The following is a 57,671-nucleotide window of genomic DNA, read 5'->3' as shown; positions in this document are numbered from 1 at the left end:
AGTGAAGGTTTACTTGACGCCAATACAGGATTATCTGTATTCTTATTCGGATTTATCAAACGTTTATTAATACCATTTGGCTTACATCACATTTTCCACGCACCGTTTTGGTTTGAATTTGGTTCATGGACTAACGCAGCAGGAGAAATTATTCGTGGTGACCAACGTATCTTTGTTGAACAAATTCGTGAAGGAAGCCATTTAACAGCAGGTAAATTTATGCAGGGTGAATTCCCAGTAATGATGTTTGGCTTACCTGCAGCTGCTTTGGCTATTTATCATACAGCGAAACCTGGAAGTAAGAAAATTGTGGCTGGTTTGATGGGTTCTGCAGCTTTAACTTCGTTCTTAACGGGTATTACGGAACCATTAGAATTCTCATTCTTATTTGTAGCGCCATTATTATTCTTTATTCATGCAATATTGGATGGTTTAGCGTTTTTAACAATGTATCTATTAGATGTGCATTTAGGATATACATTCTCAGGTGGTTTTATAGACTTTGTATTATTAGGTGTGTTACCGAACCAAACAAGTTGGTGGCTAGTGATTCCAGTAGGACTGGTATACGCAGTAATTTATTACTTTGTATTCCGATTCTTAATCACAAAATTCAATTACAAAACGCCTGGTCGTGAAGACAAGCAAGTTGAAGCTTCTACTGCAACAGCAAGTGAATTACCATTTGAAGTGTTAGATGCAATGGGTGGTCAAGAGAATATTAAACATCTTGATGCTTGTATCACACGCCTACGTGTTGAAGTAAAAGAGAAGAGTAAGGTCGATGTTGGTGGATTGAAAGCATTGGGTGCTTCTGGCGTGCTTGAAGTGGGTAATAATATGCAGGCAATATTCGGTCCTAAATCCGATCAAATCAAGCATGATATGGCTATGATTATGAAAGGTGAAATTACAAAACCAAGTGAAACGACAGTGCCAGTAGAGGACGATAATAAAGTAACGCAGATGGACGATTTGGATGAAGTAGAAATTTATTCACCAGGTAAAGGTCAAATCATACCTTTATCAGAAGTGCCTGATCAAGTTTTCGCTCAAAAAATGATGGGCGATGGTGTAGGATTTGTTCCTGAAGATGGAGAAATTGTGGCACCATTTGACGGTACGGTGAAAACAATATTCCCTACCAAACATGCCATTGGTATTGAGTCAGATGAAGGTATAGAATTACTTATCCATATTGGTATTGATACTGTTAAATTAGATGGTGCTGGTTTTGAAAGTATGGTTAGTACAGGAGACGCAATTAAAAAAGGACAAACGCTAATGCACGTTGATTTAGACTATATTAAAGCAAACGCGCCTAGTATTGTGACGCCATTGATATTAACAAACTTAGAAAACCGAACACTTGAAGTAACTGAAGTAACAGACGTGAAATCAGAACAATTGATTATGACAGTTAAACAAGACTAAATAATCATAAAGATATAAACTTTAAGTGAAACTGCAATAATGTAGTTATATAGCAACTCAAACAGTTCGAATTAATAAAAATTCGAACTGTTTTTTATTTTTTAAGATAAAATGTTGAAATATTCTGAAATTATAAATATCATAGGAGTTATGATTATATTAAAAATGAGGGTGAAATTATGAACTATAGACCATCAATGCAAGTGATGCCTAAAGTAACACTTGTGCCACCAGAGTCAAATATGGCTGAAGCATTATATCAAACAATTAAAAAAAATTTTTCACACTTAGAACCATTTCTAGAATTTATTACGGAAGATGTTACAGTCCAAGACGAAAGTGCATATTTGAAAATGATGATTCAACAGCATGCAGACAATACAGGTCGCTTATTTCTTATTTACTATGAAGATGATCTTATAGGTACCATAGATTTACATAAAATAGATACGAAGAATCGCAAAGCAGAAATTGGTTATTGGATTGCTGAAGATTATACAGGTAAGCAAATAACAACGACGTGCGTGAAGTATATGTGTCATTATGCATTTGAAACATTAGGCTTAAATAAATTGACTATTTTAGCCGATGTTCGAAATATACCAAGCAATAAAGTGGCTGAAAAAGTTGGCTTTTCTTTTGTTGCTACTGATTATCAAGATCTATTCGATGGAGAAGTATTTAGAGATATGAACCGTTATATATTATTAAAAGAACACTTTCACTAAAATAAATTAAACACTTTCATCGCGTTTTAAAAATAATAATTTGAAAGGGGATGGATATGGATATCACAAGAGGCATAAACCATATTGGATTAACGGTACCAGATATTGAAGTTGCAACTATTTTTTTCAAAAAAGCTTTGGACGGAAAGATAGCCTATGATAGTCAAACAAAAGCCGATGATGCACGATCAGGTGAATTTGTAGAACATGTCTTAGATATAGAGCAAGGGGCAAAAATTATAAAGAAACGGATGATGGTATTTCATAATGGACCTAATATAGAAATGTTTGAATTTAAAGATGCGGCTCAGCAAAGTCCAGCATCGTTACAAGATATGGGTTTTACACATATTTCATTTTACGTAGATGATTTTGAAACTACTTTTAAGCGAGTGATACAAGCAGGGGGCAAACCGATTTCAGAACCACACAATAATACAAAATATGAAGATACAGCAAATAATAAAACCGTATATATACGCACGCCATGGGGAAGTTTAATTGAATTACAAACTATTCCTGAGGGTTATTATTATCCAGATGACAGTGAAACTGAAGTGTTTATACCTAAAAAATAAATATAAAACTTTAACTAAGGGGAATCGATGATGTTACAAAGAAAATTAAATATCGCGAATTTAAAGACACCTATTCATAAATTAGAGTCACTAAGTCAGTCACTAGGTAAAGACATCTATATTAAAAGAGATGACTATACAGGAACCGAAATTTCAGGTAATAAGGTAAGGAAGTTAGAATATACAATACAGTATGTATTAGATAACGGTTATGATACAGTCATTACAACTGGAGCAATCACATCTAATCATGCGCGTGCAACTGCTGCTGTCTGTGCACAATACAATATAGAATGTCATTTAATATTGAGAGGCACAAAGAAATACTATGAAGGAAATTTGTTTTTGGCAACGATGTTAGGCGCTCATATACATCTTATAGAACCCAATGCTTCAAGAGAAGAAGCAATGGATTCATTGTATATAGAATTAGAAGAAGGCGGTAAAACGCCATTTAAAATACCTGCAGGCGCATCTGATTGGATAGGCGCTCATGGTTACATCAATACTTATGAAGAAATATTAGAACAAGAAATCACGTTAGGCGTTCAGTTTGATTCTATTAATTTAGCTGTAGGTTCTGGTGGAACATACGCTGGACTTTGGTTTGGCAAAACGAGTAATAACTTAGAAACTCAAATCATTGGATATGCTGTAAACAAAAATGCTGAAACTTTTAAAAATAAAGTCATTGAGATTATTAAAGATTTAGACAAGGAGACGCCCTCGTTTGAATCCATTTTAATCAACGACGAATATATTGGTTTAGGATATGGTCAAGCAACGGATGAAGAACTCCAATTTTATATCGACATCGCGCAACAAGAAGGGATAATATTAGATCCCACATATACTGGAAAAGCTTTTCGAGGACTTGTTGAGGAAATAAAACAAGGTCATTATGATGATCAGCAATGCATTTTGTTTATTCATACAGGTGGTTTACAAGGCTATACACAAGAGATAAGAACGCGAATCGAACAATTAATTGATGTAAAATAAAACGTAGACACTATAATAGTCGAAAGCGATGTTTTAAAAATATAAAATGGACAATTGCTCAAAGGATATGAGCTGTTTTTAAATATTATATTATTGTATTTTGGAGCAAATTCGTTGATTATTCTTCTGAAAATGTTTCATAATGAGATACAATTTGTGTGACGAGGAAGGTGTTTAAAATGACGCAAACATTGACTACGATAGAATCATTTCACGCGTTTGTTAACAAACATAAATTAGCGGTTATACATGTGATGAGAGACAATTGTAGCGTTTGTCATGCAGTTTTACCACAGATAGAAGGACTTGTAGGTGAATACACTAATGTGTCACTAGGCGTTATAAATCAAAGCAATTTAGAAGCTATCGCTGGTGAACTATCGATATTTACTGTGCCGGTAGATTTAATATATTTAGATGGAAAAGAAATGCACAGACAAGGTCGTTTTATTGATATGCAACGATTTGAACATCAGTTGAATTTGATGTATCAAAGTATAGATTAATATATTTTAGCATGTAATTTTTTCTATTTTCAGACAAGAATGGTTAAAAAGTCAGTGCCATTCTTAAATTAATACAAAAAATAAGGCACCTCGTTTTAAAGTTACTCTAACATAACTTTAAAACGAGGTGTCTTATGTATAAAAATTATAATATGACTCAGCTAACACTACCAATGGAAACTGAAATTTTGATTTCATGTTCCCATCTTTGTGTTGTTGATATTTTTAATAACACAAAATAATTAAATTGTCTCAAATGAAAATGTGGGTAATTAGATTAAAAGTTTCATGTTTCTTAAAATTAATGTATGATAAAGAATATTAATAGCGCAATAGGGGGATGTATATGCGAATAGAAAGAATCTGTCCTGATGAAGCAGAGGCATTATATACTTGTATGAAGAAAATCGACCAAGAAACGCAGTATATGTTGTATTTGCCAGATGAACGTAGTTTTGATAAAGAAGCATTTATTGATGATATTAAGCGTAATTTTTATATTGGTGTTAAAACAGATGATAACGAAATCTTAGGCTATTTGTCTGCACATATTAGTACTTTATCTAAGGTGAAACATATTGGTTATATTGTGACAGGACTCGTTAACAACAAGCAGCAACAAGGTTTATCAACAAAAATGTTTGGTGAAACAATTAGGTGGGCGAAGCGCAAGGGGTTAAGACGCTTAGAATTAAATGTGATCACATCGAATACACCTGCTATAAACTTTTACGAGAAATTAGGGTTTAAAATCGAAGGTATTAAACGTGAATCGATTTATATGGATGAACATTACTATGATGAACTCTATATGGCAATGATATTGGATCAAGACCTTATTCCTAATGCTATGCGCATGTTGTAGTTGTCTGGCGAAAAGACAAGGTAAGATTGAGCAATCAATGATATATACATAAAATTAAAATATTAAGCTTGCGTAATTGCTTTTACTAAAAATGTGAACTACTTTATTATAAAATATATATATCAGACGAATTGAAGGAGGTTATATATTTTGTTGAAAAAAATTGTAGCATTAACGAGTGTTGGTGTAATAACTTCCTACCTTTATGCTAAAGTAAAAGAAAAACGTAGTTATAAAAGCTTTTTATATGAAGCAATGATAAGAGCTACTCAAATGAAAAAGCCATTTGAAAGTGTAGAAAATGCGCAAAAAATGTTGAAAATTGTGATGAAAGATACAGAAGGGCCACATAAAGGCACGGGCTATTGCTTTCGTAACGATGTTCGAACTACAAACATACAAAATACAACGACGTATGTAGTGAATGATAAAGAAGATAGCCAGCAGCGAGTTGTACTGTATTTACATGGAGGTGCGTGGTTCCAAGACCCCATTAAAATGCACTTTGAGTATATAGATATACTTGCAGATGAATTGGATGCGAAAGTCATTATGCCTGTATATCCCAAAGTCCCACATGCAACTTACAAAGAAACGTTTGAATTGCTTACTGAAATCTATAATAATATAATTGCTCAAGTAGAACATCCACAACAAGTGATTATCATGGGTGATTCGGCGGGCGGTCAAATTGCATTGTCATTTGCGCAATATATCAAAACATTAGGCTTAGAACAGCCAAGTAATATTGTCTTGATTTCTCCTGTTTTAGATCTAACATTATCTAATCCTGAAGCACCAGTGTATGAAAAAATAGATCCTATGTTAGGCATTAAAGGTACGCAATATTTCATAGAATTGTGGACAGGCGACACACCATTAACAGATTGGCGTGTTTCTCCAATAAATGGTGCATTAGATGGCTTAGGACACATTACAATTTCAATAGGCACAAAAGAAACGTTATATCCAGATGCAGTGAAATTATCGAACTTATTAAATGAAAAAAATATAGAACATGATTTCTTACCAGGTTATAATTTATTCCATATTCATCCAATCTTTCCAATTCCAGAAAGACAACAATTTTTAGAACAACTAAAGCAAATTATCAATAAACATTAAAAAAAGGCTCTGTTTTGGGCCGACTTCTGTGGAAAATCACGAGCCGAAGACTACAAGACTTTGGCTGTGACTACGGAAAGTGTGTACAAAAAAATTGCCAACAAAGTCCTAGACTTTGTCGACACACTGAAAGGACCTTTCAATTTTTGGAAGGTCCTTTATTATATAAAATACTACTTACGTGAGTCATTTTGGGAAACGACGCACGTAAGTAGTATTATTTATTTTTTAAATAAGCTGGGAAAAATTCTGTGAATAAGTCAATAAATGATAAATACACATCTTTTTCTACATATTCATCTACTTGATGCGCTTGACTGACTAAACCAGGACCATACATAATAAATGAAAAATCTTCGTCCTTATCTACAAGTAGGTCAGAAGCATCGGTTACACCTGGAGAAGCTTCTAAAGGTAAATCAGCATTTAAATATTTTGTGCCCATTTCGTGTGCTAATTCTGCTAGTTTATTTTGACCTGTTGTATAAACAGGTGGTCTAGACATATAAGTGTCGATTTCAATATCTGTATGATCAGTTTCAACTTGTTTTAAAATTTCATTGAAATAGGAAATGAATTGTTCGTTATCATGTTCTGGGATTGTACGTATATTAAATTCTGACTCAGCATGTTCGGGAATGGAGTTCACTTGGTTACCGCCATTAAAGATAGTAGCATTCATAATGGCATTACCTAAAAGGGTATTACTTTTATTAAATTTTTCAAAACCTTCATCTGCTTTATAAACAAATTTCACGAGTGGCGAAATCGCATTAAAACCAAGGTGTGGCATCGAACTATGTGAAGCTTTACCTTTTGAAGTAACACGAATGTCCATTGAACCTTTATGTGCATATACAATTCTATCTTGAGATGGTTCGGCAATAACAAGTGCTTCTACATCTTTCATATAACCTTGTTCTTGGAAAGCTTTTGCGCCCTCACCGACGATTTCTTCGCCTGCAGTTGCGAGTAAACGAATTCTTCCATGGTCTAATAACCCTTGTTCTTTGATATCAATCAAGCTGATAACCAATGCAGCAAGTCCTGATTTCATATCTGCAGAACCACGTCCATAAAATTTATTATCTACTTCAGTTAATTTGAATGGGTCATATGTCCATTTATTTTTATCGCCTTCTGAAACGACATCCATATGCCCTGAAATACCTAGAACTGGGCCATCTTCACCAATTTCTGCTATTAAATTTGCACGTGTATCGTTGATTTTAATTATTTTGGAGTCGATACCATGTTTAGATAATAAATCTTTAAGATATTCACATACTTCAATTTCGTGGTCATTTACAGATTTAATACTTACTAAATCTTCTAGTACTTGAACTTTTTCTGCTTCTGAAAATTTACTCATCTTAATAAAACCCCTTTTCTTTAAATAATAACCATCTATCAACTTAATTATATCTGAAGATTCCGACTAATTGAATTTTAACGTATTGAAATAGGGGATGAATAATGAAAGTGAAATTTATTTGAGTTTTTATTTATATTTTGAGCCCATATCGTATGTTTAACAAAAAAATCATACATGGCTCATAGATGAAGTACGATCTAGGGACCTTGTATGAGTATTAACATTGTGTGATAAAGTTTCTGTTTTTAATGAATTAGTAAAATTAGATTGTAATTCATCGGGTACGCGATTACTTTCAGTTGTTGTCTTTTCAGATGAAGCTTCATTATTGTATTCTACATTTTCAATGTTTGTAGGCTTATCAGTATCTATTACTGCACCCTTCATATCATTACCTTGCATACTTCCAACCAAAATCATAATGAGATAGCTACAAGTGATAAGAAATACAACACCAAGATATATAGAAACTACTAATTTAACAGATTTACTCATAAACTGCCTCCTATATAGATTTATTGTTCCCTACACACATAAGATAACATTTAATTTTTAATAACATGTTAAGAAGCAGTAAATATTATATATTTGTTTATGGCAAAATAAACCGCAACACTAAATTAAATTTAAATTTTTCAATAAAAAATATTTATTTTTTCTAAAAATATAAATGCCATTAAATAAGGGTTTATAAAGATAAAAGATGAATATTACATGTATTGTAAATTTGAATTTACGAAATATTAATCAATAATTCAAACAATTTATATTAAATCAATAACTGCATGGTAGCATAACGGTATTGATAGGTAGGAATTGTTTAAACGTTGTGAATGCTATTTTTAGTTGATACATCTTCACTATGTATTAAGAACATGATTAACCTGCTTTGATATATACATAAAATTAAATACGCTGCTGAAAAGAGGGATAAAATTTGCTACTCATCATCATATGTGTAGGTCTCATTCTTTGGCTAGGTATTGTTGAGAAAAAACAACATTCCTACAGATTAGAAAAAGTACCAATACGCATAAATATAAATGGTATAAGAGGTAAATCTACTATAACTAGATTGATTTACAGTACACTGCGTGAGGATAACTACCGAGTTATAGGTAAAACAACAGGGACAGATGCACGTATGCTGTATTGGTTTACACCAAGAGAGTATCCAGTTTATAGGAAGCCTCAAGGAGCAAATATCGGCGAACAACGTGACATTATTCGCAAAGTTGTAAAACAAAAAGCCAATGCGTTAGTAAATGAATGTATGGCAGTTAATCCAGATTATCAAATTACATTCCAAAAAGACTTAGTGAAAGCAAATATTGGTGTGATTGTGAATGTGATGGAAGATCATATGGATGTGTTAGGTCCAACGTTAGATGAGGTAGCCGAAGCATTTACCGCGACTATTCCATACAAAGGACATCTTGTAGTGATGAAAGATGATTATACTAAATTTTTTGCTAAAGTTGCTAAAAAACGTAAAACAAAATTAATTGTTGTTGATAAAGAAGAGGTGCCTGAATCCTATCTCAGAAAGTTCGGTTACATTGTATTCCCAGATAATGTTGCAATTGCTATGGGCGTTGCCGAAGCAATGGGCATAGATCGAGATACAGCTCTGAGTGGCATGTTAAATGCGCCACCTGATGTTGGAGCGGTTGAAGTTAAATACTTTAACGCTAACAATTCAACTAACGTTTATGTTAATGCATTTGCTGCAAATGAGCCAAAATCTTCAAAAGCAATATTAGACAAAGTTGAAACCTATAATTATCCATATAAAAAAATTGTACTTATATTAAATTGTCGTTCTGACAGGATCGACAGAACGAGACAATTTTGTGAAGATTTTTTAAAGGATGTCGAATTCGATACATTAATTTGTACTGGTAAAAGTACTCAAATGGTCAACGATGTAATGAAAGGCCAGCCGAATAAGAAGTATTTAAACTTCGAAGGTAAAGATATAAAAGAAGTTGAGCGCGCATTATATAAAGAATCTCAAAATGCCTTGATTTTCTGTGTTGGTAACATTCACGGACCAGGTAAAGAAATAGCGCAATATATAGAAGGGATCAAATAATATGATAGGTTCAGAGTTATATTTTTCATTATTTGTGGGCATTGTACTAAGTCTCATCTTTGCCGAAAAATTTGGTATTAGTCCAGCTGGATTAGTAGTACCAGGATATTTAGCACTGATTTTTGATCAGCCAATTATGTTACTATCTGTACTCATTATTAGTTGCATTACATATTTCATTGTTAATCATGGTGTAAGCAAAATCGTAATTTTATATGGTCGTAGAAAATTTGCGGCAATGATACTTACTGGTATGGTATTAAAGTTTGTATTTGACATCATTTATCCCTTAACTCCTTTTGAAATGGTGGAGATGTCAGGGATTGGCGTTGTTATTCCAGGTATCATAGCAAATACAATTCAAAAACAAGGTGTCATTATTACTTTATCTACATGTATGTTATTAACATGTATTACTTATGTCATCTTATTCTTTTATAGCTTTATCAATTAGTAAGGAGCATAAATATGAAACAATCTAAACGATTTACTATAGAGGAACGGGTATTAAAATGGACAAAACGTCACAAAAAACGCAACTCTATATACACCGGCATTATTTTAATAGGGGCAATTGCACTTTTAATATTCACTATGTCATCACAAAAAGTTGAACCAGTTCAAGCTATGAAGAAAGCCAAGGATGATATAAGGATGACTTATTTAGGCAATATAGAAATGAATAAGCATATAAGGAAAAATAATATTAATGACACCTTTAGTCCGATAGAAAGTGTTTTAAATGCGAGTGATTACTCAACAGCAAGTTTAAAACTCACCAATTTTTCAGATGATAGAAAGACAAATATTAATATGAATTTAGAGAACGTCATGTTTTTGAAGGGTTTAAATATTAAAAGTTTAAATATTATCAACAAAGTCACCGATAATATAACAGCGAGAGAGTTCAGTAGAGCGGTAGAAGGGCAGGCTGGTTATAATTATTTAACTGGAAATGGTTCGAATCCTATTAATAGTAAAACAGTACAGCAAACAGTTAAAGGTAAAAAAATTGCCAACGTTTCGTTTACAGACGTTGAATCTGATTACACGGACACCTTGAAAAACACAACATCGGTGAGTTTAGAACCGAATATCTATATTCCATTAATTAAAAAGTTAAAAGAGGAAAATGATTACGTTGTGGCTAATGTTGATTGGGGAATAACGGATGAACGCGCTGTTACAACAAGACAAAAGAAATATGCACATTCACTTGTTGATGCTGGTGCAGATGTCATTATCGGTCATAACTCAGTTATTCAACAGATAGAAAAATACAAAGATACGAGTATTTTTTATAGCCTTGGTAACGTAACTTCTGAAGATTTTTTATCTAAAAATAAACAAGGCTTAGCTGTTCAGCAAAATTGGAATGGTAAAGATTCAGAATTTATGGTAACACCAATTAAATCACAAGGTGGAAAAATTACAGAATCCAATCCTAACAAAGTGGAAGAAATTAAATTATTGAACAATATTGAAAGTAAGAGTGTAGACCTTAAAAAAGAGAATGGAGGTTACGTATATGAACATTAAAACACAATGGGTGGGCATTACGGTAGTTTCAATAGTATTAGTCATCTTTTTATTAATTGTATTTGCTCGTGCGAATGAAGGCTTAGAACAATATGAACAAAATGAACTTAAAACATCGCATCACCAATATTTGTCTAAAGGAGCTTAAGTATGAGTATTTATAATAAAAAAACACTCATCGTAATCTTACTCCTTACTATAATCATTTCTTTTATCTTTTTTATAGCAACCAAAGAAGATAATTATAATAAAGATGAATTATATGAAAATAAGATTGCTGATCATGATCAAAACCCATCTGATGAAAATTATGGTGTTGCGTCTAATAACCCAATAGCAAGCCGTGTTGGTGAGAAAATTATTAAAGATGGAGGAAATGCTGTAGATGCTTCCATGGGTGTTTCATATGCATTGGCAATAACCGAGCCTCACTCCTCTGGCTTAGGTGGCGGAGGTGCGATGTTATCCTATGATGGCAAACCGAATGTTGCGCCAAAGCAATGGCAATACAAAGATATTTCATCGTTTAAATATGATGAAAAAGACGAAATTGGCACACCAGGTTTTGTACGAGGGATACATGATGCCCATAAAGAAGCGGGTAAAATGGATGAAGAGAAAATCTTAAACTATGTGATTCCTTTAGCAGAAGAAGGTTTTGAAGTTGATTCAGAATTAGAACGCAGTTTGAAATTATACGGTTCTGATGTTGATAGGGACTCACCATTCTTTGAAGGTGATAAAACCAAAAGAGAAGGTGAAGTAGTTAAACAGCCAGAATTAGCTAAAACAATTAAAGGAATTAGAGATCATGGGCCAGACTATTTCTATGATAAAGTGGGCGAAAGTGTTTCTGATCAAGTAGATGAAGAAATAACTGAAAAAGATTTTAATAGTTATAAAACCACGAAAAAAGAACCGGTTAGCACAGATTATTTAAATACTAAAGTATATTCTGCATCTAATCCATTAGGTGGCACATTGATGCTTCAAGGTTTAGAAATAGATGAAGCAACAAACAATCAAGTGCCACAAAATACCCAATCTGCGCCAGCAAATGAACAAATAGATCCAAATAATCAAACTACCCCTAATAACCGTTTAGATTATATTACTGGTATTTTAAAATCGAGAGCACTTATGTATCGAAATAGAGACATAGTCAATGGCCAAGATGAAGATTATGATGAATACTTATCTCAAGATTATTTACTAGGCAAACTAAATGAAGTGAACTTTGAAAGTAATTTCAATACAAATAATGTAGATAATACAAGTACAACACACTTTGTTGTAGTTGATAAAGAGGGCAAAGTAACAAGTACGACTAATACATTATCAAGTTTCTTTGGTTCAGGTGAATTTATGAAGGAAGGTTTCTATATGAACAACTCTTTATCAAACTTTTCTTCTGATCCGTTAAGCCCTAACCATGGCGGAAAACATAAAACACCTAGATCATATACAGCTCCAAGTATAGTCGTGGGTCCTGATTATTATATGGGTATTGGGACGCCAGGAGGTAATAAGATTCCTACCACAACCAATGAAGTCCTGATAGATTACTTAAAAGGTAATGGCACGCTTCAAGAGTCAATAGATAAGCCACGCTTTTACAATGATGGCGGTACAGTGTTTTATGAAAATGCTATGAGTAAGGCAGATGTTGCTATTTTCAAAAGTTTAGGTTTTAAAGTAGAAGAAAAACGAAATGATCCTAACTTTGGTAGTGTGCAAGCAGCACTTTACAATAAAAATGATAAGACTGTAGAAATAGGACACGATGTTGGTAATAGATAACATAAGGCGCAAGCTAAATTGATGAGTCTAGGAAACAACACAAATTTGATGACAAAAAGTGAAAAGGTAGATTTCCAATTTAAGGAAGTCTGCTTTTTTGTCATATCAATATTAAATAAGTTTAAGATGTTAGTCGGAAATAAATTTTATAAAGTTCTGTAATATTTATTATAAAAGTAAAGATATGGTTTGAAATTAGAAAAAAACTGTATTAACTTGTACGGGGATGGATATAAGTAGAAAAAGACCATAATAGTTGGTAATATAATGTTTATATAATGCATTTTATGAGTGCAATATAAAAATGGGCTTATAAAATATGTTTATATAGCAAGATATTTAATAATAAAATAAAAATGAAAAAGTAACAACAACAATTATATAGGAGGGAAATATATGATATATGCTGGTATTTTGGCTGGAGGTATTGGATCAAGAATGGGAAATGTTCCATTACCAAAACAATTTTTAGATTTAGATGGGAAACCTATTCTTATTCATACAGTAGAGAAATTCTTATTAACAAGTGAATTCGATAAAATCTATATTGCTACACCTCAAAAATGGATTTCTCATACAAAAGATACTTTACGTAAACATAATATTAATGATGATAGAATTAAAGTTGTTCGAGGCGGCGAGGACCGTAATGAAACGATTATGAGTATTATAGAAGCAGCAGAAGTCGAAAATGGTATTACTGATGAAGATGTTATCGTTACACATGATGCAGTTAGACCATTTTTAACACATCGCATTATTAAAGAGAACATAGCAAGTGTTTTAAAATATGGTGCAGTAGATACTGTAATAACTGCGACTGACACAATCATCACATCAGAAGATGGTGAGTCTATAAAGTCTATACCAGTTAGAAGTGAAATGTATCAAGGTCAAACGCCTCAATCATTTAATATTAATTTGTTAAGAAATAGTTATAATGAGCTCTCAAGCGATGATAAGAAAATTATGACAGATGCCTGTAAGATACTAGTTGTAGCAAACAAATCTGTAAGACTAGTTATGGGAGAATTATACAATATAAAAATAACGACACCTTATGATCTTAAAGTTGCTAACTCAATCATAAAAGGTGGGATGTCGAGTGATTAATCAAGTATATCAGCTCGTTGCTCCGAGACAATTTGAAGTAACATATAATAATGAAGACATTAAAAGCGATAAAGTTATTATAAGACCATTGTATTTGTCAATTTGCGCTGCAGATCAAAGATATTACACAGGTAGCAGAAATGAAAAAGTGCTGAAAAATAAATTGCCAATGTCATTGATTCATGAAGGTGTTGGTGAAGTTGTTTATGACAATAAAGGTGTGTTTGAGATTGGTACGAGTGTCATTATGGTGCCTAATACACCTGTGGAAAAAGATGATGTTATAGCTGAAAATTATTTACCAAGCAGTAAATTTAGATCGAGTGGATTTGATGGGTTTATGCAAGATTATGTATTTATGGATCACGATAGAGTCGTTGAAATAGATGATAGTATCGAAGATTTAAGTACAATTGCTTATTCAGAATTAGTCAGCGTAGCCTGGCATGCAATTCAACGTTTTGAACGTAAATCAATTTCATATAAAAATAGTTTTGGCGTATGGGGAGATGGGAATTTAGGTTATATAACAGCTATTTTACTCCATAAACTATATCCAGACGCTAAAATTTATGTTTTTGGTAAAACGGATTACAAATTAAGTCATTTTTCATTTGTAGAACATATATATCATATTCATGAAGTTCCAGAAGATGTCTCATTTGACCATGGTTTCGAATGTGTAGGCGGTAAAGGAAGCCAGTCAGCAGTGAATCAGATTATTGATTTGATCTCCCCAGAAGGGACAATTAGTTTGTTAGGTGTAAGTGAATATCCAATAGAAGTAAATACACGTCTTGTACTAGAAAAAGGCATAACGATGTTTGGTAGTAGTAGAAGTGGTGCACAAGATTTCAGAGACGTCGCTCAATTTTATAAAGACAATCCTGATGTCGTTGAAAAATTAGCACTTCTAAAAGGTAATGAAGTTGATATTAAAACCATTAATGATGCTGTAAAGGCATTTGAAACAGATTTATCCACATCATGGGGTAAGACTGTGCTTAAATGGACAATGTAAAGAACAGTTATATATATAAAGATAACTGAAAATTCAATTTATATTTATTTTCAATTATTTTAAATTAGTTATTAATATCGATTTTACGGTTTTAAATCTAATTAATTGAACAAGAGAGGGTTTTTAAAATTGAGCAAATCTAAAATAATAATTGATGACATCTATTGGGAGCGAATTCAATTGTTTATTGAAGGTCACGTTAATGATATTGAGCTTAACAAGAAAAATTTTGTTTTGCGAAATTTGACTGAAACTAAAGAATTAGCAGCAAATGATGTGAAAATTGAAGGGAATAAATTTAAAGCACGTTTTAATGTGGCGATTTTAGATGATGGAAACTATCTTCCATCTGGTGAATATCTCATTGTCTACAAAGATGATTTTGATTATATTGCCCATATCAATGAAGCGTTACTGAATCCTAATAGTTATGAATTAGATGATATCCAACTAGAAGAATATGAAGCAGAAGAAACACAAAATGGAAAAAATAATTACCTTTTGACCCATTATGAGTTTGTATTTAAAAAAGGTGGCAATTCTAAGAAAACAGAATATGCCGTTCAGCCCATGATTTCGAGTGAAGTAAATGAATTTGTATTAAATATTGATTTTAAAGCGCCTGAACCGAAAGTAAATCCAATTAAGAAAAAAATGATGGATTTGCGTTTAAAATACAATAGATACTCTTTTAATGTGCGTAATTTTGTATTTCAATCTATATTTAAAGTTACTAAATTTTTCCACTTGAAAAAAGGGAAAACAGTATTATTCACTTCTGATTCAAGAGAATATATGTCAGGTAACTTTGAATATGTATATAACGAAATGCTGCGTCAAAATTTAGATGAAAATTATAAAATTCATGCCTTGTTTAAATCTAATATTTCAGCTAGAAGAAATTTCATTGATAAATTTAAGTTTCCGTTTTTATTAGGTAAAGCAGATTATATTTTCGTAGATGATTTTCATCCACTACTATATACAGTGAAGTTTAGAAAAAGCCAAGAAATTATACAAGTTTGGCATGCTGTTGGGGCGTTTAAAACAGTCGGATATAGCCGTACTGGTAAAAAAGGCGGTCCGTTCTTTAATTCTATTAATCATAGAAACTATACAAAAGCCTTTGTATCCTCTGAAACAGACATTCCTTTTTATGGGGAAGCATTTGGCATTAAAGAACAGAATATTATACCAACAGGCGTGCCTAGAACAGACATTCTTTTCGATGAAAATTATGAAAGAGAAATTGTAGCTGAAATGGAGCAAGATTTACCTATTATTAAAGGTAAAAAAGTTATTCTATTTGCACCAACATTTAGAGGCAGTGGCCACCACACAGCTCATTACCCATTCTTTAAAATAGACTTTGCGAGATTTGCTCGCTATTGTCGTGAAAATAATGCCGTTGTACTGTTCAAAATGCATCCATTTGTAAAAAACAGATTGAATATACCTAGAGAATATGAACAATATTTTGTAGATGTATCTGATTTTAGAGAAGTTAATGACATTCTATTTGTTACAGATATATTGATTAGTGATTATTCTTCTCTAGTATATGAATTTGCAGTATTTAAACGTCCAATGCTCTTTTATGCATTCGACCTTGAAGACTATATTACTTCACGTGATTTTTATGAACCATACGAAACTTTTGTTCCAGGTAAAATTATCGAATCATTTGATGATTTAATTACAGCATTAGATAATAACGATTACGAAGTAGAAAAAGTATCACCTTTCTTAGACAAACATTTTAAATATCAAGATGGGCGATCAAGTGAACGTTTAGTAAGAAATGTATTTGGAAGTTAACTTATAGAACAACTAAAATAATAAGATGAATATAGTGAGTTAAGTACAATGATAAATAGACTGATGGTAAGATATAGCGTATATTTTAATTGCTATTAAACTAAGTATATTGCATTGTATCTTAACTCACTTTTTATGAGGTGAAATAAAGTGAAATTTTCAATTATAGTACCAAGCTATAACTCAGAAAAATATATTGAAGAGTTATTAAACAGTTTAAAAAATCAAAAGTATGATAAAAAAGATTTTGAAGTGATACTTGTTGACGATTGTTCAACAGATGACACTCTAAAAATTGTAGAACCATATAAAGACAAAATGAATTTGATTGTGAAAAAACTTGATGCAAATTCAGGTGGTCCAGGTAAACCAAGAAATACAGCACTACAAATTGCTCAAGGAGAATATGTATTTTTTGTAGACTCTGATGATTATATTAATAACGATACGTTAAAAGATGTGTCTAAATTTGTAGATAACAATAATGCAGATGTGGTATTAGTAAGAATGGAAGGTGTAAATGGTCGTGGTGTTCCAAGGTCTATGTTTAAAGAAACGAGCGACTCTGTGACACTGGAAAATTCGAGGATCATATATACACTAGGTCCTACTAAGTTTTATAGAACCTCATTATTACGCAATAATAATATTAATTTTCCAGAAGATTTGCGTAGCGCTGAAGACCAACTATTTACAATGAAAGCTTATCTCAATGCAGATAAAATAGCCGTATTAGCTGATAAACCTTATTACTATGCTACAAAACGTGAAGGCGAACATATGAGCTCAGCCTACGTTTCACCAGAAGATTTTTACAAGGTCATGTCATTGATAACAGAAGCAATTTTAGACAGTCCTTTAGATAATAAACATAAGGTGCTAGGTTATTTTATAGATCGTCATTTCTCTTTCTCAAGAACTAATAATTTTTCTCTAAAAATAGCAGATGATAAAAAAGAAGTATGGATGGATGCATTAGGTGACTTTATTCAAAAAGTACCTTCTGAAGTAGATGAATTAGTAAACGATGCGTTGAAACCATTGTTGTATTATGCACGTCTAAAAGATATGAAACATTACCAAAAGGTTGAAGAAAGTTATAAAAATGGTCGCTTTTATAACTATAATGCACATCAAGGAGAGCTAGAAATACAATTTGGTGAAAATGAGCCGTTTTTCACATTCAAACAATTGATTAAACCTGATTTAAGAATGTCACAGTTTAAATTTAATGATAAAGGATTTGAAATAGAACTAGAATTCTTAAAATCAATTATTAATCCTAATCATGTTGCGACAATGATTCAATTAAAACTTGTTTCTCGAAATAAAAAAGAGCTGATTTATGTACCATTAGCAATTAATGATCAATCTCACTTTAAATTTAGTGCGTCGATGAATGATATAATCCCATACTTGGTGAAAGAAAAAGTTTGGGATGCCTTTTTAGAGATGAGAGTAGATAACATGATTGTTGAAAAACGTATTGGTAGTAAACGTGCAAAATACCCTTATGAGGTAGAGACAAGTACAATTGCAGAAAATAATAATAAATATTATCGCTTTACGCCATACTTTACAAAAGATTTTGATAACCTGTCATTCTATGTAACTAACAATAAACTTTATGACATGTTAGAAGTTACTTCTAAAGACAGTAAAACAATACAATTACGTAGCTTAAAATTCAATTACTTATTATCAGAAGGTATGACAGCACTTATGTTGTCTAAACGCTTCACGTATGGTTATTTAAACAGTTTAGCAACAAACGATAAGATGACGTATCATTTAACTGTTCAAGAGAAAGTAAAAGCAAACGAACTTCAAAAGAATTTTAGAATTGAAACGCCGCACTTAATTTTAAAGTATTAATTATATATTAGTCTATCTTTAAAGATATTTAAGCATAAACTCAAAATTGAATAGATGACTGTTAGAATTCTACGGAAATCTAACAGTCATTTTTTATTTAACAATATAATTATTTTATGGGGATCATGAAATATAAAATTGAAGAATTAGAAACTGTTAATACCATAGGTTCTTTATGAGCATGCATATTTAATTTTGCTAATGGATAGTTGGTATTATTGATCTGTTTCAGTATTGCAGGATTAATATATTTTTGGTTGAGCTTGTGAGGTACCAAGTGTGAAACTATACCATAATCACGGTTGAGTAGCCGTGTAAATACAGGGAAATCATTAGAGAAGTTATGGCTAATATTGACTTCTACGGATCTATGAGTCTTATTACTTTGATTATTAAACAGTAAAAAATGATAATGGTTTTTTGTTTTAGCTACGATGCCATAAGAAAGTAATACAACTTGATTGTTGAGAAAAGGCTTTAATAAACTATAAACATGAACGATAGGCATTGCGCTTTGGTGGTGATTGATAAGCATAAAGTGTGTTTTATCATCTGTATAATATGCATAGCCAAAGCCAGCGATCTGTTGATTCAGTTCAATCAATAGTTCAGTCAATAATATATGTGTGGCATCAGTATCATTATTGAAATAAACTTTCAATGCGTTATGCGTTATTTTACTGAAGATTAATTTTTTTGATTGTTTTCTTCCCATTTGATGAAGAAATAGCGCTATATTTTGTTTTAAAGTATTTTCTGATTTAGAATAAGTTAATTTTTTTGAAATTAAATTTCCAAATGTAATCAAGTCATAATTAACGTAAAAATAATCTACGTGTAATGTCTTAATTTTCTTAATGATGTGAGTGAGATTATGACCATATTCAATAAAAGGATCTATAACAATTCCTGTTTTTAACAAAGGAAACTGGTGATTTAATCTTTTGATGAGCAATGGCATATCTTTAATAGAACTGGTTTCAAGTTCAAACAATAGCGTTATTTGTTCTAAGAAATTTTTAGTATTAAGGGTTTCTTTCAATACTTTAAGTACATGATAATCAAATGTTTGTACTAAATTTAAAGTAGTAATTTTAAATGTTAAATCATACCCTTGAGTAATTAAATATTTAATTGTATCGAATAACTGTTGCGTATCTAAATCATTTAAGTACACAAAGTCTGTATTTTTAATTAAAAAATTTACTTTAGAGAAGTTGGAATAAATATTATTTTGTATAGCATGGTAATTAAATTTTAATAAGTCTTGTAAATTATCTAACCGAATAACCATAAAAGTATCTTCGAAGTGTTGGTCAAAAGATAGGCTAGATAGATTTAAAGTATAGGGCACTTCTGTTTGATTACGAGAAAAGTTATAAATATCTGAAAAATATTTGGATAAATTAGGCTCATTGATTGCTATTTGATAAGGGTTGTTGAAATAACCTTTTCTAAATTGATAAATATACCTTTTAGGAGGTACACCAATATAATGTTTGAAATGTTTTGAATAAGTACTTACATTCATAAACTTATATTTTGTTGCTACATCATGAATCGCTTTATTATCCTGTATTAAATCAAATATGGATAAAGCGATTTTTAATGAACTTATATAGTGTTTAAAATTCATAGTTAATATTTTTGAGAATAAAATAGAGATATAGGATTGCGAAATGAAAAATGTTTTGGATACTTGTTTAGTAGTTAAAGCATCATAGATATTTTTATGGATATATTGCGTTAGGCGATAAACTAGTGGGTGCTTTGTGTATAGGGGTGGTAAATAATTATATTGTAATGTCACTTTTGCTTCTTTTAGTAAAAACTCAATTATATTAGAAATATAATAATTCATTGCATTTTTGTCTTGAAAATTATTTTGGAGCTTTTGTAAAATTAAGTTTTTGAATTGCTCGACATAACGTATTTGATTAAAGTCAAAAAATGCATGGGATAAACACGTATCCTTTTCAATAAATAAAGGTAATGGGATATTTAGTTCAAGAAGATCTTGAACATCAATCATTTGATATAAATCAGCATTGTTAATTATAACGCCATTTTCTATCGTTATAATTGAGCCATTCAAATTAATTTTACATGGCTTTCCTAATGGAAGAAGTATAATTACTTTATTTATACAGCGTGTTAATTCAGTTGTGTAATGACTTCTAATAGATAAAGAACTTATCACAAATATCACCTTTGCCTAAATATAAACCGATTGCTTTATAGTAATAACGCTATTGTACAACTGTGACATGAAAAAATGTTCGAATATCAAATAAGATTAATAAAAGGATATCTTAAAGTAATAATTAGTCATTTAGATAAATGACTTCTTAAAGAAGCGTGGGAATTCATTAAATTTATTGTGTTCTAAATTAACAAATAAGGTACTTCATTTAAAAAGAAAAAATCTAGATGAGTTGAAAATAAATAGGTTTGTATATAATTTTTAAATATAAGCTAAATATATGCAATAAACATAAAAGTGAGGATATAAGTGTTTGTGTTGTAAATTAATGTGAGAGAAAGTATTAAATAATGAAAAAGTAATGAGCTTCTTGCAATTAGAACGAAAGGTGACGTACTAACTTTATGATTTATTTAAAAGGATAGTAAGGGGAAGCGTGAACAATATAAGAAGATCTAAAACCACAGCCTGAAAGTGATTTTAGATCTCTTTGCAAAGGGCCTATATTGAAGTATATGCTCATTTGCTGAGAATCATGTTTATACGCTTTATTAAAACGGGTGCATAAAGTTTAATTCTGGGAATGGAATATAACTATGATGATAAACGGCACGGTTATGGGCCTTTATATAAAACGCAAACACATTCTCTATAAATATTATATAACTAACAATGTAGTCTTACAATATAAAATGCATAAACAATAAAAAATTGCACAATTTAAAGTGGATTGATTAAAATGCTTTAAATTTTTTGAAATTAAAATAAGTTAGCACTAAATAAAGAGAGAGAAATAAATTTTTAGTGGAATCATTTTTGCTTAGCATATAAGTCTATAGATTTAAAAAGTAAAATTGAAAAAGTAATAAATAAAAACAAAGTGAATAAGCCATTAAATAAAGTGTTTCTGAAAATTTGAAAGATAGTGATAGAACTAAGTTTTTCTAAAAATATGGAGCCACTTGTCTTGATTTCAAACAGATCAAGGGAGAACAGTATTAACGTGATAAAGATCATGTATATTAAAGCTATGACAAAAAGATTTAATATATCAGACACAAAAATTTTTTTCATAGTCACCAAGCTCCTCTCTTATTTCTCTATAGCCGATTAAACAATAAATAATAGTAATATGGATAAATTTACGAAAACTTTACAAAAGGGATAATAAAGCGAGTTATAGTGAACAATATAAATGCCGTATAAGAAAAAGTGAGAATTTAATAAAATAACTTTAAATTTTAGGTCAAAACTGTTTAACATACCAATATTGTGCTAAAGAGTAAGTAGTTGGATTTTATCAAGAAGGGGAGGTTCACTATGTATAAAGCTATTATCTTTGATGTATATGGAACAATCTTTGATATGTCATCTTTAGAAAATGATATGACTCAATTTGATGATGAATTAGCTGCATCAATTTCAAAGCTATGGCGAAAGACACAATTAAACCATATGTTTTTAAGACAAATTATGCAGCGCTATATTCCATTTGATGATTTAACTAAAGATGCTTTACGATATGTACTGGATGAACATAAAATACAGTATAATAGAGATGATGTAAATCAATTATTTGATGCCTTTTTAGATTTAAATTATTTTAATGAAATACCACGTGTACTTTCTAGTTTGAATGCCAAAGGTTTTGATATAGGTGTACTATCCAATGGTAATGATAGTATGTTAATGCCATTAGTCGACAATTCCAAAATCAGTGACTATATAAACACTGTAATTAGTGTAGATGAGATTAAACAATATAAGCCAAGCCCTGCAAGTTATGCGCTAATATTAGAATATTATAAAATGACTAGAGAAGATATTTTGTTTGTGTCTTCAAACTCCTGGGATGTAACAGGTGCAGCTAATTTTGGTTTTGATACCGTATGGGTAAACCGTAAAGGTGAACAATATGATAATAACGGTCAGTCGCCAACTATTACAGTGAATAATTTAAATGAAATGGCAAAATGGTTAGAAATGAATAAATAAATATAATAATAAAACAGCCCTAAATTTTAGGGCTGTTCAGAGTGTCGGCAAAGTTTACGATTTTGTCGGCATTATTTTGTACAGACTTTTGCAATCACAGCCTCAGCCTGTATACTTCAACTGATGCTTTATTAACTAGTCAGGAGTCGGCCCAAATCAATGTGACTTTTCAAACAAAAATAATATGTTAGATTTAAATTTTATTTATGAAGTTGCCGAAAACAAATATTTGAAATGTATAGTATTATTTCAACGGAAGCGCACTTAAATCTAATTGGTAAAAGGCTAAATCAAGCCACGTATCAAATTTATAACCTACATTATGTATGGTGCCGGAATGCGTAAAGTTAAATTTCTTATGTAAATAAATACTATAATCATTTGTAGCATCAATACCCGCAACTAATGTTTTATAGCCATTGCTGTGTGCCTGTTGAATGATTTCTGAGAGTAATTGAGAAGCAATTCCTTTACCTCTATGGTGTTTATTAACGTAAATAGAATGTTCAATTGAGTATTGATAGGCGGGCCAATCTCGAAATGAACCATAAGTAGCAAAACCGATTGCTTCTCCTTGTTCTTCATATACGATTACAGGTTCATTATTGTCGGTCTTTTTTTCGAACCAAGCTTCTCGCGATTCTAGGGTTTGGGGCTTATATGTATAAACTGCTGTAGTATTGAGTATAGCGTCATTATAGATATCTAATATATTAGGTAAGTCAGATTGAACTGCGTGGCGTATCATAAAATATCATCCTTTCAGTGAGGTTTTGTAAAATAATTCATAAGTGTAGTTAGAAAATCATTTATTTATATTTAACACCTAATATGATGAATACGCAATTTATTGTTATGAAAGTTAACATCTTAGCTCATATAATAGATATTACCTTAGGAAATGAATGTATAGCCTATTATGCGTTGTGCTATACTTATGTAGAATTCTATAATAATTAAAGCTAATAAAGGAGTTATAAAGCATGAAAAAATGGGGGAGCCGACTCATTTCACTTGTTGGAGTATTGCTTATATTGGCAGCTATTTATATCTTTGCCAAGCCACATATTGATAATTATTTTACTGAAAAAGAGAATAATGAAAAGGTTGAAACTTTCGATCAACAACACAATAAGAACCAACGAAAGTATGTTGAAATACCAAAAGATAAATCAAAAATGGCAGGCTATATATCTGTACCAGATGCAGATATAAAAACACCAGTTTATCCTGGACCAGCGACACCAACACAACTTGAAAGAGGTGTGAGTTTTGCTGAAGCAGATGAATCATTAGAAGATCAAAACATTGCAATTGCTGGCCATACATTCACAGGTTCAACGACCTATCAATTTTCTAATTTGCCAAAAGCAAAAGAAGGAAGCAGTGTCTATTTTAAAACTGGTAATGAGGAAAAGACATATAAAATCACTAAAATATTTGATGTAAAACCTGAAGATGTTGAAGTTCTAGAAGAACAACAATCAGATAAACAGCAACTAACTTTAATCACTTGTGATAACTATAATGACCAAACTGGTGAATGGGAAGACCGTAAAATATTTGTTGCAGAAGCAACTTAAATGAAATTAGAACGTGAAAAAAAGACCGTATCGAGACGATGATATTAAACTACTGTGATTAAACAAGAGTGTAGTTTAACGACAAGCATGAGCTTGCAATAATCGCTTGATAACGGTCTTTTTATTATTTATCGATAACGTCGATAAAACGTTTTGTAATTTCTTTTGGACGAGTAATTGCGCCACCAACGACAGTGCAATGCACACCAAGATTAGTAACTGCTTTGAACATCTCAGGTGTAATAACATTACCTTCAGCAATGACTTTAGCATCAACATTTGCTAAAACATCTTTAAGAAATTGGAAATTATTTTCATATAAAATATGTCCTTTAGTATAAGATGTATAGCCACGTAATGTAGTGCCTACATAATCGAAACCTAATTCATCCGCGTATTGAGCTTCTTCAAGCGTTGAAATATCAGCCATGATTTCGACATTTGGTGCTGCTTGACGAATATATGAAACAAGTTCTTGTAGTGATTCTTTAGGACGTTGTTGTTTTGTAGCATCTAAGGCAATGACTTCACATTTGCTTTCAATTAATTCGTCAATTTCTTGACTTGTTGCGGTAATAAAAACGTCTGAATTATCGTAATCACGTTTAACGATACCAATAATCGGTAGGTGAACTTCTTTTTTGATAGCAATGATATCTTCTTTAGAATTTGCTCTAATGCCAACTGCGCCACCTTCGTATGCAGCTAGAGCCATTTTTGACATGATAAATGATGAGTGTAAAGGCTCATCAGATAGAGCTTGGCATGAAACAATTAATCCTTGTGGTAACATAATTTTGCACTCCATAACTTTTAGTAGATTTAATATTAAAATTAATTTGTATCGACTTAGTAATTTTAATATAACATCAAGAAAATAATAATCAATAGTTTTCGTTGTTATGAAAAAAATTTTCATATATACTTTAACTATTATTTATTTTGAAAGGGTGAATTTTATGAAATTTGAAAATCGTGTTCAACGTTATCATCATTTATTTACAAAAACTGATAAACAAATTGTTGATTACATTCAAAATAATGATTTTGATGATACATTTTCCACAATTAATTCATTAGCCTATGCAATCAAAACATCGCCAGCGACCATTACACGCTTTAGTAATAAGTTGAATTATGACAACTTTCAAGATTTGAAATTTAATTTACAACAGGAAATGACAGACAGAGTTATTGAGAATAGCCCGCTTATTCAACGCATTCATAAGTACCATCAAGATATTATTCAACAAACTGGAGAGTTTATTTCTGATGAGAAAATTCAACGTTTTGTAAACCAAATTAATCGTAGTCGTCAGATTATTTATGCTGGTCTCGGTAGTTCAGGCTTATCTGCAACTGAATTTTACTATCGTATGATGCGCATGGGATTGAAAGGGAGTGTCTCTACAGATGCACATCAAATGAAAATTTTTGCGTCATTGTTAACAGCTTCGGATACTTTTGTAGCTATTTCAAATAGTGGTGAGACTACAGAGTTAATTGCTGCGGCAGAAATTGCCCATGAACGCGGTGCTTATGTGGTAGCCATTACAAATTATGAAGGCAGTACTTTAACACAATGCGCAGATTTAGTATTAATCACAACGGACCAATCTAGAATTAATGATACACAATTTATTAATACACAAATTGCGACACTTTTCTTAATAGATATCGTCAGTTATTTATTGCTGGATGACGAATATATGAATAATGTCTATCAACAAACTAAAAAAGTAATTTTAAATGAATGATAATAAAAAGATAACCTGCGAAATTGGGTGCGTGACTTTCCTCCTATTTACTGAACGACATGTCGTCGTTTAAGTTAGAAGAAACGCATGATTTCACAGGTTATTTTTAAAATTTAGAAATTGCACCAAATAATGAAGCGTGATTTTGTGTACGTGTAGTTTGTATAGCTGCGTGACCATATTGTGGTGGTAAAAAACGCTCTATTTTTGGTGTGATATATTTTAGTAATTGTTGGTCTTGAGAGGATATACCGCCACCGATAAGAATTAAACCAGGATCATAGATGATTTGAATTTGTGCAATCCCTTCAGCAACAGCTTGGCTCCATTGGTTAAGAATAGATAGGGCCAGCGTGTCTTCTTGTTCAGCTAATTCAAATAGTTTAGGCACATCATCTTCATAAGGAAAAGCGCGAGATAGCATTAAAGCTTTAAGTGCTGAAGTTGAGGCACGTTGCTCGAATGTCTTATTGTCTTCCGGGTTATATAATAAATAACCGATTTCGTTTGCCCTGTTACGTTCTCCATTGTATAACTGCAACGTATTGTTATAAAAAGCACCGCCGACGCCAGTACCTAGTGTAAGACAAAATATATTATCCACTTCATATTGGTGAAGGCAAAGTTCACCGAGTAAGGCGGCATTCACGTCATTAAAGACTTGTACTTGTGCATTCAGTGGCGCGAGTAAAGTGTGAAAATTTGTTCCATTATAATTAGGTATTGTTGGTCCAGTGTAGACAACGATGCCGTTTTCTTCATCAATGACGCCAGCGCTAGATACGCCTACCTGTAAAGGGTTGAGATTGTGTGTGTGTTGAAAGTGCTCTACTAATGCATATACCGTATCAACGATAAGATGATTAATATTGTCAGGTGTAGAAACTTTGTGATAATCGATAAAATTTAAATCTTCGTCTAAAACAGCAGCTTTAATAGCTGTTCCTCCGATATCAATTGCGACTTTATAATTTTCCATATGCGATGCCTCCTGTAACGTCTTCTTATTATATGTATCATCTTTATATTTAAATGTGTAGTTATAATCACATTTGAAAATTATTTTCATAAAATATCATAACAAATGATGAAACTTTTCAAAAAGCTATTGCTACTATTTATGGTAGCGTTTACAATTTGAAGTGTAAATAGAAATCTATGAAAGATGATATATAAATCAGTGAGTGATGATATACATTTTTTATAATAATAACTTAAGAAAAATAGATGGAGGGTTATCACATGGAAGAGAATTTAAAAGGTTTATATGCAGCGTTGTTGGTACCATTTGATGAGCAAGGCCAAGTGAAAGAAGAAGGATTACAACAGATTGTTAAAAACGCAATTGAAACAGAAGGTTTAGATGGTTTGTATGTTAATGGTAGTTCAGGTGAAAACTTTTTAATAAATAAAGAACAGAAAAAACAAATCTTTAAACTTGCAAAAGAAGCAGTAAATGATGATGTGAAGATGATTGCACAAGTCGGTTCTTTAGATTTAAATGAAGCGATTGAATTGGGGAAATATGCTACAGAGTTGGGCTATGATGCTATTTCAGCAGTTACGCCATTTTATTATCCTTTCTCATTCGAAGAAATTAAAGATTATTATTTTGAATTAATTGAAGCAACTCAAAACAATCTCATTATATATGCTATTCCTGATTTAACAGGTGTAAATATATCAATTGAGCAATTCGGAGAACTCTTTAATCACGAAAAAGTAATCGGTGTGAAATATACGGCACCAAACTTCTTCTTGCTTGAGCGTATACGTAAAGCATATCCAAACAAATTAATACTTTCTGGTTTTGATGAAATGTTAGTCCAAGCTGCAATATCTGGGGTAGATGGTGCAATTGGCTCAACTTATAATGTGAACGGCAAACGCGCAAGACAAATTTTTGAAAAAGCTCAAAATGGTGAAATTGAGGAAGCTTATCAAATTCAACATGATACAAATGACATTATTGAAAATGTATTATCCATGGGCATTTATTCAACATTAAAAGAAATTTTAGCAACACGTGGTATTGATGGTGGTCAACCTAAGCGTCCATTCAAACCATTTGATGAAAGTAATAGAAGTAAATTGGAAACATTAATCAAAAACTATAATTTATAAAACATCACGTAAGGGGATGAAGTAAATGCAACAGGTAGGTTTTGGTACATGGAACTGGGTAGCAGTTATTGCTTACTTATTGATTATGTTATTAATTGGGGCTTACTTTACCAAACGAGCGAGTCAAAATACAGATAGCTTCTTCACGGCAAGCGGACGTTTGCCATCTTGGGCAGTAGGATTTTCTATTTATGCGACCACTTTAAGTGCGATCACATTTATGTCTACGCCAGAAAAAGCATTTCTAACTGACTGGTCTTATATTGCTGGTAATATTGCAATTGTAGCAATTATTCCACTGTTAATTTATTTTTATGTGCCGTTTTTCAAAAAGTTAAATGTTACTTCGGCATACGAGTATTTAGAAGCACGATTTGGACCGAGTGTCCGTGTCATAGGTTCATTACTGTTTGTGTTATTTCATATAGGTAGAGTTGCAATTGTAATTTATTTACCTACATTGGCAATCACAGCAGTATCTGATATGAATCCTTATGTAGTGGCGAGTCTGGTCGGCATACTTTGTATCTTATATACTTTCCTAGGGGGCTTTGAAGGTGTAGTATGGAGTGACTTTATTCAAGGGGTTATCTTATTAGGTGGTGCCGCAGCAATTATCATTCTAGGTGTATCTCACTTACAAGATGGTATGGGCACACTTATATCAGATGCAATGGAAAATAAGAAAATTATTAGTGCAGATAACTGGAAATTCAATTCAGCTGCTGCAGCCATTCCTATTATTTTCTTAGGTAATATATTTAATAATTTACATCAATACACTGCAAGTCAAGACGTGGTACAACGTTACCAAGCGTCAGATTCAATGAAAGAAACGAAAAAAGCATTATGGATGAATGGTGCTTTAGCATTAATTTCTGCCCCATTATTCTATGGTATGGGTACAATGCTTTATTCATTCTATAGCCATGAAAGTGCTTTACCAGAAGGCTTTAATACGTCGTCAATCGTACCGTATTTTATACTTACTGAAATGCCACCATTTATTGCTGGTTTACTAATCGCTGCTATTTTTGCAGCCGCACAGTCAACGATTTCATCAAGTTTAAATTCAATTTCTGCGTGTTTATCGGTCGATATAAAACACAGATTTTTTGGCAAAGGTGAAGAAAAAAGCGAAGTTGCTTTTGCAAGATGGATGATTATTTTAGCTGGTTTATTTGGTTTTGGAATGTCGCTCTATCTTATTGCAGCAGATTCCAATGATTTATGGGATTTATTCCTATTAGTTACAGGTCTTGTAGGCGTTCCGTTAGCAGGTGTATTTGCGGTAGGTATTTTTACAAAACGTACGAACACATTTGGCGTAATTGTCGGACTTATTTTAGGAATTATTATTGCTTATCTCTTTAATGGTATGGGTGGAGGAAATTCACCATTCTTTGTTTCAATAATTTCATTTGTAGTTGCGTTTATCTTCTCTTACATTGTGAGTATTTTTGTTCCCGATAAGAAGAAAGATATTAAAGGATTAACTATTTATGACATTAAAGAAAAATCTAATTATGTTTCTAAAGTACATGTTAAAAAACCTAAAAGTTAAGCAGAATCATACATCTACTTAGCTTAATTAAAATAACTGTTAAAGACAAAATATCGCTTGAAATAAAAGCAAAAATAACAATATTGGAAACATATAAACTGTCGAAAAAGCATCGGATTTTTCGGCAGTTTTTGTATTTTTTCCATTATTTAAGCTATATGAAAAAATATAAAACTGAATTACTTAAAATTGATTTTTTTTAATAAGACAGTACGCGTTAAGTATTAATAATTAAATTACAATATATGATGAATTTACTTTGAATCAAACTGTATAGTCGATATAATATAAAGATATACATAAATAGGAAGATTTGAGGGGACATTATGATAAAAGCAATTGCAGTTGATATGGATGGAACATTTTTAGATTCCAAAAAAGGTTATGATGAAAAAAGATTCGAACAAATTTTTCAACAGCTCAAAGCACATGACATTAAGTTTATTGCAGCAAGTGGTAACCAATACGCTAAATTAAAATCTATTTTCGGGCAACGTGATATGTTGTTTGTAGCTGAAAACGGTGCGGTTATATATGAAGGGGATACTTTATATGACTATGAAGCATTTGATAGAAGCTTTTATCAAAAAGTAATTGACTATTTAAATATTGAGCGTGGCATTGATAATCTGATTGTTTGTGGATTACGCAGTGCATATATATTAAAAGATAATACGGAAGCATTTAAAAAAGATGCGCATTTTTATTATCGTCAATTGGAAGAAATTGAGTCATTTCAAGATTTACCAGAGGATGAATATGTGAAAATAGCATTGAATATTAATAGAAACTCACATCCGACACTGGATGATGATTTAACTAAAAACTTTACGGAAGATTTAAAACTTGTGTCGAGTGGTCGAGACAGTATCGATCTTATTATACCTGGAATGACTAAAGGACAGGCATTGCATCGTTTACTTAAAAAATGGGAATTAAGTCCTGATAGCCTGATGGCATTTGGTGATGCCAATAATGACTTAGATATGTTAGAACTTGCAACACATAGTTATGTTATGAAAAATAGTGAAGATGAAACATTATTTGAAGTAGCAAATCACATTGCACCTACGAATGATGAGCAAGGCGTGTTAACTGTGATTGAGGAAAAAGTATTAAAAGTACTGAATTAAATATTTAGGGAAGCGGGACAGAAATCTTTAACTTTGCTGTATTTATGTACCTTATGCTTAAACTGTCGACAAAATCGTAATGTTGTTGGCAGTTTTTTTGTCATTTCTACAAACATAACTTCGACAGTGCTATATAAATCATACTCGCTTGCCAAGGGCACAGCCTCAGCCTGTAGTCTTCGGCTCGTGCTGTTCCCTCAGGCGTCTCGTATGAAATAATGATTTGAATACTATAGTTTATATAAAGAGAGTCGATTTATTATAAATCATGCTCGCTTTCCTAGATCACAGCCTTAGTCGGTTTTATTAGCCACTACAATTATATAAACATATTATTTCAATAAGAATTAAAAAGTAGCTATACTAAGATGTATAATTGATTTGAAAGGTAGGTCACTCAGGTTATGACACAAATGCAACAAACGATATTAGATGCGTTTAATTTTAGACATGCAACAAAACGTTTTGACGCAAGTAAAAAAATAGAAGACAGTGATTTTAATACTATTTTAGAAGCGGGCAGACTTTCACCAAGCTCACTTGGATTAGAGCCGTGGAAATTTGTTGTAATTCAAAATAGTGAAATCAGAAATAAATTGAAAGAAATCAGTTGGGGTGCACAAGGCCAACTAGATACAGCAAGTCATTTTGTATTGCTTTTAGCACGCAAAAATGTAACAGCAAAATCACCTTTCGTTCAACATATGATACGTGATATTAAACAATATAGTGAAGAAAGTATTCCGGCAACAGAAGAAAAATTTGAAAGTTTTCAAACAAGTTTCCATATTAATGATACTGAACAAACATTGTTAGATTGGGCTAAAAAACAAACATATATTGCACTTGGTAATATGATGACGAGTGCAGCATTGTTAAACATTGATTCTTGTCCTATCGAAGGCTTTGATTTAGATGCGGTTACTCAATTCTTAGATGAAGAAGGTATTGCAGATACAGCACACTTTGCTCCTTCCGTAATGGCTGCTTTTGGTTATAGAGAAACAGAATCGAAAGACAAAGTACGTCAGCCACAATCAGATGTTGTAACGTGGTTATAATAAATTATTATTAAAACATTTAATTTATATAATAAATAAAACCTCCAAACTATCTACTTTTTGTAGAAGCTTTGGAGGTTTCTTTGTATACTTTATTCGAAAAGACGCTAGTAGTTATTCATTTCTATCTGCTACGAGTGAGGTGTCACTGTGTATTGCAATTTCAAAACCTTCTGGTCCGATAAATTGTTCGGAAGTTGCACTAGGCTTATAAATATCTACATGTGATAGACCGAAACTTGTGTCGTTACCTTGACGTATCGTGTTAGATTGCCATACGTTTGCTGCGATATGGTGATGGTATCGGTTGGTAGACATGAATAGTGCTTGTGGAAAATCAGAAATATGTTCCAATCCTAATTGGTCAATATAGTAATGACGTGCTTGTTCTATGTCTGCAGTTTTTAAATGTAAATGTCCTATTTTGGCATCGCTAGGCATACCTTGCCAACCTGTTTCTGTACGTTGTGCAACAAGGTCATTAACGTCGACTTGCAGTGTATCCATTTTTACTTTATTACCGTTCCATGACCATTCATCTTTTGAGCGGTCATCATAGATTTCAATTCCGTTGCCTTCAGGATCTGAGAGGTATAACGCTTCACTGACAAGGTGGTCACCTCCACCAACTTGTACGCCTAAACTTGATGCGTGATATAAGAAATTAGCTAAATCTACTCTAGATGGTAATAGTAGAGCGATATGGAATAGACCTGCTTCTTTCATAGAAGGGCGACGTCCATCAGTGATTTCGTGTAAAGTTAAAGTGTGACCATGGTTGCCTATATTAAATATAATGTCCTTTTGCGTTTCAGTATTGACGGTTAAGCCTAAAATTTGTTTATAAAATTTAATCATTGTTGATAGGTTTTCAACATTTAAAGTGATATTCGTTACTTGGATTGATGTATTATCGTGAAAAGTCATAATAAAGCTCCTTATCATTACTTGTATTTATTATTATTACAAGTTTGAGTTTAGAGTAACTTACTTTATAAGTCAACACAATTTGCTTGAATATACAAATAGAATTTCAAAATGATTTATTGTTTGAATATCAACATTCGGGTATATTAGGGTTAAATGAAGAAAGTTAACGGATAGGAGTTTTGAAAATGCCACATTATTATTTTAAAGAAAATTTTTTCAGTTCTTCCAAATCAGCAATTGATGTGTTTAATGATAAGGATGAAGCGGTATTTAAGTTACAGTTATTTTATACTTCATCAACACAAGAAGCTTTTGCAATGTTTGGCAATAGTAAACAAAACTTTGAGATTACAGATGGCAAAGATACGTATCGTATTCTTCAGGAAAAAACCATAAGTGGGGCATTTAAAACGCCATTTAAAACGGTATGGGAAGTAGAGAAAAACGACAATCCAATAGGTGTTTTTCGTTCGAAAATAGGTTTTAAACCCACATTACTTTTTGAAGGTAATAAAGGAGATACATTAAAATTTCAATCAGGACTTTTTTCTAGAAGCGTAAAAGTGACAGACGGACACAATGTATTAATGCAAACTAAGTCTGAACGCTTTAAATTAGCATCACGTCATGACGTATATATTGAAGATGAAACGTATCACCCAGCAATGTTAATTATGTTATTTCAAGTGTTTTACGAATTTCAAGAACAACAACGGAAAAACTCAAACTAAAACTTATTATAATTATGCCGGCAGTGATCCTCATTGCTGGTATTTTTGTATCTTTTTCAGCAACTAATTATGTAAAAATATTCCTATATTTACATATGTTAACTTATGGTAAAATATGGAGACAATGTAATTAACGTGATTTTGGGGGTGAGGGTTTGAAAGTATTTTGGAAATTAGGATGGTTTTTTAAGCAACAAAAAATGAGTTATATTATTGGTTTATTTACGTTGCTATTAATCGCATTAATTGAAATTGTACCACCTCAAATCATAGGTAAGACAATAGATCAAATGACGACAAATAAGTTAACACCCAAATTATTAACAATCTACCTCATTATCCTAACTATAGTAGCGATATTAACTTATGTTTTAAGATATGTATGGAGATTATCTATTTTTGGAACGAGCCAAAAGTTAGGGCAGACTTTGAGAACCTATTTATATGAAAAATACACGACGATGAGTGCGATATTTTTTCAAAACAGACGTACAGGCGATTTAATGGCGCATGCAACTAACGATATAAGAGCAGTTCAAAATGCTGCAGGTGCGGGTATTCTAATGATTGCTGATTCGCTAATTAGTGGAGGCACCGTTGTAATCACTATGGCTACGACGGTAAGTTGGAAACTAACCTTAATTGCGCTCATTCCCTTACCTTTTATGGTGTTATTAACAAGTTACTATGGGTCGCTTTTAAGCAAAGGGTTTAAAAAAGCACAAGCTGCATTTAGTAAATTGAATGACAAAACACAAGAAAGTGTTGCAGGTATTAAAGTGACTAAAACATTTGGTTATGAAACAAGTGACCAAGCAGATTTCAAAGCGCTCAGTGATGATGTCGTAGCGAAAAATTTGAAAGTATCGAAAATAGACGCCTTGTTTGATCCTACGATAACATTGGTAATTGGTACAAGTTACTTTTTAGCAATTGCATTTGGTGCACAAATGGTATTTAAAAATGAGATTACGCTAGGACAACTTATCACCTTTACTACGTATTTAGGCATGCTCGTATGGCCATTATTAGCGCTAGGTTTATTTTTTAATATTGTGCAGAGAGCCAAAGCTTCTTATGAGCGTATTGATGAAATTGAAAACTTACCGAATGATATAGAAACTACTTATAAAATCGATGGCCCTCCAACAGGTGACATTATATTTAATATGGAACAATTTAATTTCCCGGGTAATGATGAACAAGGACTTTATGGTATTCATTTTTCAGTTAAGCAAGGATCGACACTCGGTATTGTAGGGCGTACAGGTTCTGGGAAAAGTGCATTAATACGTTTACTATTGAGAGAATTTGATACTAAAAGACCACAAGATATCACTTATGGTGGCTATCCAATTCGAGACTATAATGTGAAGCATTTAAGAGCTCAATTTGGCTACGTGCCACAAGAACATTTTTTATTTTCTACTACAATACGTAATAATATCGCATTTAGTAATGAGGAGATTGATGATGACAGTATTTATGAAGCGAGTCGCTTAAGTCATATCCATGACGATATTATGGATTTTCCCAATAGTTATCATACTGTAGTTGGAGAACGAGGTGTTTCTTTATCTGGTGGTCAAAAGCAACGTGTGTCAATCGCAAGAGCACTGTTAGTAGATCCAGAAGTTCTTATCTTGGATGATTCATTGTCAGCTGTGGATGCACAGACAGAAGAAGCTATTTTAGCTAATTTAGAAAGTGTTAGAAATGGTAAAACCAACATCATTACTGCACATCGCATGAGCGCTGTAAAACATGCTGACTTCATCATTGTATTGGATGAAGGGACAATCGTTGAAAGTGGCACACACACCTCTCTCATAGAGAAAAAAGGTTGGTATTATGAAACGTATCAAGCCCAAGCTTTACAAGATAAGTTATCACGTAACTTAGATGATCTTACGAAAGGGGGCGATGAAAATGACTGAACGTACTAACTTAACTGCCAAGGATCAAGGGAGTGCATTAATTCGGTTATTTAAATATACGCTAACCTATAAAGGTACAATCACGTTAGCCTTTATGATGCTAATCTTATCCACTGTGGCAAGTATGATGACGCCGTATATGGTCAAGATATTTATTGATGATTATTTAACGCCACGATATTTTCCAAAAGATATTATGATTTGGTTGATTGTAATATTTTTAGGCATACAAATCATAGGTGCTATCACGCTTTATTTTAGTCAGTATATGTTCCAATATTTAGCTTTTAAGGTAATTCAACAATTGCGAATTGACGCTTTTAATAAATTAGGGAAATTAGGAATGAAGTATTTCGATAAAGTACCTGGGGGCAGTATTGTATCAAGATTGACGAATGACACAGAAACAATCGTGGATATGATTATTGGTGTGTTTTCTACTTTTATCATGGCATTTTTTATGATGATTGCAAGTTATATCATGATGTTTATTTTAGACGTAAAATTAGCATTAATTGCACTTGTGTTTTTGCCTATTATTTTTCTAATATTAGCGATGTATAGAAAAAAATCTGCCTTTCTTTTTACTAAAACGAGACAAAGATTATCTGATTTAAACTCTAAATTAGCAGAATCAATTGAAGGTATGAGAATTATTCAAGCGTTTAATCAAGAGCAACGATTAAATAAAGAGTTTAATAAGATTAATGACGAACATTATGACTATATGCTGAAGACAGTAAAGCTGGATAGTTTATTATTACGTCCTGCCATCAGTTCTATATCAGTTTTTGCAGTGGTCATGATTCTTGGTTATTTTGGTGTTATTAGTTTTACTACTGGTATCACGGCGGGTGTTGTATTTGCATTTGTACAATATATGGAACGTTTCTTTGAACCTATTAATCAAGTGAGTCAGAATTTAAATATCTTACAACAAGCACTCGTATCAGCTAGCAGAGTATTTGCACTTATTGATGATGACACTTATGAACCACAACAGCATGAAATCAATACGCGCAAAATTGAGGAAGGAAAAATTGCATTTAAACATGTTAGTTTTAGTTATGATGGTGAAACAGATGTGCTGAAAGATATCACTTTTACTGCCAATCCAGGTGAAATGGTAGCTTTAGTTGGTCATACTGGCTCTGGAAAGAGTTCTATCATTAACCTGTTTATGCGTTTTTATGAATTTAACCGAGGTGACATAGAAGTGGATGGCAATTCACTTAAGACGATACCTAAATCGGAATTAAAAGAGAAGATAGGATTAGTCTTACAAGATGCATTTATATTTTACGGTACAATATCATCTAATATTAAGTTGTACCATCCTACAATGACATTTGAACAAGTGAAGGCTGCAGCAGAATTTGTACATGCTAATCATTTTATTGAGGAATTGCCAGGGCAATATAATCATAAAGTGATAGAAAAAGGGAGTGCCTTTTCAAGTGGCGAAAGACAATTAATTGCCTTCGCGAGAACAATTGCTACGAATCCCAAAGTATTGATTTTAGACGAAGCAACTGCAAATATAGATTCAGAAACAGAAGAACAAATACAAAAATCATTAAATGAAATGCGAAAAGGTCGCACAACTTTAGCAATTGCACATAGATTATCTACAATACAAGATGCGGATCAAATTCTTGTATTAAACCGTGGGGAAATAGTAGAACGTGGTACCCATGATCAATTGATTGCACAACATGGTATATATCATAATATGTATTTATTACAAAATGGATAAGAAAGAGGCGGGCGTATGTAATCAAAATTTGATTTCATACGCCCGCCTCTACATGGCTGACTAGAACAAGGCATGCAAGAACTGAAACGTTTGCATAAGAACTTGAAACAAGTGTATTTAAATGTCAGCCAGCTATTGTGAAATATCTAATTTAAACTTTTAATACTTAACCTACATAAACATCTTGATAATCTGAATTTTTTTCAATTACTGCTTCAGCAAATGGACAAGATGCAGTCACTTTTAAATTATTATCACGTGCATAATCTACAACTGCTTTAACTAATTTTGAACCAATGCCTTGTCCGCCAAATTCTTCTGGAACACCAGTGTGATCGATATCAATTTGATTATCACCTTGTTGTTTGAAAGTAATTTGTGCTTGTGGGTTATTTTCGTCATCACCAATGTAAAATTTATTTGTACCTTGTTTAATATCAGCCATTATTATCACTCCTATTATAAATGTATTACTTACTAAATATCACGTTTTGCCGAATGTTAAACAATTTACAGTATGAATTAACATAGAAGTGATAAAGTTGAGTATAGAAAATATAATGATTAAGCGAAAACCATTGAAAAATATGTAAAATAAGTTTATAGTTTTAACGGAACAATTTCGATTTGGAGGAGCGTTTTTTTGAAAAAAAGTATACTGTTGATACTGACATGTGTATGTGCTGTGTTACTCAGTGCGTGCGGAGATATTAATAAAGAAGAAAAAAAAGACGTCAGTTCTAAAAATAAACTAAAAATATATACGACTGCATTTGCATTCAAAAGCTTTACCGAACAAATCGGTGGCAAGTATGTGGAAGCAGAATCTATTTATCCACCGGGCGCTGATATGCACTCATTTGAGCCTACGCAAAAAGAGATGATTAATATTGCCAAAGGTGATTTGTTTGTTTATTCAAGTGAAGATATGGATCCAGTCGCAAAAACAATTACAAATTCTATCAATAATGATAATTTAAAATTGCCCTTAGCAAAAAATTTGAGTGAAAAAGATTTTAATGCTAATCATGAACACGAGGAAGCAGAGCATAGCCATGAACATGAAGAAACAGCACACGAACACGAAGGCCATGACCATGGCAAAAATGATCCTCATGTGTGGCTTGATCCAGAGATGAACAAAATATTCGCAAAAGAAATCAGAGATGATTTAACGAAAAAAGATCCTAAACACCAAGATTATTATGACAAAAATTATCAAAAATTAGTTAAAGATATTGAAGCTATTGATGAGCAAATGAAAGCAATTACTAAAGATACGAAACGAGATAAAGTAGTTATTTCACATGATTCGATTGGTTATTTAGCTAACAGATATGGTTTTGAACAAGTGGGTGTCAGCGGTATGAATAATGAAGAACCAAGTCAAAGAGATTTGATGGATATTGTTAAAAACATTAAAGCTACAGGACAGCCCTACGTTTTATATGAACAAAATATTTCTTCTAAAGTAACAGATGTCATTCAGAAGGAATCTGATTCGACACCATTAGGTTTCCATAATATGGCGACCTTGTCTAAATCCGAAGCGGATAAAGACAACATTTCATACCAATCATTGATGAAAAAAAACATAAAATCATTGGATAAAGCTTTAAACGATTAAAAAGTCAAAGTCAAAAAGCCACGAAAGAATGCTGTTTTAGCGCATTTCTTCGTGGCTTTTTAATATTATTATTCAAGTCTATGACTGATGTGTTTAGTCATATCTTATATAAGATACAGTGGTATTATAATATTCATCAAGACCATGAATACCATCAGCGCCACCTAAACCAGATTCTCTCCAACCTGCATGGAAGCCATTCACGACTTCTTCAGCTTCACAGTTAGCATAAACTTCGCCAAATTTAAGACGTTCTGTAGCAGTCATTATTTCTTTTAAATCTTCAGAAAAGATAAATGACGATAACCCGGCATTAGTATCGTTTGCTTGTTCAATAGCGTCTTCAAATTCATTATATGTCACAATCGGTATGACAGGACCAAAAATTTCTTCTTTAAATGCACTATCTTGTGGATTAACTTTATCTAAAATAGTTGGTTCATAAAAATAGCCGGCGCCATCCACTTTATGTCCGCCTGTAATTAAGTCAGCACCATTTTTGATAGCATCTTGTACTTTGTCATCAATGCTATCAAGTTGTTGTTGATTAATAATAGCACCATAGTCCGTATCCTTATTGAATGGGTCGCCAACTTTAAGTTGTTCCATCTTAACTTTTAATTTATTGATAAATGTATCGTGAATTGCTTCGTGTACAAAAATACGTTCTGGACATGTACATACTTGACCAGCATTGTTTACTCTTGCAGTAACGATATAGTCAACAGCTTTATCTAAATTAGCGTTAGCAGTGACGAGTGCAGGGGCGTTACCACCAAGCTCTAAATTAACCTTTTTAACTGTACTAGCACTTTCAGCATAAACAGATTTACCCGCACGCATACTACCAGTAAGAGAGATTAATTGAATGTCAGGATGTTGTGCCAATTGAGTACCAACTGTTTCGCCTTTACCTGGTAGGATTTGTACAAGGCCAGCAGGTATTGTAGATTGGCGAATAAGTTCTGCAAGTTTAAGTGTAATTAAAGAAGTTGCTTCACTAGGTTTAATCACTACCGAACAGCCAGTAACGATAGCTGGTATGACTTTTCTCATTAATACCATAATTGGCGCGTTCCAAGGAACAATGCCAGCAGTAACACCAACGGGTTTTTTCGTAAGTAAAATAGTTTCGTTTTCACGACTGTTTTGTAAAACCTCACCTTTGTTACTCATACTTAAGCTAGTCATATAATCGATGAACTGAATCGCTTTATCAATTTCACCCTTAGCTGAAGCAAGTGTTTTACCTTGTTCTTTAACGTATAATTCTGCCAATGTATCTTTATTCTGTTCCAATAATGGAATTAATAATTTTACATGATCAGCACGCGTAGGTTCAGGTACTTTTTCCCATTCTAACTGAGCGTGTTTTGATTTTTCTACTGCATCATTAACTTCTGATTCTGTTGCGAATGAAATTGTATCTATTACTTCTTCCGTAGCAGGGTTAATTACGTCTGCTGTGTCAGTTGATTTACTTTCGATAAATTCATTATTGATAAATACTTTGTTCAATTATGACACCTCCATCTAGTTCCTTCTACCACTGAAGAGGTTTTTAAAAACGAAAATGAGAGAAATAATATTATTTTGTATAATTATTAATGAGATATTTTAATTTACTTTTGAAGTGAAAATAAGTAATGAAATGACTTTTAGTCTTAAATAAGAGCATAAAATAGATGTTTTATTTATTTTGGTATATTTTTTATACTTATCTGTTGACTATGTTACTGAAGGGTGTTATATTTATCTCGAATTCGAAACAAATTGAAAGTTGGTGACGTAATGAACCGTACAAAAGAATCATTAAATGCATTCATTGGATTAAACCGAACGGTAGACTTTTTGGAACAAATTGTAAGGACAGACGTTCAACGTTATGGCTTAAATCTTACAGAATTTGAAGTAATGGAATTATTATATAACAAAGGTGATCAACCGATACAGCGTATTGGACAGAGAGTATTAATTGCTAGCAGTAGTATCACATATGTTGTAGATAAATTAGAAGAAAAAGGTTTTGTAATCAGAATACGTAATGAACAAGATAAACGTGTTACCAATGCTTCGCTTACCGATCAAGGACATGCATTGATGGATGATATATTTCCAGAACATGCAGCAACGTTAACATCAACATTCTCGGTACTTACCGATGAAGAAATGACCACATTAAAACAAGCTTTGAAAAAAATAAGTGCTCAATCCACGTAGTGTAGTAGCACTTTTAAAATTTAGTGAAAATTACTTCGAAATCGAGATAAATTATAAAAATAAGGAGTTTTATTATGACAAACAATCAATTATTAGGTATCCACCATGTAACTGCGATCACTGACGATGCAGAAAGAAACTATAAATTTTTCACAGAAGTATTAGGTATGAGACTTGTTAAAAAAACAGTAAACCAAGATGACATATATACGTATCACACATTTTTTGCAGATGATGTCGGTTCACCAGGAACAGATATGACATTTTTCGATTTTCCTAACGTGCCAAAAGGAACTGGTGGAACAAATTCAATTTCACGTTCATCATTTAGAGTTCCAAATGATGCAGCACTTGAATATTATGAACAACGTTTTAACGACTTTGAAATAAAACATGGTGGCATACAATCATTATTTGGCACAAAAGTTTTACCATTTGAAGAAGTGGATGGCCAAAGATACCAACTTGTATCAGATGAGCATAATACAGGTGTTGCACCGGGTACGCCATGGAAAAATGGACCTGTACCAACAGATAAAGCTATTTATGGATTGGGACCAATTGAAATTACAGTTAGCTATTTTGAAGATTTCATCAAAATATTAGAACAAGTCTTTGGCATGAAAGTGAAACATGAAGAAGATAATGTTGCTTTATTAGAAGTTGGTGAAGGTGGCAACGGCGGTCAAGTAATTTTAAGAAAAGATGCTGAAGGACCAGCATCGCGTCAAGGCTACGGTGAAGTACATCATGTGTCATTTAGATTAAAAGATCATGAAGCAATTGAGCAATGGATGGAAAAATATAAAGAAATGGGCATAGGTAATTCTGGCTTAGTGGATAGATTTTATTTTGAAGCTTTATATGCACGTATCGGTCATATATTAATTGAAGTATCTACAGATGGTCCAGGTTTTATGGGTGACGAACCATATGAAACACTTGGAGAAAGTCTAGCACTGCCACCATTTTTAGAAGAGCAACGTGAATATATTGAATCAGAAGTCAAACCATTTAACACAAAACGATAAAGCACTCACATTTCAAAAAAGTGGAAAGGTAAATAATTAGGGGGAACAATTATGGAAGCAATTCAACACATTCATCATATTTCAGCAATTGTAGGTAATCCAGAAGAAAATATTCAATTTTATAGAGATATATTAAATTTGAAATTAATTAAAAAGACAGTGAATTTCGATGATCCTTCTACGTATCATTTATATTTCTCGAATGGTAACGTCGATAATGGAACGATATTAACGTTTTTCAATTGGCCAAATGCACATAAAGGTCGTATTGGTGCAGGCCAAGTTGAAAGAATTGCGTTTAGAATTCCAAAAGATGCTATTGCAGCTTGGGAACAACATTTACAAGAAAATGATATAAACGTAGAAAGAACACAGTTATTTGATAAAGAAACGTTAGAGTTTGATGATATACATGGTTTGCCATTGGCACTTGTTGAAGGCGAAACAAATACAGATAATGACAAAGACATTATTGGTTTTCATGGTGTGACGATGTTGTCTATGGATCCAACAGCGACTGCACGTACTTTAACAACTGATATGGGGTTGTCTCAAGTAAGTGAAAATAGTGATTATCTCCATATTGAAACAGCTGGCGATTGGCAACATCATGTGATGGTTAAGAAAGTCGCGCCGAAAGAAAATGTACGTTGGGGTGTTAGCGTTGTACATCACATTGCTTGGTCTGTACCTACAGATAAAGACCATCGTGGCTGGCAAGTAAAAATGACAGGAAAAGGTTACCACGTAACAGATGTTAAAGACCGCAATTATTTTAATGCAGTTTACATGAAAGAACATGGTGGTATCATTTTTGAATTTGCGACAGAGGGTCCAGGATTTACCGTTGATGAACGATTTGAGGAACTTGGTACACATTTGATGTTACCACCTCAGTTTGAAGATAAAAGAGAAGAACTTTTACGCCATTTACCACCAATTAGAATATAGTGGTTTATTATAATAGTGATTTTACACAGTAGCAGGTTGAATGAATACAATACAACAATTAAAGGAGATGTCGATATATGGAACACATTTTTAAAGAAGGCGAAGCAAACGCACCTACATTTATTTTATTACATGGTACAGGTGGGGATGAAAAAGACTTGTTACCATTAGGTGAAGTATTGAATTCTAAATATAATGTATTAAGTGTTAGAGGAGAAGTTTCTGAAAATGGTATGAACCGTTACTTCAAACGTCTAGGAGAAGGAAAATACGATATCGAAGATTTAGAATATAGAACAGAGCGCTTAATTACATTTTTAAAAGAAGCGGCTGATAAATATAACTTTGATTTAGCACAAGCCATACCAGTAGGTTTTTCAAATGGCTCAAATATAGCGATTAGCATGATGTTACATGATGATATTACATTTAAAAAAGCATTGTTATATGCACCACTTTATCCTGTAGATTTAGTGAACAATAAAGATTTAAGTGGCGTAGATGTATTACTCTCTATGGGAGAAAACGATCCAATCGTTCCTGTAGAAGCTAGTAAGAATGTAATTGATATTTTTGAAAGCCGTGGAGCAAATGTAACGCAAGTTTGGGTGAACAGTCACGAATTGACTCAAGCAGGCATTCAAGCGGGCCAAACAGTATTAAATCAATAATTTAGCAAGAATTAGAAGGCATAAACTTCATGTGTGTAATATAGCGCATGCAGTTTATGCCTTTTTTTATTTAGAAGTAATAATAACTAGATTTAAAATAAATAAAAAAGAGTCTAAGACAAAATACATGTCTCAGACTCGATCATTACCTAGTCAGCTGTGCTGGACTGGTTTCATACGACGAAATCTTGCTAGGAAAAATAGATTCCTATCCCACTCTCCAAAGTGGTGGAAATATTCGATTTTGACTATATCTTATAAAAGTGATTTCTTTCGGAATATAGATGATCAATTATGTGTTATTCGGGTTTGTTTTTAAGTATCCCTTTAATAAATATCGGAATTAATAGAATGAAACCGAAAATACCCATGATAGGGAATACTTTACCTATCAATTCGATAAAACCAATAAAAGTTGTTGCAAAAGTAATGATTGCCATTACGATAATTAAAATGTAATACGATTTACTATAAGGTTCAGTAAAACGTGAGGCAAATGCGTACATTAATCCTACGACTGTGTTATAAATAACCAAAATCATAACGATAGCCATAAATACACCAATAAAAGGAGAGATATTATTTGCTAGTAATAATGATGGGAGTGCAACGCCTGTAATTTGAGCAAACTCTGTAACCATTCCAAGATTGAGCATTAGCAATAAGAAGGTGATGATAATACCACCAAAAATACCACCCCAAATAGTGGATTTCTCAAATTTTAAACGTCCGCCCATTACTGAAAGAAAGCTAAAAGCAGCAGCAATTTGTAAACTACCATAATTGATTGCGTCGAACCACCACCAGTTGTCTGTACGGCCTTCACTGTTTGCATAGTTGTCAGCAGCCTCAAAATTAAATTGGCCAGTTGAAAAATAATATATTGCAATAATTGTTACTATTAAGACTAAGAATGGGGTAACCATACCTAATACAGTAATTAAGCGATCAAATTTTAAAAATAGTGTTAATAAAATAACTAAGACTAATAAAAATGAACTAAGACCATAGGGAATATCAAAGCTTTCATTAATTGTAGATACGCCACCTGCAGTCATAATCATTGCTAATGCAAATAAAAATAATGTTAATATGATATCAAATATCGTAGCAATTGTACGAGGTAAGTAAAATTTAATCGGTTCTGTATGACTATGTGAACGCAGACGATAACCTGTGTTCAGTACAAAAACACCGCCAACAGTAATAATCAAGCCAGTAATAAAAACACCATAAATACTAAAATTACCGTTACTTGTAAAAAATTGGAAAATTTCTTGCCCTGTAGCAAAGCCAGCACCTACTACAACACCGACAAATGCAAAAGCAACAATAATAATTTCTTTTAATTTATTCATATTGTTTGGAATCCTTTCATGACAATTCATTATCCGAATTACGTTATGTTATATAAAAAACATCACAATAGTTAATTCTACCTTAAAAAGGAAGAGAAATAAACACGAAAGTTTATTTGGTGTAGACATATGTATATCAGGAACGTACTTTATAAAGCGTTTCGGAATAGCGCTACGATTAAAGTGAAATATGTGTGGGTATATAGTGAAGGTCATTTTAGTGCGTTAAACTTAAAATTTTGGTAGTATGTTTTTCTGTTAATGAATTTTCGAAAGAAAGCATACAAAAGTTGTTTGATATTAAAAATAGAGAGAGGGAGTTATGTGACTTTACTAAACTTACCGTTAATGTTGCTTATCGTTATATTTTTAGCGCTTGGCATTTTCAGCCAGTGGTTTGCTACCAGAATTAAATGGCCATCGATTGTCGTCATGGCCATCGTAGGGTTACTTGTAGGACCAATATTTGGTCTGATTAATCCTCAAGAAAGTTTAGGACAAGAAGTGTTCAGTCCATTAGTATCATTAGCTGTAGCAATTATCTTATTCGAAGGAAGTAGTAATTTAGACTTTCGTGAATTAAAAGGTATTTCCAAGGCAGTGATGCGTATCATTACTATAGGAGCTACGATTGCTTGGATCTTAGGTTCTATTGCCTTACATTATGTATTAGGATTCTCATGGGCAATTTCACTCGTCTTAGGCGGTTTATTTTTAATAACGGGACCTACCGTAATTCAACCGTTATTAAAACAAGCTAAAGTTCGAAAAAGTGTAGATTCAATATTAAGATGGGAAAGTATCATACTTGATCCTATTGGCCCTATGTTAGCGCTCGGTGCTTTTTATGTGTTTCAAATATTTGAACAGGGCTTTGAATTGCAAATTATATTGAGTTTCGTCTTACGTTTCTTAGTAGCTGTGGTCATCGGTTTTGGTGCATCATACTTATTTATGTGGCTGATTAAACGTGATTTAATCCCTCAAAATCTCATGCCACCAATTCAATTAGTCTTTATTTTATTAATATTTGCTATTTGTGATGAAATTTTACCAGAATCTGGATTACTTGCAGTTACAATTTTCGGTTTAATGATGGCACGCATGAAACGTCACGATTTAATATTCAAAGAATCTGATCATTTTATTGAGAACACGTCATCAATCATGATTTCAACGGTATTTATTTTAATTACATCTTCTTTAACATTAGAAGTATTAAAAAGTGTCATGTCGTGGAAATTATTTATTTTCTGCGCAATCATGATTATTTTAATTAGACCGATTTCAATTATACTGGCTACGATAAATACAGAAATTTCAAAACGTGAACGCGCGATGGTGTCTTTGATGGCTCCACGTGGTATTGTCGTTCTTACTGTTGCTCAGTTTTTTGGGGGCTTATTTGTAGAGAAAGGCACACCGATGGCTGAATTCATAACGCCAGTTACTTTTGGTTTAGTGTTTATTACCGTAGTGATTTATGGTTTTAGTTTCTTACCATTGAGTAAAGTGATGAAGCTTTCAAGTACAGAACCACCTGGTGTAATCATTGTAGGGGAAAGTGAATTTGCTTTTCATCTCGGTGCAAAATTGAGAGAACATAATATTCCAGTTATGGCATTTAATTTATTTAAAAATACGTCTCAACGGTCACATGATTTAGATTTTGAAATTTTTGAAGGCAATTTACTGTCTAGTAATGATCGTATTTATGCAGATATGACGCGTTACAACAAATGTTTACTTATGACGCAATCATTTGTATTTAACAGTCTAGCATTTAATGAATTAGTCCCAGAATTTGGTTTGAAAAATGTAGATATGATGCCCGTGTCATTTAGTGATGAACATGCACGAAGTAATGTGGATGGGCCAATCAAAAATCATATTCTTTTTGATTGGAATTTTACATCACGTTGGTTTAACCGTTTTATTAAAGATCACAATATTATAGAAATACCAGTATCTTGTAAAGATGAGTTAACTAAAAATGATATGATACTTTATCATATCAGCGATGGTAAAGTCGTAACATTCAAACGTGGTAATAATAATCCTGTAGAATCAGAAAAAGGGATGATTGGTTATTTGAAAGACGCTTATTTACATCAAAATATATAGAAAAAATCCATTTGCGCAATGTTTTATTGTTAGCAAATGGATTTTTTTATGCGTTTATTGAGTTGTTTTAATTTACGAAACGGTCATGCATTAACTCTTTTAAGATATCAATTTTTTCTTGGATAGTTTGACCTGAATTCGTATCACGTATTTTTTTACGCTGTAATTCTTTATCTACGACGCGGCGAATCGAAAGTTCGTCGGCACCGTTAAGTAGAACATGCTTTTTCGAATTAAAATGTTTATGAGCCACAAGCTGCATACCGAATGAGTTATAAAGTAAGGTATAGCCTGCAATACCGGTCGTTGATTGATAGGCTTTTGAGAAGCCGCCATCGATTACAATCATTTTACCTTCTGCTTTAATTGGATTTTCACCATCAATTTCTTTTACAGGCGTATGTCCGTTGATAATATGGCCTTGTTCTGGATCTAATCCAAAATCTTTCAGCATTTTTTTACACATATCTACATCTTCACGTAAATAATAATATGGGTTTTTAGCTTCTTTATGTGCTGATTTATCACTAATAAAGTAACGTTCAAAAGTTGTCATTGCTCGTTTACCAAATAATGAAGAATATTTACCAGTCCATAAATACCACACGAGGTCAGTTGCTAAGTCATCTTCAATTTCTTTATTATCGAATGCTTTTCTGACGTGAGTTTCAAAGTAGTCTAATAAGTTTCGGCCATAACGTTTTTCACCGTCTATCGTCATAGATTCCATTTCACCATTTTCATCTACAGGAATGCAACCATGGATAAGTAAATTACCGTTATAAGGCAAATAGAGCTTACCTTTTTGCATTAAGAAAGTCATATGACGTTTTAATTTTTCTGATTGTTGAACAGATAATAATAAATTGTTCATCACTTCTTCTTCTTCTTCAAGTAATTTATTAGGGTCTTCTGGATCGATTGTTTGGAAACAAGTATTTTCTAACGTGTAAGTCTTGCCGTACAATGTAGCTTCATTTTTTGCATAATCGATACTTTCTAACACTAAACGTTCTTCCATTTCGAATGCTGGGCGACGTTTAATAATAGGTGCTTCTAATTTAAACTGTAAGATTGCGATAGCTTGGTGTATTTTCGTGATTTGTTCTAATTCTGCTTGGGTTAAATCCTGAGGGTTTTTAGGTTGAAACGCTTTATTATTACCATCATAGTACTTTTCAGCAAGTGTTAATAACGGACGCAAATTAATACCATAGGCATCTTCAACGATATCTAAGTTATTGTAACGTGCGCAAATACGCAGTAAATTAGCTAAACAAACCTTAGAGCCCGCATATGCTCCAATCCATAAAACGTCATGATTACCCCATTGAATATCTACTGAAGGATAATCAATCAGTGTTTCCAAAATTTTATCTGGTTCTGGGCCACGATCGTAAATATCACCTACAACATGTAAATGATTAACTACTAAATGTTGGATAGTAAATGATAAACCGATGATTAAATCATCAGATTGTTCAAGCTCTATGATTTGATTGATTAATGTTTCGTAATAGGAATGTTTATTATTGTATTTATTACTTTTATACAGTAATTCTTCAATAATGAAGACATAGTTTTTAGGTAAAGATTTACGTAATTTTGTACGTGTATACTTTGATGATGCATATGTAATCAATTTAATTAAACGATTTATTGTAGTTACATACCACTCATCTAATTCAGCTTTAGAAGTAAAATTATTTTTTATTAATTTTATTTTTTCTTCTGGGTAGTATACGAGTGAGGAAAATTCATTAATTTCTTTACGTGTTAAAGTATCTTGGAAAATGTCATTAATCTTTGACAGTACATTCCCAGACCCATTACGTAACACATGTTGGAAAGCATGGAATTCACCATGTAAATCACTGACGAAGTGTTCTGTACCTTTTGGAAGTTCTAAAATAGATTCCAAATTAATGATTTCTGTAGCCAATTCTTCTTTTGAGTTGAATTGTTCTGAAAGTAAGTCTAAATATCTGTCCTTTACGCTCTTATCCGTTGTTTTACACATGATTTATGTCACTCCAGTTGTATAATTTTTGTAATGTTTTGTATTACAGCTATGTAAAACGCTTTCATTATATAGTCTTTATTGTAGCATTATTTTGAATTGTTATGTCCATTTCCTATTATATTATTAACTGTCCATAAATTCTAAAAAATGGCTTAGTCATGTATAAACGATAGCAAATAAATATAACGGAAAAAGGCGATTATCACAAAAAATAATGTAAAATAACATGTTACTCAAATACAGTTAAAATGATATTAATATAAAAGTTGTGGGAAACATACATTATTTTGAATTGTAAAGTGTGATTATAAGCACGAAAAGAGAATAATTACACCTTTAATTTTAACCGTTAAAAACGCTTGTATAACAGCATTTATAGTGTTATAAAGACCTTTTAATAAAAAAAGAGCAAAAAAAACTTCTCATAAGTGGTTTAAAATTCCGTTAATTTTTGTATAATGAATGCATGTGACAAAATCATATAATAAAAGGGAGTTTGTTCAATGTTTACATTGGGAGCATCATTACAGAGTCAAGTAGACCCGAACTGGCAAACGTATATTATGCTGATTGTTTATTTCATTGTTTTATTAGGCATAGGTTACTATGGCTTTAAACAATCGACAGGTAATGTCAGTGAATATATGTTGGGCGGCAGAAACATTGGTCCATATGTAACAGCACTATCTGCAGGTGCATCCGACATGAGTGGTTGGATGATCATGGGACTACCTGGGGAAGTTTATACTACTGGGCTATCAGCAGCGTGGTTAGCGATTGGTCTAACTATAGGGGCATACATAAACTATATTGTTGTAGCACCGCGTCTCCGTGTATATACAGAGAAAGCTGGGGATGCCATAACGCTACCAGATTTCTTTAAAAATAGATTAGATGATAAATCTAACTCTATTAAAATAATTGCCGGGGCAATTATTGTCGTATTCTTTACGCTTTATACTCATTCTGGAATGGTTTCAGGTGGGGTATTATTTGAAAGTGCATTTGGTATGAACTATCACTTAGGTATGATAATCGTAGCAGTTATTGTTATTGCATATACATTCTTTGGTGGCTATTTAGCCGTATCATTAACAGACTTTTTCCAAGGGGTCGTTATGATTATCGCTATGGTAATGGTACCGATTGTTGCTATGATGCAATTAAGTGGACTTGATACAATATCACAAGCAGCAGCATTAAAACCTACGAACTTGGACCTATTTAAAGGCACAACAGTGATAGGTATTATTTCATTCTTTGCTTGGGGCTTAGGTTATTTTGGTCAGCCGCATATTATTGTACGTTTTATGTCTATCAAATCAATCAAACAAATACCAACAGCAAGACGTTTTGGTATTGGTTGGATGGCAATCAGTTTAATAGGTGCAGTAGGCGTCGGACTTACAGGTATCACATTTATCAATCAAAGTGGTACTGATATACAAGATCCTGAAACACTATTCATTTTAATGGGACAAATTTTATTCCATCCGCTTGTTGGTGGTTTCTTACTTGCCGCTATTTTAGCCGCAATTATGAGTACAATTTCTTCACAATTGTTAGTGACATCTAGTTCATTAACAGAAGACTTTTATAAATTATTCCGTGGTGAGAAAGCAGCCAAAGAACATCAAAAAGAATTTGTTATGGTGGGACGTTTATCAGTAATCGTTGTAGCACTTATATCACTTTGGATTGCTTGGACACCAAACGACACGATTTTAGGTCTTGTAGGTAATGCATGGGCAGGTTTTGGTGCAGCATTTGGACCACTTGTACTATTGTCATTATATTGGAAAGGCTTAAGTCGTACTGGTGCAGTGAGTGGTATGTTATCAGGGGCAATTGTAGTAGTTATATGGATTGCGTTTGTTAAACCACTTGGTGAAATCAATGATTTCTTTAATTTATATGAAATCATACCAGGCTTCTTAACAAGTTTAATTGTAACGGTTGTAGTAAGTAAATTTACTAAAAAACCTGAGATTAATGTTGAAGCTGATTTAGCAGATGTACGTCAAACTGTTAACGATGCTAAAAAGCAAAAATAGTACATAATTTAAATAAGGGGTTTAAATTATGACTACAAAATTAAACAAATAAACTAAATAGTGATTGTGGAATCACCATTTAGTTTAAAGCGGGAGAAATTATAGATTATAAAAGACTAACTTCAAAGGGGGAGTTAGTCTTTTTTATTGATTAAATTGACTTCAAAATATGATGTATTTCGATTTATTACTGAATGATACTTTTTTGAATGATTGATATAAAGCATGCAATGTTTGCGATATTGAGTTTGCGGTAATTAATAAAGATAATGATTTCCTAGGAGGATTAAAAGATGGTTACTGTAAATGCTATAATGAAGATTGACCCGTCAAAGCGTGATCAGTATTTAGCACTAGTAGAACCACTTGTATTAGCAGCTAACAAAGAAGATGGCGCATTGTATTATGCACACTTTGAACGCACTGATGAGCCTAATACATTTGCTTTTATTGAACAATATGAAAATGAAGAAGCTTTAGAAGTGCACAATGGTACAGAACACTTTCAACACTTTTTCAAAGAAGTTACGCAATATTTGATTACTAAACCAGATATTCAAGTTTCTCAAACTAAATAAAAGACTATTTCAAAATAAGAGTCTAAACTTACGTAATCTTGTGGGTTTAGATTTTTTATTCCTTTTTACTAGGATTAATTAAGACACTAAGCTGTTGTAGCGTAATACAATGGTGTATAATTTCATGTTGGAAGCAATTATAATAAAAATACCCCTATTTTTTAAAAGTGCGTAATACGTTTTAGTAAGGAGAGAAGAGATAATGTTGTATCAACACGGAACACTAGGTACGTTGATGGCAGGTTTGTTAGAAGGCACTGCTACGATTAAAGAGATTTTAGAACATGGTGATTTAGGTATAGGAACACTAACTGGCTCTGATGGTGAAGTTATTATATTAGATGGTATCGCATATCATGCTAATGAATATGGTGAGTTCAAACAATTAGAAGGTCACGAAATGACACCATTCTCTACAGTTACCCCTTTCAAAGTAGATAAGCAATTTGATGTTCGATATATCACCGACTCTGAAGCTGTGTTGAATGAAATCCAACGTCAAGCAGCGAGTAATAATATATTTATAGCTGTCAAAATCACCGGTAAATTTGAAATGATTCATGTCAGAATGATGCCGAAGCAAGATAGACCTTATACAAAATTAATAGAATCAGCTAAAAAACAACCTGAATATACGAAAGAACAAGTACATGGCACGATTGTAGGATTTTATTCTCCACAATTATTTCATGGCGTCGCTGCAGGAGGATTTCATTTACATTTTGTGGATGAAAATAAAACATTTGGTGGCCATGTCTTAGATTTTGAATTTAATAGTGGTTCTGTAGAAATTAGTAATATAGAAACACTTGAACAACACTTTCCTGTGAATAATGATGAATTTTTAGAAACAGATATCGATTATTCAAGCGTTCATGAAGATATTAAAGAAGCAGAATAAATCATTGAGTGCTATAAAAAGACTTTTCACATCATACAAACAATGAAATGATTTATAATAAATTGGCTATGAAATTATCCAATCAAATACGGCAAAATATTTTTAGAAAAGTGTTAAAATGGTAGAGTGATGTTTTAAGTTGGACATATGTAACTTTTACGATAATAAAAAATATTGTATTAAATATTGAATTGTTAGTAAGCTGAGATAAATAGGCTACATGTGTTTACGACCTAATGAGACTGAGATATAAATACAACATACTACGTTGTAAATGTGAAATTGAGATTACACAGTAGTTGTCTGATATCTAAATGCACTTGTATCAAGTTTTAAAGAACTAATGCTTCATGTATGAAGGCTAGTAGTTCATATGCAAGAGCCTCAGCTCTTGTATTCCTTTATCTAGTCAGCCTTGTGGGGGTGGGAATACGAAATCAAATTTCACATTTTTGATTTCTCTTCCTCTCCCATTTTTATATGTGCTTTTTAAATACTACAATTTGTAGGGCGCATACGTATTAAACTAATAAAAAATAAAATATTGAAGGAGATGAACACCAACATTGGTTAAATATTTAAAGTCACTTGTTCGATTTAATACCATGAAAATCGATGTTGCTAAAGGTTTAAGACAAGCTATATTAATGTTTATCCCACTCGTTATTGGTTATTTAATGGGTCATCTTTCTACAGGATTATTAATATCTACTGGTACTTTAGCACATATTTATGTATTTGGTGGGTCATCCAAATCGAAACTACGTATCGTATTTTTCTCATCGATAGGGTTATCTATAGCAATGATATTAGGTACGCTCACAGTAAGCCAGCCACTTATCTTTGGTGTATTACTACTTATTGTTACGGTGATTCCGTATTATATATTTAGTTCATTGAATATACCAGGACCTTCATCTACATTCTTTATTGTTGCTTTCAGTTTACCTTTCAACTTACCTGTAGCTCCAGAAGAAGCTTTATATAGAGGGCTTGCTATGTTTGTTGGAGGATTATTAGCAACATTAATTGTTACTATCCTTATAGTAATATCTAAAGAATCTGCAGAGTCAAAAGCTATTAAAAACGATTATAATATCATTAAACAACTTATTTATAATTTTGATGATCCGAAAGCATTTGCTAAAGCATCACAATTCGCAGTGACTGCTTTTAGAAATTCAGATACTCAGCTGATCACTTCCAGTACTGCCAAATCTAAAGAGTCACCCGAATTTCAACGTTTGCTGTTACTTCATAATACGGCGCAAGGTATTCATTCAGAATTATTAGAGCTGAATGAAAAGAATACACGTCCATTACCTAAAGAAATCAAAGAAATGGCAGATTTTGTAATCAAACTTGTATACTCTGAAGGTAATATTAAAAAACAATGGACAAAAGCAGTGGAAATTGATGACCAATATCAAAATCTCGTTGATAATATATTCAAAGTAGATGCAATCATGAATGCAGGTGATGAACGTGTAGAACATGAAATTGATATTCGTGTGCCTATATATGGACATCGTATGTTAACAAATTTAACCCTGGATTCATTTGTGTTTAGAAATACATTACGCTATACAGTTATTATGGCTATTTCAATTTTTATAGCGCTTATGTTTGGTTTTGAAAAAGCATATTGGATTCCTTTAAGTACACATACAGTACTAATAGGCTCAACAACGTTACATAGTTTTGAGCGTGCTGGATCTAGGGGAGTTGGTACAATTATAGGTGTGCTTGTATTATCTCTTATTTTATTATCGACGCCACCGTTACCAATTGCGATTCTCTTGTTAGCTGCAGCAGCAGGTGTGACAGAGGTATTTGTGGGGGCTAACTATTCATTCGCTGTTATTTTCATAACGATCCAAGTGATCTTGTTGAACGGTATAGCAGCAAACCACTTAACAATTTTAATTGCGTTGCCACGTGTGATTGATGTAATTGTGGGTATTGCAATTGCTGTTATTTGTTTATTGATAATAGGCAGAAAGACAGCGTCATCCATGCTACCATCAACACTTGCAGACGTTGCAAGAGACGAGGCAGTATTATTCCATTACTTGTTTGCAAGTAGTAAATATTCATCACGAGAACAAGACAAACAAGAAATGCTTCAGTTAAGTGTGAAACTCAATAACATGAAGCAAGTATATAATAGCGCAAACGGTGAACTGTTTAGTAATAAGATGGTCATACAGTATTATTATCCGAGTATTTATGCCTTAGAAGAAATTAGCTTTATGCTTACAAGGGCTTTGAGTAATAAAGAAAGATATCATATAGATGATGAAACAATGGGCGAATACTTACTTATCTTTGAAAATATAGCAAAACATTTTGAAAGAGGTTCGCATATTAAAGTCCAAGAAATATCAGAACTACCTCAGTATATACACATTAAAACATCATTGATGAGTATTCAGAATAACTGTATGAATGCAAGACAAAAAGTGAATTTAGCACAAGTTTAAAAAGCAAGCCAACCTTACGATGAACGGAATCATGGGTTGGCTTGCTTTGTTTTTTATTTATTTTAAGGTGTCAAACAAGTTTTCAAGTGCGAAAGGGAGTCTGAGGTTTGTCTGAGGTAAGACTGCCCTTAGTAATCTTGTTTATTTTCACCTTCTTGTTCTGCTTTCTTTTCTTCCTCTTGTTTTTTCTCTTCAATATCTTTCTTAGCTTCAGTTCTTTTCTGTTCTTGTTGTTTTTCTTGGTCTTCCATTTTTTTATAACGTTCTTTTTGTCTAAACCCATAAGTACTTTCTAATATGAGTTCTTCATTGTTTAAACCAGCACCAATTGCACCGGCAACTGTTGATATAGAAGTAGCAAACCAAGCAAGATTTATATAAGTGATTAACGTTGCGGGGCCGCCCATTTGTAAAGTTTGGCCTAAATAGCCTGAAGGCAAGACTACAAGAGTAGCAATTAAGAATAAAAAGAATAATATTATATAATAAATGATAAGTGAAACAGTTAGCGTTAGTACTGTCGTCAAATTATATAACATTGTAACTCTTTTATTTCTACTCTCTTTTTTCGATTCCCATAAATGGTGCGCTACAATAATCCAAAACATCATGCCAAAAATGGCGACTACCATCATGAGTAACATACGCCAAGATGAATAAACATAACTTAAATTCCACATCGTAGTAAAAACGATACCGAAAGCACCAGTAGTGAATGCTATGGCTACGACATTACTTAAGCTACTTAGCATGCTTAATGGGTTGTTTGCAAATGTCATACCACTAATTAAACGGAAAGAACCTTTTGTATTAGATGAAACAAAATAATGTGTATGTTTGGAATTTGTATCTTCCAAATATGCTGTACGTGATTTTAAAGTTGAAAGTGGAAATTGTGATTTTAATTTTTCTTGACTATCTTTATCGTGGTTACTATTTTTTTGTAAATCCTGTGAATGATCCATATTTACAGTTTCAATAATTCCAACTATAGATTTTTGTATACGTTTTTGAACTGGTCGCCAACCGTAGGAAGGGACGGAAATTAAACTGGCACCATTACTTTTATTGATATCAAAAGCGATTACATTATTATCTTTAATAATAGGGAGGTCAGTAAGTCCTATCGTATATTGCCAATTATTATTATTTTGGTAGTTAGCAATTTTCTCGAATATTTCTTTGGCGGTTTCTGCAGAACCGGTGAGGGGATCAACAACTGTATTGATTTTCCATTCGATATCTTTAGCAAAATAATTTGATAATACCTCTGGTAAGTTATTTTCAAGATTGTGAGCGATTTTTTCTGTTATTCCTGGCGCCGCTACTAATCCAATTTCAATCGTTCTATTTGTCATTGGAATCCTCCTCACTGTGTGACAGTTTTTGGCCATCGTTGTAATCTGATGCTTGATTAGTACTATTAGTCCTATTGTCGTCTTGTTCTAATTCTTTATATCTATAATATTGTCTGAATGAATATGTTACACGCTTGATTTTTTCAGCATTTTCAACCGTTGAACCCATGGCACCAGCTAAAATACCCAATGAAGTTATAAACCAAATAAGGTTAATATAGTTGACAAAAGTTGGTTGTTTTTCATTCAAAGAGGTCCAGCTAGAAAATATTTCTGGTGGTACAAATAATAATGTGCTTATTGTGAGCAATATAAATAGCGCAGCAAAATTAAAAATTGTAATAGCGAATAATGTAGTCAATGTCGTGAAATTGTAAATGAAACGATACGATGTTTGTGTCTTTGGATTCGGACGTTCCCATAAATTATATGAATATATTAACCACCCTACCATGCCGCTTATAGATAATAACATGAGTAGAATAAAGCGCCAGTATTCATAGTCTAAGCTCAAATCCCAAGGTGTTGAGAAGATTGCGATATATGTTCCAGTTGCAAAGGATACTGAAATAATCTTTTTGAAATCTAAAATAGCAGACCAAGGTTCATTAGAAAAAGTCATGCCTACGATTAAATGAAGCCAA

49 protein-coding genes (2 of these 49 cut by a window edge) are annotated in these 57,671 nt (G+C 32.5%); 36 read left to right on the top strand and 13 right to left on the bottom strand.

Going from position 1 to position 57,671, the window contains the following annotated elements; genetic code table 11:
• The 7 genes from ptsG to AST02_RS07970 all read left to right on the top strand — a co-directional run.
• Positions 1-1,434: the 3' portion of a glucose-specific PTS transporter subunit IIBC gene (gene ptsG / locus AST02_RS08000; protein ID WP_069817205.1), read on the top strand. Its footprint begins 600 nt before the window's first position; 1,434 of the gene's 2,034 nt are visible here — the last part of the coding sequence; the start codon falls outside the window, past its left edge; it ends in the stop codon at positions 1,432-1,434.
• Between the two features lie 179 nt (positions 1,435-1,613).
• A complete protein-coding gene (locus AST02_RS07995) occupies positions 1,614-2,162 on the top strand; it encodes a GNAT family N-acetyltransferase (RefSeq protein ID WP_069817203.1) in 549 nt (182 codons plus the stop codon).
• Between the two features lie 56 nt (positions 2,163-2,218).
• The gene (locus AST02_RS07990) at positions 2,219-2,740 is read left to right on the top strand and encodes a VOC family protein (RefSeq protein WP_069817201.1); all 522 of its coding nucleotides are present in this window, start codon (positions 2,219-2,221) and stop codon (positions 2,738-2,740) included.
• A gap of 30 nt (positions 2,741-2,770) precedes the next feature.
• Positions 2,771-3,742, top strand: coding sequence for a D-cysteine desulfhydrase family protein (locus tag AST02_RS07985; RefSeq protein ID WP_069817199.1), 972 nt, complete (start codon positions 2,771-2,773; stop codon positions 3,740-3,742).
• 179 nt (positions 3,743-3,921) lie between these two features.
• Positions 3,922-4,248, top strand: coding sequence for a thioredoxin family protein (locus AST02_RS07980; RefSeq protein ID WP_069817197.1), 327 nt, complete (start codon positions 3,922-3,924; stop codon positions 4,246-4,248).
• Between the two features lie 346 nt (positions 4,249-4,594).
• The gene (locus tag AST02_RS07975) at positions 4,595-5,113 is read left to right on the top strand and encodes a GNAT family N-acetyltransferase (protein ID WP_069817195.1); all 519 of its coding nucleotides are present in this window, start codon (positions 4,595-4,597) and stop codon (positions 5,111-5,113) included.
• A 150-nt stretch (positions 5,114-5,263) separates the two neighbouring features.
• Positions 5,264-6,238, top strand: a complete 975-nt coding sequence (locus tag AST02_RS07970; RefSeq protein ID WP_069817194.1) for an alpha/beta hydrolase fold domain-containing protein — start codon at positions 5,264-5,266, stop codon at positions 6,236-6,238.
• Positions 6,239-6,455: 217 nt separating this feature from the next.
• Here the strand turns inward: AST02_RS07970 and AST02_RS07965 are convergent, their stop codons facing one another.
• Complete coding sequence (locus AST02_RS07965; RefSeq protein ID WP_069817192.1) at positions 6,456-7,610, bottom strand: ArgE/DapE family deacylase; 1,155 nt, start codon at positions 7,608-7,610, stop codon at positions 6,456-6,458.
• Between the two features lie 171 nt (positions 7,611-7,781).
• On the bottom strand, positions 7,782-8,108 hold the full coding sequence (locus AST02_RS07960; protein WP_069817190.1) for a hypothetical protein: 327 nt from the start codon (positions 8,106-8,108) through the stop codon (positions 7,782-7,784).
• 442 nt (positions 8,109-8,550) lie between these two features.
• On the opposite strand from AST02_RS07960, the gene pgsB reads away from it, so the two are divergent.
• From pgsB to AST02_RS07920, 9 genes are all read left to right on the top strand, one after another.
• Positions 8,551-9,708 carry a poly-gamma-glutamate synthase PgsB gene (pgsB, locus tag AST02_RS07955; protein ID WP_069817188.1) on the top strand — a complete coding sequence of 386 codons (1,158 nt, stop codon included), beginning with the start codon at positions 8,551-8,553 and terminating at the stop codon, positions 9,706-9,708.
• 1 nt (position 9,709) lies between these two features.
• Positions 9,710-10,162 (top strand): poly-gamma-glutamate biosynthesis protein PgsC, encoded by a 453-nt coding sequence (gene pgsC / locus AST02_RS07950; RefSeq protein ID WP_002506667.1) that lies wholly within the window; start codon positions 9,710-9,712, stop codon positions 10,160-10,162.
• Between the two features lie 14 nt (positions 10,163-10,176).
• Positions 10,177-11,247 (top strand): CapA family protein, encoded by a 1,071-nt coding sequence (locus AST02_RS07945; RefSeq protein WP_069817186.1) that lies wholly within the window; start codon positions 10,177-10,179, stop codon positions 11,245-11,247.
• Complete coding sequence (locus AST02_RS14370; RefSeq protein ID WP_176721549.1) at positions 11,237-11,395, top strand: hypothetical protein; 159 nt, start codon at positions 11,237-11,239, stop codon at positions 11,393-11,395. Before AST02_RS07945 ends, AST02_RS14370 begins: the two co-directional genes overlap by 11 nt.
• A 2-nt stretch (positions 11,396-11,397) precedes the next feature.
• Complete coding sequence (locus AST02_RS07940) at positions 11,398-13,047, top strand: gamma-glutamyltransferase (RefSeq protein WP_069817184.1); 1,650 nt, start codon at positions 11,398-11,400, stop codon at positions 13,045-13,047.
• Between the two features lie 396 nt (positions 13,048-13,443).
• On the top strand, positions 13,444-14,160 hold the full coding sequence (locus AST02_RS07935) for a D-ribitol-5-phosphate cytidylyltransferase (protein WP_069817182.1): 717 nt from the start codon (positions 13,444-13,446) through the stop codon (positions 14,158-14,160).
• On the top strand, positions 14,153-15,181 hold the full coding sequence (locus AST02_RS07930; protein WP_069817180.1) for an alcohol dehydrogenase catalytic domain-containing protein: 1,029 nt from the start codon (positions 14,153-14,155) through the stop codon (positions 15,179-15,181). The genes AST02_RS07935 and AST02_RS07930 overlap by 8 nt, the downstream gene beginning before the upstream one ends.
• Before the next feature lie 129 nt (positions 15,182-15,310).
• Positions 15,311-16,999, top strand: a complete 1,689-nt coding sequence (tarL, locus tag AST02_RS07925; RefSeq protein ID WP_069817178.1) for a teichoic acid ribitol-phosphate polymerase TarL — start codon at positions 15,311-15,313, stop codon at positions 16,997-16,999.
• A gap of 150 nt (positions 17,000-17,149) precedes the next feature.
• On the top strand, positions 17,150-18,874 hold the full coding sequence (locus AST02_RS07920; protein WP_069817176.1) for a glycosyltransferase family 2 protein: 1,725 nt from the start codon (positions 17,150-17,152) through the stop codon (positions 18,872-18,874).
• 109 nt (positions 18,875-18,983) lie between these two features.
• Here the strand turns inward: AST02_RS07920 and AST02_RS07915 are convergent, their stop codons facing one another.
• Complete coding sequence (locus tag AST02_RS07915) at positions 18,984-21,074, bottom strand: helix-turn-helix domain-containing protein (protein WP_069817174.1); 2,091 nt, start codon at positions 21,072-21,074, stop codon at positions 18,984-18,986.
• A gap of 1,323 nt (positions 21,075-22,397) precedes the next feature.
• Here AST02_RS07915 and AST02_RS07905 point away from each other — a divergent pair.
• The gene (locus AST02_RS07905) at positions 22,398-23,072 is read left to right on the top strand and encodes a haloacid dehalogenase type II (RefSeq protein ID WP_069817170.1); all 675 of its coding nucleotides are present in this window, start codon (positions 22,398-22,400) and stop codon (positions 23,070-23,072) included.
• A gap of 244 nt (positions 23,073-23,316) precedes the next feature.
• Here AST02_RS07905 and AST02_RS07900 read toward each other — a convergent pair whose 3' ends face one another.
• Positions 23,317-23,820 (bottom strand): GNAT family N-acetyltransferase, encoded by a 504-nt coding sequence (locus AST02_RS07900; RefSeq protein WP_069817168.1) that lies wholly within the window; start codon positions 23,818-23,820, stop codon positions 23,317-23,319.
• Between the two features lie 235 nt (positions 23,821-24,055).
• Between AST02_RS07900 and srtA the strand changes: the two genes are divergently transcribed.
• Complete coding sequence (srtA, locus tag AST02_RS07895; RefSeq protein ID WP_069817166.1) at positions 24,056-24,655, top strand: class A sortase SrtA; 600 nt, start codon at positions 24,056-24,058, stop codon at positions 24,653-24,655.
• A 124-nt stretch (positions 24,656-24,779) separates the two neighbouring features.
• Here srtA and AST02_RS07890 read toward each other — a convergent pair whose 3' ends face one another.
• A complete protein-coding gene (locus AST02_RS07890) occupies positions 24,780-25,448 on the bottom strand; it encodes an N-acetylmannosamine-6-phosphate 2-epimerase (RefSeq protein ID WP_069817164.1) in 669 nt (222 codons plus the stop codon).
• Between the two features lie 166 nt (positions 25,449-25,614).
• On the opposite strand from AST02_RS07890, the gene AST02_RS07885 reads away from it, so the two are divergent.
• Complete coding sequence (locus tag AST02_RS07885; RefSeq protein WP_069817162.1) at positions 25,615-26,412, top strand: MurR/RpiR family transcriptional regulator; 798 nt, start codon at positions 25,615-25,617, stop codon at positions 26,410-26,412.
• 106 nt (positions 26,413-26,518) lie between these two features.
• Here AST02_RS07885 and AST02_RS07880 read toward each other — a convergent pair whose 3' ends face one another.
• The gene (locus AST02_RS07880; protein WP_069817160.1) at positions 26,519-27,391 is read right to left on the bottom strand and encodes an ROK family protein; all 873 of its coding nucleotides are present in this window, start codon (positions 27,389-27,391) and stop codon (positions 26,519-26,521) included.
• Positions 27,392-27,654: 263 nt separating this feature from the next.
• Here AST02_RS07880 and AST02_RS07875 point away from each other — a divergent pair, with 263 nt between their 5' ends.
• From AST02_RS07875 to AST02_RS07860, 4 genes are all read left to right on the top strand, one after another.
• The gene (locus AST02_RS07875) at positions 27,655-28,536 is read left to right on the top strand and encodes an N-acetylneuraminate lyase (RefSeq protein ID WP_069817158.1); all 882 of its coding nucleotides are present in this window, start codon (positions 27,655-27,657) and stop codon (positions 28,534-28,536) included.
• Positions 28,537-28,561: 25 nt separating this feature from the next.
• Entirely contained in the window at positions 28,562-30,100 is a 1,539-nt protein-coding gene (locus tag AST02_RS07870; protein ID WP_069817156.1) for a sodium:solute symporter, read from the top strand.
• 326 nt (positions 30,101-30,426) lie between these two features.
• Positions 30,427-31,233 (top strand): Cof-type HAD-IIB family hydrolase, encoded by an 807-nt coding sequence (locus tag AST02_RS07865; protein WP_069817154.1) that lies wholly within the window; start codon positions 30,427-30,429, stop codon positions 31,231-31,233.
• A 404-nt stretch (positions 31,234-31,637) separates the two neighbouring features.
• A complete protein-coding gene (locus AST02_RS07860) occupies positions 31,638-32,294 on the top strand; it encodes an NAD(P)H-dependent oxidoreductase (protein ID WP_069817152.1) in 657 nt (218 codons plus the stop codon).
• A 114-nt stretch (positions 32,295-32,408) separates the two neighbouring features.
• Here the strand turns inward: AST02_RS07860 and AST02_RS07855 are convergent, their stop codons facing one another.
• Positions 32,409-33,221, bottom strand: a complete 813-nt coding sequence (locus AST02_RS07855) for a VOC family protein (RefSeq protein WP_069817150.1) — start codon at positions 33,219-33,221, stop codon at positions 32,409-32,411.
• Positions 33,222-33,409: 188 nt separating this feature from the next.
• On the opposite strand from AST02_RS07855, the gene AST02_RS07850 reads away from it, so the two are divergent.
• From AST02_RS07850 to AST02_RS07840, 3 genes are all read left to right on the top strand, one after another.
• Complete coding sequence (locus AST02_RS07850) at positions 33,410-33,955, top strand: tubby C-terminal domain-like protein (RefSeq protein WP_069817148.1); 546 nt, start codon at positions 33,410-33,412, stop codon at positions 33,953-33,955.
• Between the two features lie 155 nt (positions 33,956-34,110).
• Complete coding sequence (locus AST02_RS07845) at positions 34,111-35,892, top strand: ABC transporter ATP-binding protein (protein WP_069817146.1); 1,782 nt, start codon at positions 34,111-34,113, stop codon at positions 35,890-35,892.
• Entirely contained in the window at positions 35,885-37,648 is a 1,764-nt protein-coding gene (locus AST02_RS07840; protein WP_069817144.1) for an ABC transporter ATP-binding protein, read from the top strand. Before AST02_RS07845 ends, AST02_RS07840 begins: the two co-directional genes overlap by 8 nt.
• Before the next feature lie 166 nt (positions 37,649-37,814).
• Here AST02_RS07840 and AST02_RS07835 read toward each other — a convergent pair whose 3' ends face one another.
• Positions 37,815-38,093, bottom strand: a complete 279-nt coding sequence (locus AST02_RS07835; protein WP_069817142.1) for a GNAT family N-acetyltransferase — start codon at positions 38,091-38,093, stop codon at positions 37,815-37,817.
• Positions 38,094-38,291: 198 nt separating this feature from the next.
• Between AST02_RS07835 and AST02_RS07830 the strand changes: the two genes are divergently transcribed.
• Entirely contained in the window at positions 38,292-39,275 is a 984-nt protein-coding gene (locus tag AST02_RS07830) for a metal ABC transporter solute-binding protein, Zn/Mn family (RefSeq protein ID WP_069817139.1), read from the top strand.
• 93 nt (positions 39,276-39,368) lie between these two features.
• Here AST02_RS07830 and aldA read toward each other — a convergent pair whose 3' ends face one another.
• On the bottom strand, positions 39,369-40,793 hold the full coding sequence (aldA, locus tag AST02_RS07825) for an aldehyde dehydrogenase (RefSeq protein WP_069817137.1): 1,425 nt from the start codon (positions 40,791-40,793) through the stop codon (positions 39,369-39,371).
• Positions 40,794-41,066: 273 nt separating this feature from the next.
• Here aldA and AST02_RS07820 point away from each other — a divergent pair, with 273 nt between their 5' ends.
• The 4 genes from AST02_RS07820 to mhqD all read left to right on the top strand — a co-directional run bounded on the left by AST02_RS07820 (position 41,067) and on the right by mhqD (position 44,148).
• The gene (locus AST02_RS07820) at positions 41,067-41,495 is read left to right on the top strand and encodes a MarR family winged helix-turn-helix transcriptional regulator (RefSeq protein ID WP_069817135.1); all 429 of its coding nucleotides are present in this window, start codon (positions 41,067-41,069) and stop codon (positions 41,493-41,495) included.
• 74 nt (positions 41,496-41,569) lie between these two features.
• A complete protein-coding gene (gene mhqE, locus AST02_RS07815; RefSeq protein ID WP_069817133.1) occupies positions 41,570-42,526 on the top strand; it encodes a ring-cleaving dioxygenase MhqE in 957 nt (318 codons plus the stop codon).
• A 51-nt stretch (positions 42,527-42,577) separates the two neighbouring features.
• The gene (locus AST02_RS07810; protein ID WP_069817132.1) at positions 42,578-43,477 is read left to right on the top strand and encodes a VOC family protein; all 900 of its coding nucleotides are present in this window, start codon (positions 42,578-42,580) and stop codon (positions 43,475-43,477) included.
• 77 nt (positions 43,478-43,554) lie between these two features.
• Positions 43,555-44,148 (top strand): methylhydroquinone degradation carboxylesterase MhqD, encoded by a 594-nt coding sequence (mhqD, locus tag AST02_RS07805; RefSeq protein WP_069817130.1) that lies wholly within the window; start codon positions 43,555-43,557, stop codon positions 44,146-44,148.
• A 299-nt stretch (positions 44,149-44,447) separates the two neighbouring features.
• Here the strand turns inward: mhqD and AST02_RS07800 are convergent, their stop codons facing one another.
• A complete protein-coding gene (locus AST02_RS07800; protein ID WP_069817128.1) occupies positions 44,448-45,506 on the bottom strand; it encodes a YkvI family membrane protein in 1,059 nt (352 codons plus the stop codon).
• A 348-nt stretch (positions 45,507-45,854) separates the two neighbouring features.
• Here AST02_RS07800 and AST02_RS07795 point away from each other — a divergent pair, with 348 nt between their 5' ends.
• Positions 45,855-47,630 (top strand): cation:proton antiporter, encoded by a 1,776-nt coding sequence (locus AST02_RS07795; protein ID WP_069817217.1) that lies wholly within the window; start codon positions 45,855-45,857, stop codon positions 47,628-47,630.
• A 67-nt stretch (positions 47,631-47,697) separates the two neighbouring features.
• Here AST02_RS07795 and AST02_RS07790 read toward each other — a convergent pair whose 3' ends face one another.
• Positions 47,698-49,650 (bottom strand): fructose-bisphosphatase class III, encoded by a 1,953-nt coding sequence (locus AST02_RS07790; RefSeq protein ID WP_069817126.1) that lies wholly within the window; start codon positions 49,648-49,650, stop codon positions 47,698-47,700.
• A gap of 506 nt (positions 49,651-50,156) precedes the next feature.
• Here AST02_RS07790 and putP point away from each other — a divergent pair.
• The 4 genes from putP (at position 50,157) to AST02_RS07770 (ending at position 55,669) form a co-directional block, all read left to right on the top strand.
• A complete protein-coding gene (gene putP, locus AST02_RS07785) occupies positions 50,157-51,707 on the top strand; it encodes a sodium/proline symporter PutP (protein ID WP_069817124.1) in 1,551 nt (516 codons plus the stop codon).
• A 293-nt stretch (positions 51,708-52,000) separates the two neighbouring features.
• Positions 52,001-52,285 carry a putative quinol monooxygenase gene (locus AST02_RS07780; protein WP_069817122.1) on the top strand — a complete coding sequence of 95 codons (285 nt, stop codon included), beginning with the start codon at positions 52,001-52,003 and terminating at the stop codon, positions 52,283-52,285.
• Between the two features lie 202 nt (positions 52,286-52,487).
• The gene (gene budA, locus AST02_RS07775; protein WP_069817120.1) at positions 52,488-53,186 is read left to right on the top strand and encodes an acetolactate decarboxylase; all 699 of its coding nucleotides are present in this window, start codon (positions 52,488-52,490) and stop codon (positions 53,184-53,186) included.
• A 566-nt stretch (positions 53,187-53,752) separates the two neighbouring features.
• A complete protein-coding gene (locus tag AST02_RS07770) occupies positions 53,753-55,669 on the top strand; it encodes an FUSC family protein (protein ID WP_141714592.1) in 1,917 nt (638 codons plus the stop codon).
• 128 nt (positions 55,670-55,797) lie between these two features.
• On the opposite strand, the gene AST02_RS07765 is transcribed toward AST02_RS07770, so the two are convergent.
• Positions 55,798-57,027 carry a 5,10-methylene-tetrahydrofolate dehydrogenase gene (locus AST02_RS07765; RefSeq protein ID WP_069817118.1) on the bottom strand — a complete coding sequence of 410 codons (1,230 nt, stop codon included), beginning with the start codon at positions 57,025-57,027 and terminating at the stop codon, positions 55,798-55,800.
• Positions 57,017-57,671: the 3' portion of a hypothetical protein gene (locus tag AST02_RS07760; protein WP_069817117.1), read on the bottom strand. 518 nt of this gene lie beyond the right edge of the window; 655 of the gene's 1,173 nt are visible here — the last part of the coding sequence; its start codon lies beyond the right edge, outside the window; it ends in the stop codon at positions 57,017-57,019. The genes AST02_RS07765 and AST02_RS07760 overlap by 11 nt, the downstream gene beginning before the upstream one ends.

Origin of the sequence: Staphylococcus equorum (assembly GCF_001747895.1) — a bacterium.
Lineage (GTDB): Bacteria > Bacillota > Bacilli > Staphylococcales > Staphylococcaceae > Staphylococcus > Staphylococcus equorum_A.
Note: the sequence above shows the minus strand (reverse complement) of the source record. Positions and strands in the feature narration are given on the sequence as shown.

Excerpts from the sequence above, each read along its gene's own strand:
- AST02_RS07995 (WP_069817203.1), top strand. The coding sequence starts at position 1,614 with ATGAACTATAGACCATCAATGCAAGTGATGCCTAAAGTAACACTTGTG.
- AST02_RS07990 (WP_069817201.1), top strand. The coding sequence starts at position 2,219 with ATGGATATCACAAGAGGCATAAACCATATTGGATTAACGGTACCAGAT.
- AST02_RS07985 (WP_069817199.1), top strand. The coding sequence starts at position 2,771 with ATGTTACAAAGAAAATTAAATATCGCGAATTTAAAGACACCTATTCAT.
- AST02_RS07980 (WP_069817197.1), top strand. The coding sequence starts at position 3,922 with ATGACGCAAACATTGACTACGATAGAATCATTTCACGCGTTTGTTAAC.
- AST02_RS07975 (WP_069817195.1), top strand. The coding sequence starts at position 4,595 with ATGCGAATAGAAAGAATCTGTCCTGATGAAGCAGAGGCATTATATACT.
- AST02_RS07965 (WP_069817192.1), bottom strand. The coding sequence starts at position 7,610 with ATGAGTAAATTTTCAGAAGCAGAAAAAGTTCAAGTACTAGAAGATTTA.
- AST02_RS07960 (WP_069817190.1), bottom strand. The coding sequence starts at position 8,108 with ATGAGTAAATCTGTTAAATTAGTAGTTTCTATATATCTTGGTGTTGTA.
- pgsC (WP_002506667.1), top strand. The coding sequence starts at position 9,710 with ATGATAGGTTCAGAGTTATATTTTTCATTATTTGTGGGCATTGTACTA.
- AST02_RS07945 (WP_069817186.1), top strand. The coding sequence starts at position 10,177 with ATGAAACAATCTAAACGATTTACTATAGAGGAACGGGTATTAAAATGG.
- AST02_RS14370 (WP_176721549.1), top strand. The coding sequence starts at position 11,237 with ATGAACATTAAAACACAATGGGTGGGCATTACGGTAGTTTCAATAGTA.
- AST02_RS07940 (WP_069817184.1), top strand. The coding sequence starts at position 11,398 with ATGAGTATTTATAATAAAAAAACACTCATCGTAATCTTACTCCTTACT.
- AST02_RS07935 (WP_069817182.1), top strand. The coding sequence starts at position 13,444 with ATGATATATGCTGGTATTTTGGCTGGAGGTATTGGATCAAGAATGGGA.
- AST02_RS07905 (WP_069817170.1), top strand. The coding sequence starts at position 22,398 with ATGTATAAAGCTATTATCTTTGATGTATATGGAACAATCTTTGATATG.
- AST02_RS07900 (WP_069817168.1), bottom strand. The coding sequence starts at position 23,820 with ATGATACGCCACGCAGTTCAATCTGACTTACCTAATATATTAGATATC.
- srtA (WP_069817166.1), top strand. The coding sequence starts at position 24,056 with ATGAAAAAATGGGGGAGCCGACTCATTTCACTTGTTGGAGTATTGCTT.
- AST02_RS07890 (WP_069817164.1), bottom strand. The coding sequence starts at position 25,448 with ATGTTACCACAAGGATTAATTGTTTCATGCCAAGCTCTATCTGATGAG.
- AST02_RS07885 (WP_069817162.1), top strand. The coding sequence starts at position 25,615 with ATGAAATTTGAAAATCGTGTTCAACGTTATCATCATTTATTTACAAAA.
- AST02_RS07880 (WP_069817160.1), bottom strand. The coding sequence starts at position 27,391 with ATGGAAAATTATAAAGTCGCAATTGATATCGGAGGAACAGCTATTAAA.
- AST02_RS07875 (WP_069817158.1), top strand. The coding sequence starts at position 27,655 with ATGGAAGAGAATTTAAAAGGTTTATATGCAGCGTTGTTGGTACCATTT.
- AST02_RS07870 (WP_069817156.1), top strand. The coding sequence starts at position 28,562 with ATGCAACAGGTAGGTTTTGGTACATGGAACTGGGTAGCAGTTATTGCT.
- AST02_RS07865 (WP_069817154.1), top strand. The coding sequence starts at position 30,427 with ATGATAAAAGCAATTGCAGTTGATATGGATGGAACATTTTTAGATTCC.
- AST02_RS07860 (WP_069817152.1), top strand. The coding sequence starts at position 31,638 with ATGACACAAATGCAACAAACGATATTAGATGCGTTTAATTTTAGACAT.
- AST02_RS07855 (WP_069817150.1), bottom strand. The coding sequence starts at position 33,221 with ATGACTTTTCACGATAATACATCAATCCAAGTAACGAATATCACTTTA.
- AST02_RS07850 (WP_069817148.1), top strand. The coding sequence starts at position 33,410 with ATGCCACATTATTATTTTAAAGAAAATTTTTTCAGTTCTTCCAAATCA.
- AST02_RS07840 (WP_069817144.1), top strand. The coding sequence starts at position 35,885 with ATGACTGAACGTACTAACTTAACTGCCAAGGATCAAGGGAGTGCATTA.
- AST02_RS07835 (WP_069817142.1), bottom strand. The coding sequence starts at position 38,093 with ATGGCTGATATTAAACAAGGTACAAATAAATTTTACATTGGTGATGAC.
- AST02_RS07820 (WP_069817135.1), top strand. The coding sequence starts at position 41,067 with ATGAACCGTACAAAAGAATCATTAAATGCATTCATTGGATTAAACCGA.
- mhqE (WP_069817133.1), top strand. The coding sequence starts at position 41,570 with ATGACAAACAATCAATTATTAGGTATCCACCATGTAACTGCGATCACT.
- AST02_RS07810 (WP_069817132.1), top strand. The coding sequence starts at position 42,578 with ATGGAAGCAATTCAACACATTCATCATATTTCAGCAATTGTAGGTAAT.
- mhqD (WP_069817130.1), top strand. The coding sequence starts at position 43,555 with ATGGAACACATTTTTAAAGAAGGCGAAGCAAACGCACCTACATTTATT.
- AST02_RS07800 (WP_069817128.1), bottom strand. The coding sequence starts at position 45,506 with ATGAATAAATTAAAAGAAATTATTATTGTTGCTTTTGCATTTGTCGGT.
- AST02_RS07795 (WP_069817217.1), top strand. The coding sequence starts at position 45,855 with ATGTTGCTTATCGTTATATTTTTAGCGCTTGGCATTTTCAGCCAGTGG.
- AST02_RS07790 (WP_069817126.1), bottom strand. The coding sequence starts at position 49,650 with ATGTGTAAAACAACGGATAAGAGCGTAAAGGACAGATATTTAGACTTA.
- putP (WP_069817124.1), top strand. The coding sequence starts at position 50,157 with ATGTTTACATTGGGAGCATCATTACAGAGTCAAGTAGACCCGAACTGG.
- AST02_RS07780 (WP_069817122.1), top strand. The coding sequence starts at position 52,001 with ATGGTTACTGTAAATGCTATAATGAAGATTGACCCGTCAAAGCGTGAT.
- budA (WP_069817120.1), top strand. The coding sequence starts at position 52,488 with ATGTTGTATCAACACGGAACACTAGGTACGTTGATGGCAGGTTTGTTA.
- AST02_RS07765 (WP_069817118.1), bottom strand. The coding sequence starts at position 57,027 with ATGACAAATAGAACGATTGAAATTGGATTAGTAGCGGCGCCAGGAATA.